Origin of the sequence: Pseudomonas sp. Leaf434 (assembly GCF_001425545.1) — a bacterium.
In the GTDB taxonomy this organism is placed as follows: domain Bacteria; phylum Pseudomonadota; class Gammaproteobacteria; order Pseudomonadales; family Pseudomonadaceae; genus Aquipseudomonas; species Aquipseudomonas siliginis.
The window spans coordinates 399,521-457,191 of sequence record NZ_LMQZ01000008.1; the positions used below are offsets into that span (position 1 = coordinate 399,521).

A 57,671-nucleotide genomic window follows, 5' to 3' on the forward strand; every position below is an offset into this window, starting at 1 on the left:
AGGTTCGACGGGGACCAGCCAGGTCGGCAGCAATAACAGGTCGAGCGCAATGGCAGGTTTCGGCATCGAGGGTCGGTTCCAGTGCTTTTGTAAAGGATGGCGAAGTATACCCGAGCGTCTTCGCGGGGGGATCGCTATAATCGGCGGCTTTTGTTCATGAGTGCGGGGTGTGGGATGCGCGATCGACTGTTGGCTGCGGAGAAAGTAAAGGCCATCGATTGGCGTGATGGCGCGCTGCACCTGCTGGATCAGCGTATTTTGCCGTTCGAGGAAACCTGGATCGCCTACACCAGCGCCGCCGGCGTGGCCGAGGCGATTCGCTCGATGGTCGTGCGCGGCGCGCCGGCTATTGGCATCAGTGCGGCTTATGGCATCGTCCTCGCGGCGCGGGCGCGGATTGCCGAGGGCGGCGACTGGTACGCGGCGCTGGAAGAGGATTTCGCGCTGTTGGCCGATTCGCGTCCGACCGCGGTCAATCTATTCTGGGCGCTGGGCCGCATGCATGATCGCCTGGATCGGCTGAAAAGCAACGCCGATCCGCTGGCGGCGCTGGAAGCCGAAGCTATCGCCATTCATGAAAGCGACCGCGAGGCTAACCTGACCATGGCGCAGCTTGGCGTCGATCTGATTCGCAAGCATCAGGGCAACGCTCAAGCCATCCTGACCCACTGCAACACCGGCGCGCTGGCCACCGGTGGGTTCGGTACTGCGCTGGGGGTGATCCGCGCTGCTTATATAGAAGGCATGGTCGAGCGCGTTTACGCCGACGAAACCCGGCCGTGGCTGCAAGGCTCGCGCCTGACCGCGTGGGAACTGGCCAACGAAGGCATCCCGGTGACCCTGAATGCCGACTCCGCCGCCGCGCACATCATGAAAACCAAAGGCGTGACCTGGGTGATCGTCGGCGCTGACCGCATCACCGCCAATGGCGACGTGGCGAACAAGATCGGCACCTATCAACTGGCGGTCAACGCCATGCACCACGGCGTGCGCTTCATGGTGGTGGCGCCGAGTTCGACCATCGACATGAACCTCGCCAGCGGCGATGACATCCCGATCGAAGAGCGTGATGGCGCCGAACTGCTTGAAGTTGGCGGTAAACGCGTCGGTGCCGATGTTGAAGCGTTCAACCCGGTGTTTGATGTCACTCCGGCGGATCTGATCGATGCGATCGTCACAGAGAAAGGCATCGTCGAACGCCCGGACACCGCGAAAATGGCCCTGCTGATGTGTCGCAAGCGCCTGCATTGAAGGACTATTGCGTCTGAGCGGACCCCATCGCTGGCAAGCCAGCTCCCACAGGTTTTGTGCCCGGCATTGAACCTGTGGGAGCTGGCTTGCCAGCGATGAGGGCCTGAATGTCAATAAACAACTGTAAATCTGCCTCAGATTTCACATTCAAAGAAGCTCAGAGCTTCTCTCGTCCCCCTCAAGCCTGTCATCGGTCAACTAACTATGCTCCATGCGCATCTGGGGGATAGGTGCGTGGCGGCCTTTGTGATAACATCCGGCGTTTTCCGAGGCGGCTCCACGGAGCTGTCTTTACTGCGCAAATCCGCGATCCAATGTTGATTTGTCGTAAGTCGGCGCATGGCACTCGGCCGGCCCCGACGAGCTTCGTTGCTCCCACATGGATATGACGAAGTTTCACCAGAAAAAGGAATCAGGCTTCTCATGGGCGAACTGGCCAAAGAAATCCTCCCGGTCAATATCGAAGACGAGCTGAAACAGTCCTACCTCGACTACGCAATGAGCGTGATCGTCGGCCGTGCACTGCCGGATGCGCGCGATGGCCTCAAGCCCGTGCACCGTCGCGTACTGTTCGCGATGAGCGAGCTGGGCAACGACTACAACAAGCCGTACAAGAAATCTGCCCGTGTCGTCGGCGACGTGATCGGTAAGTATCACCCGCACGGTGACACTGCCGTATACGACACCATCGTTCGTATGGCCCAGCCTTTCTCCCTGCGCTACCTGCTGGTCGACGGCCAGGGCAACTTCGGTTCGGTCGACGGCGACAACGCTGCGGCCATGCGATACACCGAAGTGCGCATGACCAAGCTGGCGCACGAGCTGCTCGCTGACCTGCACAAGGAAACCGTGGACTGGGTGCCGAACTACGACGGCACCGAACTGATCCCGGCGGTCATGCCGACCCGTGTACCGAACCTGCTGGTCAACGGTTCCAGCGGTATCGCCGTGGGCATGGCGACCAACATTCCGCCGCACAACCTCGGTGAAGTCATCGACGGTTGCCTGGCCCTCATCGACAACCCTGAACTGACCGTCGATGAGCTGATGCAATACATCCCCGGCCCGGACTTCCCGACGGCCGCGATCATCAACGGTCGTGCCGGCATCATCGAAGCCTACCGCACCGGTCGCGGGCGCATTTACATGCGTGCCCGCTCGATCATCGAAGACATCGACAAGGTCGGTGGCCGTCAGCAGATCGTCATCACCGAGCTGCCTTACCAGCTGAACAAGGCGCGTCTGATCGAGAAGATCGCCGAGCTGGTCAAAGAGAAGAAGCTCGAAGGCATCACCGAGCTGCGCGACGAGTCCGACAAGGACGGTATGCGTGTCGTGATCGAACTGCGTCGCGGCGAAGTGCCTGAGGTGATCCTCAACAACCTCTACGCCCAGACCCAGCTGCAATCGGTGTTCGGTATCAACATCGTCGCGCTGATCGACGGCCGCCCACGCATCCTCAACCTCAAGGATCTGCTGGAAGCCTTCGTCCGTCACCGTCGCGAAGTGGTCACCCGTCGTACCGTGTTCGAACTGCGCAAGGCGCGCGAGCGTGGGCACATTCTCGAAGGTCAGGCTGTTGCGCTGTCGAACATCGATCCGGTAATCGCCCTGATCAAGGCTTCGCCAACGCCGTCGGAAGCCAAGGAAGCGCTGATCAGCACGCCTTGGGAATCCTCGGCTGTGGTGGCGATGGTTGAGCGTGCCGGTGCCGATTCGTGCCGTCCGGAAAACCTCGATCCGCAATACGGTCTGCGCGAAGGCAAGTACTTCCTTTCGCCAGAACAGGCACAAGCGATTCTGGAATTGCGCCTGCACCGCCTGACCGGTCTGGAGCACGAGAAGCTGCTGGCCGAGTATCAAGAGATCCTCAACCAGATCGGCGAGCTGATCCGCATCCTCAACAGTGCCGTGCGCCTGATGGAAGTGATCCGCGAAGAGCTGGAAGTGATCCGCGCCGAATACGGCGACGTGCGTCGCACCGAAATTCTCGATGCCCGTCTCGATCTGACCCTGGGTGACATGATCCCGGAAGAAGAGCGCGTCGTGACCATTTCCCACGGTGGCTACGCCAAGACCCAGCCGCTGGCTGCGTATCAGGCTCAGCGTCGTGGCGGCAAAGGCAAATCGGCTACCGGCGTCAAGGACGAGGACTACATCGCTCACCTGCTGGTCGCCAACAGCCACACCACGCTGCTGCTGTTCTCCAGCAAGGGCAAGGTGTACTGGCTCAAGACCTACGAGATTCCGGAAGCATCCCGCGCGGCCCGTGGTCGTCCGCTGGTCAACCTGTTGCCGCTGGATGACGGTGAATACATCACCACCATGCTGCCGGTCGAGGAATACACCGAAGGTCACTACATCTTCATGGCCACCGCCAACGGCACCGTGAAGAAGACCCCGCTGGAATCCTTCAGCCGTCAGCGCAGCGTCGGTCTGATCGCGCTGGAGCTGGACGAAGGCGACGTGCTGATCTCTGCAGCTATCACCGATGGCGAGCGCGAAGTGATGCTGTTCTCCGACGGCGGCAAGGTCACCCGTTTCAAAGAGTCCGACGTGCGTGCCATGGGCCGTACCGCTCGCGGCGTACGCGGCATGCGTCTGCCGGAAGGGCAGAAGCTGATTTCCATGCTGATCCCGGAAGAAGGCAGCCAGATCCTCACCGCTTCCGAGCGTGGTTATGGCAAGCGCACCGCGATCACCGAGTTCCCTGAGTACAAGCGTGGCGGTCAGGGCGTGATCGCCATGGTCAGCAACGAGCGTAACGGCCGTCTGGTCGGCGCGGTACAGGTGCTCGACGGCGAAGAAATCATGCTGATCTCCGATCAGGGCACCCTGGTGCGTACCCGTGTCGGCGAAGTGTCGAGCCTGGGCCGTAATACTCAGGGCGTGACGCTGATCAAGCTGGCCAAGGATGAAACCCTGGTCGGGCTGGAGCGGGTTCAGGAGCCTTCGGAAATCGAAGGCGAAGAGCTCGAAGGTGAAGAGGGCGAGGAAATCGCAGGCAGCGTCGGTATCGACGAGGCCGCAGACGACCAGCAACTCGACGCCGCAGCAGACGAAGAACCGCAGGAATAAGCGGACAAACGAGGGGGCGGATGAGAATTCGCCCCCTTGTTATTTGTCCGGTATGAATTTTCGACATCATGGAGATCCCCTGTGGGAGCGAGCCTGCTCGCGAAAGCAGGCGCTGCGGTACCTCTGAAGCACCGCGGTGATGCATTCGCGAGCAGGCTCGCTCCCACAGGGCCATGTTGATCGGTAGTGTGATTTATTGCGTGATACCACCAAATCAGAGCGAGATTGGATGTGAGCAAGCGAGCCTATAACTTCTGCGCCGGTCCGGCGGCGCTGCCTGAAGCTGTCCTGCAGCGCGCCCAGGGTGAACTCCTTGATTGGCACGGCAAGGGTCTGTCGGTCATGGAAATGAGCCATCGCAGCGATGAGTTCGTGTCCATTGCCACCCAGGCCGAGCAGGATCTGCGTGACCTGCTGAATATCCCGTCGAACTACAAAGTGCTGTTTCTGCAGGGCGGCGCCAGTCAGCAGTTTGCGCAGATCCCGCTGAACCTGTTGCCTGAAGGCGGCTCGGCCGACTACATCGACACCGGTATCTGGTCGCAGAAAGCCATCGAAGAAGCCTCGCGCTATGGCCTCGTCAACGTGGCTGCCACTGCCAAGCCTTACGACTATTTCGCCATCCCAGGCCAGAACGAGTGGAATCTGTCGAAAGATGCCGCGTACGTTCACTACGCGCCGAACGAAACCATCGGTGGTCTGGAATTCCAGTGGATCCCGCAAACCGGTGACGTGCCACTGGTTGCCGACATGTCTTCCGACATCCTCTCGCGCCCGGTCGATATTTCGCGTTTCGGCATGATCTACGCCGGCGCGCAGAAGAACATCGGCCCGAGCGGCATCGTCGTCAACATCATCCGCGAAGACTTGCTCGGCAAGGCCCGCTCGCTGTGCCCGACCATGCTCAACTACAAGGTCGCGGCCGATAACGGCTCGATGTACAACACCCCGCCGACGCTGGCCTGGTACCTGTCCGGTCTGGTGTTCCAATGGCTGAAAGAGCAGGGCGGCGTCGAAGCGATCGCCAGGCTCAACGACGTCAAGCAGCGCACCCTGTACGACTTCATCGACGCCAGTGGCCTCTACAGCAACCCGATCAACAAGTCGGATCGCTCGTGGATGAACGTACCGTTCCGTCTGGCTGATGATCGTCTGGACAAGCCGTTCCTCGCCGGTGCCGACGAGCGCGGCCTGCTCAATCTCAAGGGCCACCGCTCGGTGGGCGGCATGCGCGCCTCCATCTACAACGCCGTCGACATCACCGCGGTCAACGCGCTGGTGGCGTACATGGCGGAATTCGAGAAGGAACACGGCTGATGTCCGAGCAAGAACTCAAGGCACTGCGCGTTCGCATCGACGCTCTGGACACCAAAGTCCTCGAGCTGATCAGTGAGCGTGCGCGTTGCGCCCAGGAAGTCGCCCGCGTGAAGATGGCCTCGCTGGCCGAAGGCGAAGTGCCGGTGTTCTATCGTCCTGAGCGCGAAGCTCAGGTGCTCAAACGGGTGATGGAGCGCAACCAGGGGCCGCTGGGCAACGAAGAGATGGCGCGGTTGTTCCGCGAAATCATGTCGTCGTGCCTCGCGCTGGAGCAGCCGCTGAAAGTGGCCTACCTCGGCCCTGAAGGCACCTTCACCCAAGCGGCAGCGATGAAGCATTTCGGCCACGCGGTGATCAGCAAGCCGATGGCGGCGATCGACGAAGTGTTCCGTGAAGTCGCCGCCGGTGCGGTGAATTTCGGCGTGGTGCCGGTGGAAAACTCCACCGAAGGCGCGGTCAACCACACGCTGGACAGCTTCCTCGAGCACGACATGGTGATCTGTGGCGAAGTCGAGCTGCGCATCCACCATCATCTGCTGGTCGGCGAAAACACCAAGACCGACAGCATCAGTCGCATCTATTCCCACGCGCAGTCGCTGGCCCAGTGCCGCAAGTGGCTGGACGCGCATTACCCGAATGTCGAACGCGTCGCGGTGTCGAGCAACGCCGAAGCGGCCAAACGGGTCAAGGGTGAGTGGAATTCGGCAGCGATCGCTGGCGACATGGCGGCAGGGCTGTATGGCCTGACGCGTCTGGCCGAGAAGATCGAAGATCGCCCGGACAACTCGACCCGCTTCCTGATGATCGGTAACCAGGAAGTGCCGCCGACCGGCGACGACAAGACCTCGATCATCGTGTCGATGAGCAACAAGCCCGGCGCGCTCCATGAGCTGCTGGTGCCGTTCCACGACAATGGCATCGACCTGACCCGCATCGAAACCCGTCCGTCGCGCAGCGGCAAATGGACCTACGTGTTCTTCATCGACTTTGTCGGCCACCACCGTGATCCGTTGATCAAAGGTGTGCTGGAAAAGATCAGTCAGGAAGCAGTAGCACTCAAAGTGCTGGGTTCCTACCCGAAAGCAGTTCTCTAAGGGGCGGTAGCAAATGAGTGGCAACTTCCTCGCTCTGGCACAGCCGGGCGTGCAACAACTTTCGCCGTACGTTCCGGGCAAGCCTGTGGACGAACTGGCGCGCGAGCTGGATCTGGATCCGGCAAAAATCGTCAAACTGGCGAGCAACGAAAACCCATTGGGCGCCAGCCCGAAGGCATTGGCGGCGATCCGCGAAGAGCTGGCCGAGCTGACCCGCTACCCGGACGGTAATGGTTTCGCCCTGAAGTCGCTGCTCGCCGAACAGTGCCGCGTCGAGCTGAATCAGGTCACGCTGGGCAATGGCTCCAACGACATTCTTGAGCTGGTTGCGCGTGCCTATCTAGCGCCGGGCCTGAATGCGGTGTTCAGTGAGCACGCCTTCGCGGTGTATCCGATCGCTACCCAAGCTGTCGGTGCGCAGGCCAAAGTCGTTCCAGCCAAAGACTGGGGCCATGACCTGCCGGCGATGCTTGCGGCCATCGATGCCAACACTCGCGTGGTGTTCATCGCCAACCCGAACAACCCGACCGGCACCTGGTTCGGCGCCGAAGCGCTGGACGAATTCCTGCAGGACGTTCCCGAGCATGTGCTGGTAGTCCTCGACGAGGCTTACATCGAGTACGCCGAAGGCAGTGATTTGCCGGACGGTCTCGACTTCCTCGCGGCGTACCCGAACCTGCTGGTGTCGCGCACCTTCTCCAAGGCCTATGGTCTGGCCGCGCTGCGCGTCGGTTATGGCTTGTCGACGCCTGTGGTGGCAGACGTGCTGAACCGCGTTCGCCAGCCGTTCAATGTCAACAGCCTCGCGTTGGCGGCGGCGTGTGCGGCGCTGAAGGACGAGGAATATCTGGCGCAAAGCCGTCAGCTCAACGAAGCCGGCATGCAGCAGTTGCAGGCGGGTTTCCGTGAGCTGGGACTGAGCTGGATCGAGTCCAAAGGCAACTTCATCTGTGTCGATCTCGGCCAGGTCGCGGCGCCGATTTTCCAGGGCTTGCTGCGCGAAGGCGTGATCGTGCGTCCGGTGGCCAATTACGGCATGCCGAACCACCTGCGGGTGACCATCGGTCTGCCGGCCGAAAACAGCCGTTTCCTCGAGGCGCTGCGCAAGGTTCTGGCTCGTGGTTGATGTCACTGCGCTGCAACCTGCTGCACCTATGATCGGTCGCCTTGTGGTGGTCGGTCTGGGGTTGATCGGTGGTTCGTTTGCCAAAGGTTTGCGTGAAAGCGGCCTGTGCCGTGAAGTGGTCGGCGTCGATCTGGATCCGCAATCGCGCAAGCTCGCGGTCGAATTGGGTGTGGTTGATCGCTGCGAAGACGATTTGGCGACGGCTTGCGTCGGTGCTGATGTGATTCAGCTGGCGGTGCCGATTCTGGCTATGGAAAAGCTGCTTGCGCGTCTGGCTGTCATGGATCTGGGGCAGGCGATTCTTACGGATGTCGGCAGCGCCAAAGGCAACGTGGTGCGCGCGGCGACCGAGGCGTTCGGCGGCATGCCGGCGCGTTTCGTGCCGGGGCACCCGATTGCCGGTTCCGAGCAGAGCGGGGTGGAAGCCTCGAATGCCGAGCTGTTCCGCCGGCACAAGGTGATCCTGACGCCGCTCGAGCAGACCGATCCTGCCGCACTGGCGCTGGTCGATCGCCTCTGGCGTGAACTGGGTGCCGATGTCGAGCACATGCAGGTCGAGCGTCACGACGAAGTGCTGGCCGCGACCAGCCATCTGCCGCACCTGCTGGCCTTCGGTCTGGTCGATTCGTTGGCCAAGCGCAATGAAAATCTGGAGATCTTCCGTTACGCTGCCGGTGGTTTTCGCGATTTCACAAGAATCGCCGGAAGCGACCCGGTGATGTGGCACGACATCTTCCTCGCCAACCGCGAGGCTGTCCTGCGCACACTCGATACATTTCGCAGCGACCTCGACGCCTTGCGCGACGCGGTCGATGCAGGGGATGGGCACCAATTGTTGGGCGTTTTCACGCGCGCCCGGGTTGCCCGCGAGCATTTCAGTAAAATCCTGGCCCGCAGGGCCTATGTGGACGCTATGAATTCCAACGATCTGATCTTCCTGGCTCAACCTGGTGGCCGCCTGTCCGGTCGGATTCGCGTACCGGGTGACAAATCGATTTCCCACCGTTCGATCATGCTCGGCTCGCTGGCCGAAGGCGTCACCGAAGTCGAAGGCTTCCTTGAGGGCGAAGACGCCCTGGCGACCTTGCAGGCATTCCGCGACATGGGCGTGGTCATCGAAGGCCCGCACCACGGCCGCGTTACCATCCACGGTGTCGGCCTGCACGGCCTGAAACCTGCGCCGGGCCCAATCTATCTGGGCAACTCTGGCACCTCGATGCGTCTGCTCTCTGGCCTGCTGGCGGCGCAGAACTTCGACAGCACCTTGACCGGCGACGCTTCGCTGTCCAAGCGTCCGATGAATCGCGTGGCTAATCCTTTGCGAGAAATGGGCGCCGTGATCGAAACCGCTGCCGAAGGTCGTCCACCGATGACCATTCGCGGTGGCCATAAGCTCAAGGGCCTGACCTACACCATGCCGATGGCCAGTGCTCAGGTGAAATCCTGCCTGCTGCTTGCCGGTCTCTATGCTGAAGGCAAGACCACGGTGACCGAGCCAGCACCGACCCGCGATCACACCGAACGCATGCTGCGTGGCTTCGGCTACCCGGTCAGCGTCGACGGCGCCACGGCTTCGGTCGAGTCCGGCGGCAAGCTCACCGCGACTCACATCGAAGTGCCGGGCGATATCTCGTCGTCGGCGTTCTTCCTCGTCGCGGCCTCGATCGCCGAGGGTTCCGAGCTGGTGCTCGAGCACGTTGGCATCAACCCGACCCGTACTGGCGTGATCGATATCCTGCGACTGATGGGCGCCGATATCACTCTGGAAAACCAGCGTGAAGTGGGCGGCGAGCCAGTGGCTGACTTGCGCGTGCGGGCAGCTAAACTCAAAGGTATCGAGATTCCGGAAGCGCTGGTGCCGCTGGCGATCGACGAATTCCCGGTCCTGTTCGTCGCGGCTGCATGCGCCGAAGGGCGTACCGTGCTGACCGGTGCCGAAGAGCTGCGGGTCAAGGAGTCCGATCGGATTCAGGTCATGGCGGACGGCTTGCTGGCGCTGGGCGTCAAGTGCGAACCGACCCCGGACGGCATCATCATCGACGGCGGCCAGATCGGCGGCGGTGAAGTGCACGGTCACGGCGACCACCGTATCGCCATGGCCTTCAGCGTTGCCTCGTTGCGCGCTACCGCACCGATCCGCATCCATGATTGCGCCAACGTCGCGACCTCGTTCCCCAACTTCCTCGCGCTGTGCGGGCAAGTCGGCATTCGTGTGGCACAAGAGGCTCAGTCGTGAAAAACATTGCACCGGTCATCACCATCGATGGGCCAAGCGGCTCCGGCAAAGGCACGGTCGCCGGGATTCTGGCCAAGCGTCTGGGCTGGAACCTGCTGGATTCCGGTGCGCTTTATCGCTTGCTCGCGTTTGCTGCGCATAACCATGGCGTCGACCTGACCAATGAAGAGCTGCTGAAGACATTGGCCGCTCATCTGGATGTGCAGTTCATCGCCGCGACCGAAGGTCAGCTGCAGCGGATTATTCTCGAAGGCGACGAAGTCAGCGATGTCATTCGCACCGAAAGCGTCGGTTCCGGGGCCTCGCAAGTGGCTGCGCTGCCCGCCGTACGCGAGGCGCTGCTGCAGCGCCAGCGTGCGTTTCAGGAAGCGCCGGGTCTGGTGGCGGACGGTCGCGACATGGGCACGGTGGTATTTCCGGGTGCACCGCTGAAGATTTTCCTCACCGCCAGTGCCGAGGAGCGGGCGCGCCGTCGATATTTGCAGTTGAAGGGCAAAGTCGAGGGTGTTAGTCTGTCGAGTCTGCTAGATGAGATCCGTGCACGCGATGAGCGTGACACCCAGCGCGCAGTAGCCCCGCTCAAGCCGGCGGCCGACGCGATTCAGCTGGATTCAACGGAGCTTTCCATCGATCAGGTGCTTGAACGCATCATGAGCGAGATCGCCATTCGCGATATCGCCGGGTGACCAAGAAGGCCGCAGGGGACCAGTCATAGTCCTGCGGTGCTTCTTTTAAATGAAACTAACCCACACCGTCTGGGGTGTGGAGATGGGCGTTTACTTCGCCCTCATCTACAGGAATTAAAATGAGCGAAAGCTTTGCGGAACTCTTTGAAGAAAGCCTGAAAACCCTGAACCTTCAGGCAGGCTCCATCATCACCGGTGTTATCGTTGATATCGATTACCAGGCTCGCTGGGTAACCGTTCACGCTGGTCTGAAGTCTGAAGCACTCATCCCGCTTGAGCAGTTCTACAACGATGCTGGCGAACTGAACATCAACGTTGGTGATGAAGTTCACGTTGCTCTGGATTCGGTTGAAGACGGCTTTGGCGAAACCAAGCTGTCCCGTGAAAAAGCCAAGCGCGCTGAATGCTGGATCGTTCTGGAAGCAGCCTTCGCAGCCGAGGAAGTGGTCAAGGGCGTTATCAACGGTAAGGTTAAAGGCGGCTTCACTGTCGACGTTAACGGCATCCGTGCGTTCCTGCCAGGTTCCCTGGTTGACGTCCGTCCAGTGCGCGACACCACGCACCTGGAAGGCAAAGAGCTGGAATTCAAGGTCATCAAGCTGGACCAGAAGCGCAACAACGTTGTCGTTTCCCGTCGCAGCGTCCTCGAAGCCGAGAACTCCGCCGAGCGTGAAGCTCTGCTGGAATCCCTGCAGGAAGGCCAGCAAGTCAAAGGTATCGTCAAAAACCTCACCGATTACGGCGCATTCGTCGATCTGGGTGGCGTGGACGGCCTGCTGCACATCACCGACATGGCCTGGAAGCGCATCAAGCATCCTTCCGAGATCGTCAACGTTGGTGACGAAATCGACGTCAAGGTTCTGAAATACGATCGCGAACGCAACCGTGTTTCCCTGGGCCTGAAGCAACTGGGCGAAGATCCATGGGTTGCTATCAAAGCCCGTTACCCAGAAGGCACTCGCGTTACCGCTCGTGTTACCAACCTGACCGACTACGGCTGCTTCGCTGAGCTGGAAGAAGGCGTTGAAGGTCTGGTACACGTTTCGGAAATGGACTGGACCAACAAGAACATCCACCCTTCGAAAGTCGTACAAGTCGGCGACGAAGTGGAAGTCATGGTTCTGGACATCGACGAAGAGCGTCGTCGTATCTCCCTGGGCATCAAGCAGTGCAAGTCGAACCCATGGGAAGACTTCTCTGGCCAGTTCAACAAGGGCGACAAGATCTCCGGCACCATCAAGTCGATCACCGATTTCGGTATCTTCATTGGTCTGGACGGCGGCATCGACGGTCTGGTTCACCTGTCCGACATCTCCTGGAACGAAGTGGGCGAAGAAGCCGTGCGTCGTTTCAAGAAGGGCGACGAGCTGGACACCGTCATCCTGTCGGTTGACCCGGAGCGCGAGCGCATCTCCCTGGGCATCAAGCAACTGGAAAGCGATCCGTTCTCCGAGTACGTCTCGGTTAACGACAAGGGCGCTATCGTGACCGGTACCGTGAAAGAAGTTGACGCCAAAGGCGCCATCATCGTTCTGGCCGACGACATCGAAGCTACCCTGAAAGCCTCCGAAATCAGCCGTGACCGCGTTGAAGACGCGCGCAACGTTCTGAAAGAAGGCCAGGAAGTTGAAGCCAAGATCATCAGCGTTGATCGCAAGAGCCGCGTAATCCAGCTCTCGATCAAGTCGAAAGACGATGCTGAAGAGAAAGAAGCCATCCAGAGCCTGAAAGCAGCTCCGGAAGGTGAAGCAGCTGACACCACTATGGCGGCACTGCTGCGTCAAGCAATGGCCAAACAGAACTAAGTTCTGCTTGATCATTAAAAAGGGCGACTTCGGTCGCCCTTTTTTGTGCCTGCGATTTGGCTCTTGTACGTCCGTGCATGAAACCAATGGCTTCGCCTGTGGGTCTGTTTCTTTAATCGGATCAATCGCCTATTCGCGACTAAGCTTGATCTTGAGTATTAGTCGTCAGGCTTGCCTGGCATAAGGAAGTGGATGAACAAGTTATTTGTTGTTGCGGTGGTCCTGGCGCTGGCAGGTTGCACCACCAGCGCGAAAACCCATGCGGTGCGCGGCGTCAGTGGTATCGAGGTCGATTGCTCCGGGTTGGGTTCCGGTTGGGAAAAGTGCCAGAAGCGTGCAGCGAAGGAGTGCAAAGGTATGGGCTACAAGGTCATCACCCGCTCTGATGATGCGAAAGATGAAGATGAATACCCGTTTGGCTTCAATCCCGCAGGCTTTGTAACCCGGACCATGCTGGTGATGTGTCGTTAAGTGAGCAGCGATCCGACTCGCTAGGAAATGCCCTGAAAATGGGCGTTTTGACCGCGGGAGATATATGTCAATCCCTGGGCTGTTCAAATTCTTCCGGGCATGCTAAAACCTTTCAAGCGCTGATCTAGCTGCTTGAAAAAGAAGGGAAAAATATGACGAAGTCGGAGTTGATCGAACGAATTGTCACCCATCAAGGGCTACTCTCATCCAAGGATGTGGAGCTGGCCATCAAGACCATGCTTGAACAAATGTCTCAGTGCCTCGCCACCGGTGATCGTATCGAGATCCGTGGTTTCGGCAGCTTCTCCCTGCACTACCGCGCGCCGCGCGTCGGCCGCAATCCCAAAACCGGCCAGTCGGTAAGTCTGGACGGTAAATTCGTTCCGCACTTCAAGCCGGGCAAGGAATTACGTGATCGCGTGAACGAAGAAGAGGAGGAGGGCGCTTGATCTTCGCTATTCAAATTCAAGGGGGCGTGAATGCGTAACCTGAAACGCATACTGCTTGGCGTTTTTCTTCTGCTGATGGTTCTGGTTGTGCTGGCGTTTGTGCTGGAAAACCAGCAATCGGTTTCGCTTTTGTTTCTGGGTTTTTCCGGCCCGCAGTTGCCGGTGTCGGTTGTTGCAGTGTTGGCGTTGCTGATTGGTATGTTGATTGGTCCTGTGTTGGGCTGGTTTCTGGGGCGCTCGTCCAGAGCTGCACGCAAGCGAGTGGTGTGAAAACGACAGGCGCACGGCATCTGTCGAAATTGCGCCTCAGCCTGTCTTTATCCATTAGTAAAAGCATCATTAAGCTGTAAAATGCGTCCCTTGTTCGATCGTGCCTTAATGCATGTCGATTCAGACTGACTCTGACGGATGCCAACTGATAGTGGCTTCTGCATTCATGGATTAGACCGCGCTCTCTGGCAGCGCTGTCCGCAGCTCAAGGGTATCGCTTCGCGTGAAAATTCTAGTTACCGGCGGCGCCGGCTTCATTGGCTCGGCAGTCATCCGTCACATCATCTCCAACACTTCCGATGCAGTCGTTAACGTCGACAAGCTGACGTACGCCGGCAATCTGGAGTCCCTGGCAGAGGTCAGCCAGAATTCGCGTTATGCCTTCGAGCGCGTCGATATCTGCGATCGTGATCAGATCGACCGTGTCCTGCGTGAACACCAGCCCGATGCAATCATGCACCTCGCGGCAGAATCCCACGTCGATCGCTCGATTTCCGGCCCGTCCGAATTCGTCCAGACCAACATCATCGGCACCTACACGCTGCTCGAAGCCGCGCGCCACTACTGGGCTGCGCTGGATGACACGCGCAAGGCCAACTTCCGCTTCCACCACATTTCGACTGACGAAGTTTACGGAGACCTCGAAGGTCCGGAAGACCTCTTCACCGAAACCACCCCTTACCAGCCAAGCTCGCCATACTCGGCCAGCAAGGCCAGCTCCGACCACCTGGTCCGTGCCTGGGCCCGCACTTACGGCTTGCCGACACTGGTCACCAACTGCTCGAACAACTACGGCCCATGCCACTTCCCTGAGAAGCTGATCCCGCTGATCATCCTCAACGCGCTGGAAGGCAAACCGCTGCCGGTGTACGGCAAAGGCAACCAGGTTCGTGACTGGCTGTATGTCGAAGATCACGCGCGCGCGCTTTATAAAGTCGTCACTGAAGGCGTCATCGGCGAGACCTACAACATCGGCGGTCATAACGAAAAACAAAACATTGAGGTAGTGCATACCCTGTGTGCGTTGCTCGATGAGTTGCGTCCTGATTCTGCCCATCGTCCGCATGCCAGCCTGATTACTTATGTTCAGGATCGTCCTGGACATGACGTGCGTTATGCAATCGATGCGAGCAAGATTCAGCGTGAGCTGGGTTGGACTCCGAAAGAGACTTTCGAGACTGGTATTCGTAAGACTGTCGAGTGGTATCTGAATAACACTGAGTGGGTTGAGCACGTGAAGAGCGGCAGCTACCAGCAGTGGATTGATCAGAACTATGCGGATCGCTCGAATAAAGCATGAAGATCCTACTCCTAGGAAAGAACGGTCAGGTGGGCTGGGAGCTGCAACGTTCCCTGGCTCCGCTAGGTGAACTGGTCGCTCTTGATCGTCACCTTGTTGATGGCCTCTGCGGTGATCTGTCGAATCTTGAATCCTTGCGTGCAACGATTCGTCAGATAAAGCCCGACGTTATTGTTAATGCTGCTGCTTATACGGCGGTTGATAAAGCTGAGTCGGAAACCGAATTGGCAGATCGCGTAAACGGACTCGCGAGCGGCGTCATGGCGGAAGAAGCCGCAGCGTCGGGCGCATGGCTGGTTCACTACTCAACGGATTATGTTTTCAGTGGTCAAGGCGTCACGCCATGGCAGGAGACAGACCCTGTTGCGCCGGTGAACCATTACGGCGCCAGTAAGCTCACCGGTGAGCAGGCAATTATCGCATCGGGTTGTAAGTATCTGATCTTTCGTACTAGCTGGGTTTACGGAGCTCGCGGCAACAACTTTGCGAAGACCATGCTGCGCTTGGCGAAAGATCGCGAAGCGTTGAGCGTGATTGCGGATCAGATCGGAGCACCGACAGGTGCTGATCTGATTGCTGATGTAACGGTGTTGGCTATCCAGCAAGTTCTGAGGCGTCCAGAGCTGGCCGGTCTCTATCATCTAGCCGCTGCTGGTGAAGTGTCCTGGCATGGCTATGCCAGTCATGTCATTGACTTCGCAAAATCCCAAGGCGAGGAATTGGCTGTGACAACGGTCAATCCTATCGAGACCACTGCCTATCCGACACCTGCGCATCGCCCTCTGAACTCACGTTTGAATACTCAGAAGCTGCGCGACAATTTTTCTCTACACTTGCCGGATTGGCAAAGTGGTGTAACCCGAATGCTTAGGGAAGTTCTGAACAAATGACCACGACAAATCGTAAAGGCATCATCCTCGCCGGTGGTTCGGGCACCCGACTGCACCCGCTGACTCTTGGTGTGTCCAAGCAGATGCTGCCGATCTACGACAAGCCGATGATTTTTTATCCGTTGTCAGTGCTGATGCTTGCCGGGATGCGCGAGATTCTGATTATTTCTACCCCTGAAGACTTGCCTTGTTTTCGCAAGCTTCTGGGGGACGGAAGTCTGTATGGCATCAAATTGACTTATGCCGAACAGCCAAGTCCCGATGGCTTGGCGCAGGCTTTTATCATTGGCGAAGAATTCATCGGCAATGATCCTTGCTGTTTGATACTGGGCGATAACATTTTTTACGGTCAGCATTTCTCCGACAATCTGCGTTCAGCGACCAACCAGCAGCGAGGCGCAACGGTATTCGGTTATCACGTTTCCGATCCGGAACGTTTTGGTGTTGTCGAGTTCGATGCCTCCGGCCGTGCGCTGAGCATCGAAGAGAAGCCGCTGAAGCCGAAATCCAGCTACGCGGTAACTGGCCTGTATTTCTACGACAATCAGGTGGTTCGGATTGCCAAGAGCATTCAACCTTCAGAGCGTGGAGAGCTTGAGATCACTGATGTCAATCGTGCCTATCTTGAACAGAAATCACTGAATGTTGAAATGCTGGGTCGTGGTTTCGCATGGCTTGATACTGGCACGCACGATTCCTTGCTGGAGGCCAGTCACTTCGTCCACACCATCGAGCAGCGCCAAGGCTTGAAAGTTGCGTGCCTGGAAGAGATTGCTTTCAATAACGGATGGATTGACGACGAACAGCTGGCCAAGCAGGCCGACAGCCTGAAGAAAACCGGCTATGGACAGTATCTGCAGAAACTCCTGGATTCCAGCACTCGCTGAGATCCGTTGTCCCGTTCACTTTCTCAGAACCGTGCAAGCAGGAATGGAATGCCAGTAACAACTCCCCGGGTTGCAGTTTTGCTGGCTGCCTACAACGGAATGCAATGGATTGAAGAGCAACTGGCTTCAATCCTCGCTCAATCCGCGGTGCAGATCACCATTTACATCAGTGTTGATGCCTCTGACGATGGTACGGAGGTATGGTGCGCAGATTGCGCCGCCCGACATACTAATGTCTTTCTGTTACCGGCGGGTATTCGGTTCGGCGGGGCATCGCGCAATTTTTTCCGGCTGATCCGCGACGTGGACTTGCAGGAGTATGACTATGTCTCCTTCGCCGATCAGGATGATGTCTGGCATGAGGACAAACTTGAGCGGGCGATCTCCTTGATGCGAGAGCGTGGAGTGGATGCGTACTCTAGCAATGTCACCGCGTTCTGGGAAAACGGCAGGACTCAGTTGCTCAACAAGGCGCAACCTCAGACGCGCTGGGATTTCCTTTTCGAAGCGGCCGGCCCGGGTTGTACCTATGTGCTGAGCGCACCGCTGGTGCGGGCGATGAAACATTCGATGTTGATGCAATGGAGTGAGTTGCAAAAAGTCAGCCTGCACGATTGGTATTGTTACGCCTTCGCTCGCAGCCACTGCTTTCGCTGGTATATCGATCCCCATCCTTCGATGGAATATCGACAACACGAACGTAACCAGGTTGGGGCGAACACTGGCCTCAATACGATGATTGCCCGTTATAAAACCATTCACGATGGCTGGTGGTTCACCCAGGTTGCGTTGATCGCACGTCTGACGGGGCAAGCTGGCGACCCCTTCGTCGGCTCGTGGCTACCACTGCGTCGTTGGCAATTGATCAGGCTTTCGTTTTCGGCTTGGCGCTGTCGTCGCCGGATCAGGGATCGTGTGTTGTTTTTCCTCATCTGCTGGGCGACAGCCCTTGCCGGGAAATCCGCACAATGAGCGCGCCAAGAGTCTGGGTGACCGGGGCGAGCGGATTTGTCGGCGAGGCGCTGGTAATGCACTTGTTGCTAGGGCGAAAGTTTGCGCCGGTAGCGGCTGTGCGTGGCGGTACGCGTCTACTCGGTTTGTGCCCTATTGTGCGATTTGAACTGGGAGCAACCTCGCCTGCGCAGTTGGTCGGTATACACATCGTCGTACATGCGGCTGCCAGAGTACATGTCATGCAAGAAACTGCGGACGATGCATTGGCCGAATTTCGTCGCATAAATGTCGATGGCACCCTGCAATTGGCCCGCTCGGCTGCCCAAGCCGGGGTCAAGCGTTTCGTTTTCATCAGCTCAATCAAGGTCAATGGTGAGAGCACGCCTCCCGGACGTCCTTTCACGGCGCAGGATATACCGGAACCGCAGGATCCTTATGGGATTTCCAAGCTCGAAGCGGAGCGCGCGTTGCGGTTGCTTGGCAGTGAAACCGGAATGGAGATTGTGATCATTCGCCCGCCACTGGTTTATGGCCCCGGAGTAAAGGCCAATTTTCTCAGTCTGCTCAACTGGCTCGACAGGGGGATGGTTCTGCCCTTAGGCGGCATTCGCAACCAACGCAGCATGGTCGCGCTTGGCAATCTGGTCTCGTTGATCGAGACCTGTCTCGGTCATCCGGCTGCGGCTGGGCAAACCTTTCTGGTTAGCGACGGCAGTGATTTTTCGACACCTGGCCTGCTGCGTCGATTGGCTTCGGCCTTAGGGAAAAAGGCGCGCTTGCTGCCTGTTCCTTCGTTGCTGCTGCTGGTCTGTGCAGCCGCCGTGGGCAAGCGCGCTGTGGCTCAGCGAGTCTGTGAATCGTTGCAGGTGGATATCAATAAAAACCGCGAGATGCTGGGCTGGGTGCCGCCGATTGATGTGGACATTGCCATGCGTCGTACAGCAGGCCATTTTCTGGATAGGCATAAATGATTATTGGTGGTTTGTTGCTTCTTGCCATTTTCTTGCTGTCTTGGGTGTCGACTTGGGGGATGCGACATTACGCGTTGTCCAAAAGTCTGATGGATATTCCCAATGAGCGCAGTTCGCACTCGGTAGCGACCCCTCGAGGGGGGGGAGTGGCTATCGTCTTCGGCTTCCTCTTGGCCCTGCCCATTTTCGGCTGGCTGGGGTTGATGGATCATGCTGCGCTGGCCGCCATGTCAGGCAGTGGGTTGCTGGTTGCGCTGATCGGCTTTGCCGACGATCATGGGCACATCGCTGCAAGATGGCGGTTGCTCGGACATTTTCTTGCGGCGATTTGGGCTCTGTTCTGGTTGGGTGGGCTGGCTCCTATTGCGGTGTTGAACGGCACCATTGATCTGGGTTGGATGGGCCATGCAATTGCGGCGGTGTATCTGGTTTGGATGCTCAATCTCTATAATTTTATGGATGGCATTGACGGGCTGGCGAGTGCCGAGGCGCTGTGTGTGTGCTTGGGCATTGCACTGGTTTACGCGTTGATCGGCGAAGTCGAGCCAATCTGGAGCGTGCTGGCGATGAGTGCGGCGGTTGGCGGTTTTATGTGCTGGAACTACCCACCCGCACGAATCTTCATGGGGGATGCCGGCAGCGGTTTTTTGGGCATTGCCCTCGGGATTCTGTCGCTGGATGCGGCAACCCGTTTACCAGAGCTGTTGTGGAGCTGGGTCATTCTTCTTGGCGCATTCGTGGTTGATGCAACCTTGACGCTGTGCAGGCGACTGCTCAACGGTGAAAAGGTCTATCAGGCCCATCGCAGTCATGCCTATCAATACGCGGCGCGACACTTTAAAAGCCATAAGGCAGTCACCCTGGCGGTAACCGGATTGAACCTCTGCTGGTTGATGCCGTGGGCGGTCGTGGTGGCGTTGGGCGTTGTGCCAGGAGTGGCCGGGCTGATCGCCGCTTATATACCGTTGTTCTGGTTGGCTATCCGATTCAAGGCCGGCACTCGGGAAAAGCCGCCAATCTCGTGAGGCCAGGCCGGGCGTGGGAGCTTGTATCGGATAATGCTATGATTCGCGACCCCGTACGGGGAGGCAACGGAAGCGCAGGCGTCATGCATCCTGGTGGTCGACTTATAAATCCCTTTCAGTGCCTTACGTGACAATCCAGTCAATTTCATGTTGATCAGTTAATAAGTGTTGGAGCAGTACTAAATGCAGCATAAGGATAATAATTTAAACCTGCTTCGGCTGATTGCTGCGTTGATGGTTCTTTACGCACACTCGTTCGCCTTCTATGGCAATCCACCTGCCGGATTTCTGGGATTGACCTCCTACGGGGGCCTGGGTATCGACATCTTCTTCATAATCAGCGGTTATCTGATCGTCAAGAGCTGGGATTTCACGCCTTCAGCCGCCAACTTTCTAATTAAGCGATCACTGCGGATTTTTCCAGCGCTGATCGTGGTTGTGCTGATCAGCATGTTTATTCTGGGGCCGATGTTTACAACATTAACGACCAGAGAATACTTTGCTCACCCGCAGTTCTGGCCTTATCTGAAAAACATCATCCTAAACCCGGTGTTTTACCTGCCCGGTGTGCTTGAGCAAGCCAGGGTAGCCAACGCTGTAAACGGTTCGTTGTGGAGCCTGCCTGTCGAGTTCTTCATGTATTTAGTCGTTATGGCGCTAGGGCTGTTTTTTCGCAGTAGCCGCTGGGTCTATGCTGTGGCGACGGCGCTGTTCGCAATGGCTGTTGTTTTCTGGGTTTGGCGCGATGCTTCCATGAAGGTTGTCTACGGCACTGATGTGCGTCAGATTTTCCTAACTGGTATCTACTTTCTGATCGGCGGTTGCTACGCAAAATGGCGACTCGAGCGTTGGTTCAATCTCTCCGGCGTTTGCGTAATGGTTGTCGCGACTATCTTGTTGGCCCCTTACGCCCCGATCTCCACCATCGTCTTGTGGCTTACCTTGCCCTATGTAGTTTTGGCCTACGGTCTGTCCAGCAGCTGGTTGGGAACACTGATCAACAAAGTGGGTGACTGCTCTTATGGTGTCTATATATACGCGTTCCCTGTGCAACAGTTCGTATTGCTGAAGTATCCGAATATCTCTTACGGAATGTACTTGTTTGTCACCGTGCTGATCACTCTGGTACTCGGCTACTGCTCATGGCACTTGATTGAAAAACGTATCTTGAAGTTCAAGCCAAAGGATAAGAGTCGCCTCGCCGGCAAGTCCCCAGATGATCACGGGGCTGCCTCCGTAGATGTTGAAGGGCGAGTGAAAACAATTAACCAGAATATTTGATGACCGAGCAGGGCGCAGGCGGTGTTGTGAAGATGGTACGCGCGGAGAATTTTATGATGTTTTCGGGAAATGGGCGATTTTTACAGGGACTCGAGCACGCAGTGTTCAGTATGACATTCCCGGAATCGCAACGTGTTCAGCTCCTCACCAGATCTGAGCTCAACGACACGGGTGGGGCGCATGGTAGCCACGTTATGGATTCTTTAACGGTTGCCCGTCTGCGAATCACGGAGTGAGTATTTGATGCAAAATTTCTCAGCAACACCGACGGAGCTTATCGCGAGCTTATGGCGGCATAGAAACCTGATCAAGTCGTTTGTACAGCGTGATGTTCTTGGTCGCTACCGCGGATCGTTCATGGGGATTATTTGGTCATTCCTCAATCCGCTGTTCATGTTGGTAGTATATACGTTCTTTTTCAGCGTTATTTTCAAGGCGCGCTGGGGAAGTGGTAGCGACTCGAAGACGGAGTTTGCTCTCATATTGTTCTCGGGATTAATGGTTTTCAGTCTATTCGCGGAGTGTGTAAACCGAGCGCCCGGTCTTATCCTTGGTAATCCAAACTACGTAAAGAAAGTGGTATTTCCCCTTGAAGTTTTGCCTTGGGTGAATATGGGGTCGGCCCTTTTTCATGGTGCGATCAGTCTCAGCGTGTGGATGTTGGCTTACATTATTTTCTTTGGTGTACCTCACCTTACAGTGCTGTATTTGCCCTTAGTCTTGCTGCCATTGATTTTCTTCGTCATGGGTGTCAGCTGGGCGCTCGCATCATTAGGCGTGTACCTGCGTGACGCGGCGCAATTTGTTGGCATCGTGACCAGTACTCTGATGTTCCTATCTCCAATTTTCTATCCTGTCACTGCGCTGCCGGAGCGCTACAGGGGCTTGCTCTATCTGAACCCGTTGACGCCTGTCATCGAACAGACACGAGACGTGCTGTTCTGGGGAAATATTCCCGATTTCAAGATCCTCGGTATCTATCTGATCATTACTTTAATCATCGCGTGGTTGGGCTTCGCCTGGTTCCAGAAGACACGCAAGGGGTTCGCTGATGTCCTCTGAGATTTCTATCAAGGTCGAGAATCTGAGTAAGTGCTATCAAATATACGACCAGCCTCGGGATCGCCTGAAGCAATTTGTTATGCCTCCTATTCGGCGTGCCGCCGGTAGAGCACAGAAGCAGTACTTCCGAGAGTTCTGGGCATTAAGAAATGTTTCGTTCGAAGTGAAAAAAGGCGAAACCGTGGGCATTATCGGTCGTAACGGCAGTGGTAAATCGACGCTGTTACAAATGATATGTGGAACACTGCAGCCAACCCAAGGCAGTGTAAAAACCGCAGGGCGCATTGCCGCGCTGCTGGAGCTCGGGTCGGGATTTAATCCAGAGTTCAGCGGTCGTGAAAACGTCTACATGAATGCCGGGATTCTCGGCTTGACGAAAAGCGAAATTGACGACCGCTACGAAGCGATATTGGAATTTGCCGAAATCGGCGAGTTTATCGAGCAACCGGTAAAAACATATTCGAGTGGCATGTATGTACGCTTGGCATTCGCGGTCATCGCCAATGTTGATGCAGATATTCTGGTTATCGATGAAGCCTTGGCTGTCGGCGACATCTTCTTCACTCAAAAGTGCATGCGCTTTCTGGCTGAGTTCAAGAAGCGCGGCACCATTCTTTTCGTCACCCACGATACTAGCAGTGTCATGAGTCTTTGTGAGCGGGCGGTGTGGCTCCAGGCCGGTGATCGCAAGGCCTACAGCGACTCCAAGTCTGTTTGCCAGGCTTACCTTGCCGAGTATTACGCTTCCTCTGGCTCCGTTTCATTAGAGATTCCTCCGAAAGTCCATTCCACCCCAGTAATGCAGGATTTCCGCGACGTCCGACAGGATTTTATTAATCATTCCTCGATAAGAAACGACCTCGAAATTTTCAGATTCAAGGGCGATGGCGAGAAATTCGGCCTGAGCAAGGCGCATGTTGTGGATGTCTATCTCACCGATGATGGAGGCGGACCAGTGTCTTGGTTTGTCGGTGGGGAATTAGTTGTGCTAGTGGTAAAAGCACATGCGGAAATCGATCTCGATCAACCGATCGTCGGCTTTTTGGTGAAAGACAAGAACGGCCAACATTTGTTCGGTGAGAACACTTATCTGACGTTCGTCGAGAACTCGGTAAAGGTCTGCGGTGGCAGGGATTTCACTGCCAGCTTCAAGTTCAGAATGCCAATTATGCCTTCAGGTGATTACACGATTGGTGTCGCGATAGCGAACGGCACGCAAGACAATCACGTCATCCATAGCTGGGTGCATGACGCTATTGCTTTTAAATCTCACAGCACCAGCGTGTCAACGGGTTTGGTTGGCATTCCAATGATTGACATTGAGTTACAAGCTAATGGATAACAAATATGAATTCTCTTATGAACCCGTCAGTGTCTACGCGAGCGCTGTCAGCCTCATAAAAGATCTTACATGTACCGGGGCCATCCATCTTGACTTGGGTTGTGGTTACGCCGCTATCGCACGACAAATTGAAAAGCTAGGTGCTCGTTATGTCGGCTTTGATGCAAATGCCGAAAGTGTCAGAGCGCTTCATAGTAACGGCGTTGAGGCGTATGAGTTGAACCTGAGCGAGTGGGATCAGGCAATCGCTCAGTTCAAAACGCTTTGTGAGAATTACTCAGTTATTACCATTTCGATGTTGGACGTCATCGAGCATCTGGATTACGACTGTGGTTTATTAAGCCGAATCAAGGACTCTTTCAAGCCCGAGCAGAAAGTATCATTGGTTCTATCGGTTCCCAACTCGTCTCATGTAGACGTGTCAGTCAAGATGCTAGCGGGGTCGTTCAACTATCTGAACACCGGCCTGTTGGACAAGACCCACACCGTTGTGTATACCGAGGACAACTTATCGGTTGTGACTCGAAAGAATGGGTGGAAACAAGTTGCCGCCAATGACTATCATCTGGAATTCACCGAGCAATTCGTAAACCAACCGTCTGTTCTTCTCAATAGGGATGGGGGGCTTGGCCATGACTTGCGCCAGCTTAAAACGCTGCTGGATCCAAGCTGTGACGTGTACCAGTTTGTTAGAGCTTACGTACCTGATGAGCGAGTCGCCAACGAAGCAGATTCCCGGCTCCTGGCTAAGGATTTGTCACTGACGTTGATTATCCCTGAGTCTGTTGAGTCTGCAGCAGTACAGGACCTTGTTTCTAGACTGTCATTGATCGAAAACAAGACAAGTGTGCAATTGGTGTTGCCGAATCGGGTTGCGGATACTATATCGAGCGACTTTGCCGTTACTCGTTATCAAGAGGGCAAACTAGAGCAAGTTATCGCTCTGTCGCTTGCGACGCGGTACTGGTTATTTGTCGCAAATCCGGAGGATGTCTGTGAAGTCGCTCTGAATTCGCTGTTGACGACCTACGATGATTCCCGCGGTATGCCGGTGATCGCATTGATATCTGATGAAATAGACGAAGTTAAGGGCCAGTTTGAACTTTTGACTGCTTTCGGAAACAGCGTTTCGTGGCGAGTGATTTTTCCTACTCAGTATTTCGCGCATTTCAAAGATCACGAGTTTATAGCTAACGATGCTGGCTGGAAAAATTTCACCCGGCGCGCAGCGTTGACCTGTGGCATGGCCCGTGTTTCGGTTGATTTTGCTAACAGGCCTGCACCGTTTATTCCTTCTGTAGACAAAGTGGCTGTGCTTTCACAGGTGCTGTCGGATTCCAAGGCGCGTGCATTGGTGATTCGATCCAACGAATTGGCAAACGCGGTGGTCAATGAACTTGAATATGCAGTGCAAGCATCCGAGCGCCTTGCTTCCGAACTGACTGTTGAATCTCAACGCCTTACATCGGAATCCCAGCGTCTTAGCTTAGAACTGGAAGAGCGCAATCGTCAAATCAAGGAAATGCTGGCCAGTAATTCATGGGCCATCACGACGCCTCTGCGTAATTATCGTCGATACATAACTCGGATAAATGATCTATGCCGGGCGATTATGCGTCGAGATGTGGCGATCATTATGCAGTTTGCTCGTACAATATATTTGAAGTTTTCCTCGCTAAGGACTGTATGGTCAATTTATCAATCTGCCAAACTGAAGATAATGCGAGTTGTACAGGATAAATCTATTTCCAAGAATAATGCGCATGCTTTGGCTGACTTATCTAATCGGCGCTTCCAGGAAAGTGCAAATTTTCGTCCAGATCAGACCGTAGAAATATTGCCAGAAATTGATATTTCAGTTGTCTCATACAACAGCTCTCGCTGGGTGGAGAATTTTCTCACAACGCTCGTCTCACAAAATTTTCCGCTTTCCAAGATACACTTGAAGGTAGTGGATAATGGTTCTGCGGATAACACGGTAGAACTCTTTGAGCGCTACTTCGAAACTAATTCCAGTAAGTTCGCCAGTGTAGAAGTCATTCAACACGCTAATAACGGCTTCGGCGCAGGTCATGATCGAGCTATCAGAGCGGGACGCTCCAGCTTTTGCCTGGTTGTAAATCTGGATCTCGAGTTTCTACCGGATTCGATTGAAAAAGCTGTTCACGCCGCGATGAATGATGCAGATACCTCTGCGGCGAGTTGGGAGTTTCGGCAGATTCCTTATGAGCATCCGAAGTATTATGACCCCGTTACATTGGAAACCAATTGGTCATCGCACGCATGCATTCTTTTGAAGCGGGAAGCCTATGAGCGGTGCGGCGGTTACGACCATGCCATTTTCATGTACGGTGAGGACGTGGAGTTTTCTTATCGGCTTCGTTCCTTCGGTTATTCACTCAAATATCTGCCGTCTGCGACCGTTATTCATTACACTTACGAGGAGGCCGGGGAAATAAAGCCCTTGCAGTTCACCGGTAGCGTACTCGGTAATGCATACATTCGCCTGCGGTACGGCTCGTGGTCGGATCGAATAATGGCTTTCGTGTTGTATGCCGGGTTGTTTATCTACCCGTCGCAATTCACCGGCTCGAAAAAACTCCTGCTGAAAAATGTTCCGAAGCTGCTCCGGAATATTCCGCACTTTTTGGGAGGGCGCGGCGATGCTAATGCTAAGTTTCCCCTCCGCGGTTATGACTACGAGCTCATCCGAGATGGGGCATTCTGGGAAGTTCAGGCAATTGATCCTTCCAAGGTGCTTCCACGGGTGACAATCATTACACGTACTTATCGTGGACGTGGTGCTTTCCTCAAGCAGGCAATGCAAAGCGTTTTCAATCAGACGTATCCGAATATCGAGTTGCTCATCGCCGAAGACGGTGGTGATACCCAGAAATCGTTGGTAGAGACATTGTCAGCGTTTGCCCCTTCAACCGTGGACGTTAGATTTTTGGCAAATGAAAAAATCGGACGGTCAGGCGTGGGTAATGCCGGAATGGCAACTGCCTCAGGCGAATATTTGATGTTCCTGGATGACGACGACTTGTTGTTCGCCGACCATGTCGAAATTCTAATGCAGTGCCTTAATGCAGATAGTTCTCTCGACGCAGCCTATAGCCTGGCCTTCGAGGTCACTACTAACGTTAGTGAAGACAAGTCTTCTTACGTCGAGGAATTGCTCTATACGCCTTCCGTTTTTCGGCAGGTTTGGGATTACGAAGTGATGAAGCGTCACAATTTCATCCCGATCCAATCGATTCTTTTCAAGAAAAGCCTCTACGCTCGCTGGGGAGGTTTTGATCTTGAACTGGATCAATTGGAAGACTGGAACTTGTGGTTGCGCTATGGCTATGAAGGAAATTTCAAATTTGTGGAAAAGACTACATCCTTGTTCCGCACTCCGGCGAATGCGGACGTACGAGCTGAGCGCCATGCGATGCTGCATGATGCATACAACATGGCGCTGAGCAGTGCTAATGCCCATATCCTGAAGATTGCTGGGTAATCGTGGACGATGACACAAGGTGATTGATTTTCATCGGAATAGAACATGAAGGGACACGCAAGTGTCCTTTTTCGTTTCCCGGTTTCTATCAGGCGTAGTGCATAGTCTGGTATCTTTGCGAGTTTAGCTCGGACGGTGCTGGGGATATGGCATAAGGTGGAGAGTGCTACGGTAGCATTCATGAGCCTTCTTGCCGAGTTTTCTCATCACGTTTTTGCCGCCTTTAAAACGTATGCGTTCCATCAACCATATTGAAAGCCGTCACGTGATCCCGGATGCTGCGTTCTTGATTCTGTTTATTGAGTCCATCCGCCATGTGTACGACCCAATGCCAAAATCGTAATCATCTGTCGCCAACATACAGCCCTCGAATTCCGAAAATCCCCTTTAGGCAATGTGGCTAGATTAATAAAGTCAACCCTGCCCAAATCGCGATCGGACCTATCTGGTTCAGAATACGTTCGCGACGAGTTTGGTTATTTTAAGCTGCATACTCGACGCCGGTGAGGGGCCCGATGTCATCGAGCTTATCGTTTGGTCATTGCGGGTCGGGTATTACACTGACTCTGGAAGTCTTTTTCAGGGATGGCTCAGGGTGACATGCAAAGGTGTGAACTATCCTCATCCTTCAGGCTGGATTGACGGAGTTCAGGAATGTACACTACTGCTCGCTCAACGCCGCCACGAGGCCGTCTAATCAGAACATAAGGCGTTGTCATCTGTATTTTGAGTTCTCTGGTGTGAGATTCAAGGCTCTACCCATGGCTCTCGGCCTAACGTTTCGCTCATTCTATGAATTTAGTGGGTTTTGAAGTGATCGATTTATTATTGATGTGGTTGGTTGTCTTTGGCTGGGTGTCATTGGCTTCTTTTTCAATCGCCGGTGCCTCTCGCGCAGGATATAATCGAGCAGAGTATATTTGTGCCTGCTCCGGAATTATGATTTCGCTTTATTTATTTGCCTGTCTGCAGATTCTCTCCCTCGGCATTATTTTTGTAAATGTTATAGGGGCTCTAGGGTGTGGGTTCGCGTTATGGAACTTAATGTATGAAGAAGATAATAAGTGGATTGTCATTCGAACCGGTGTCGAATTGTCAGTCATCTTCGCTATCGCATTTTTCGCATCCTGGGGTGCTGAGTATTGGACTTGGGACGAGTTTTCGCACTGGGGTGCTCAGATTGAATATCTAAATGCTCAGAAGAACATCCCGACCGAATCCGGCGTGCTTCTCTTTCCAAACTATATTCCCGGAATATCACTGTTTCGGTACTTTGGAGAGATTATGCTTCACGGCACCGGATTAAGCGCGTCATATTTCCTGTCTTGGGTTATGGCGTTGTCTGGTTTATATACAGTTGCATATTCGGAATCCAAATACAGATTTCTAGCAACCGCTATCGCCGTTTTTTTTGCGTATTTGATTTTTTTTCAATCGCTTGTTTCGACCTTGTATGTTGATCCGTTGCAGGCGATCTTTTTTTTATGCGCTTTAAAGTATGCGCATGAGAAAACTTCAGATGCGTTCAGGGTTGTTGTTGTGTTGTGTGTGTCATTAGTGTTAATGAAGCATGTTGGTTTAATATTCTCCCTTTTTGTTTTGGTGTATTTCACTGCTGTAAGGGTTTTTCTATGTGAGGAGAAACCTGCTCATGTATTGCCGCGCGCTCTGTGCTTGGCTGGTTTAATATTTACTTCATATTTTAGCTGGGCCATTTATGTTAGTGTCTATGATTTGTCGATCGGCGTTGTTGATGTTTCTAAATTAACGGTCGGGGATGGAGTTTTCGCAAACTTATGGAGCGGCTTATTAATAGTCTTGAGTAATAAATTCATACATGCAGGATTTATCGAACCTTTTTATTTGACGGGTTATGATTTTAAGTCAGCGCCTGTGTGGGCTTTTATCGCAGCTATATTCGCTTTGAGCGCAATTTTTGTTTATGGAAACTCTAGTTCTTTGCGTAATAAGCTGTTGGCAGTCGGTCTTCTGGTGTCGACCAATGTAAGTTATACGTTGTTTTTGGCTTATATTGCTGCTGTAACGCCTTGGGGATTAGATCCATATTCATTTGCAAGATATTTGATGGTCACGTTGTTTGCAACTTTTTTTATGCAGTTTATAATGGTGCGGAATCATATTTCGAAATTAGCAATTGCTCTTTTTGTCGTCTCGGTAGTTTCGTTTAGTGTGGTTGTAAGTCCCTCGTTGACCTCAGTTTTTGTGTCTGATAAAAGACCTCCCGTTATGGTAAACGAAGAGTATCGCTTGAAAGCTGAAACTCTTAAAAAATACGCAAATGAAACAGATCTTGTTTGGTATGTAAATGACCAGAATATAACTCTAGGCTATTTTGTATTCAGAATGAAAGCAATGCCATTGAAATTTGTTGCGTATTCCGCGGGCTATGATATCTATCATAACAATAATCTGGAGCGTGGAATTAACCTGGACTACCGACAGCATCTCTTCGCGCGGAAGCTATGCAGTGTAAATTATATATATATAGATAAAATGCCATACTTGTTCTGGAACCAATTTTCTAAGTTTTTTGATGTTCCGAATGGTACCTTATATAAGGTTGTACCTAGCGGCGTTAAAACCTGTAGTGCCAAATTAGTTACAAAGTGAGAGGTTTCGTTATGAGAGACATACTTTTTCTCTTAATATATGTTTTTGGAATGGTGCTTGGTCAGGTTCTCTTCAAAAGAGTCGCAATTGCCATTTCAACTCATGGTAGTATTTACGCCATTGGCGGCGCACTATTGATGAGTTTTGAGTTTTTTCTGGCTATAGGTATTTATGGCCTCCTGACGATCTACTGGATTTGGCTCCTACGGTCAATATCTATATCGTACGCATACCCATTTGTTTCTCTTTCAATCGCAATTATGGTGTTCTTGGGGTGGTGGCTTTGGGGTGAAAAAATTAACTGGTTTCATATTTCCGGTGTTTTTTTCATATTGGTCGGAGTTATTCTTGTTGGTGTTTCGGGTGATTGACTTATGAAAGAAGTTTGGATTGTAATCGCAGCATATAATGAAGCGAGCGTTATTGCGCGTGTCGTTGAAGAGGTTCGTCTGGTTTTTGAGAACGTTGTTGTTGTCGACGACGGCTCATCAGATGACACATCTATTGAACTCAAAAAAACTGGTGCTTGGTGCATTGCGCACCCGATTAATCTCGGGCAGGGCGCCGCTTTGCAAACAGGGATAGAGTTTGCTATAAAAAACGACGCTAAATATGTTGTGACGTTCGATGCTGATGGGCAGCACTCAATTCAAGATGTTATCGGCATGCTCAATTTAATTAAAGCCGGCAGTATTGATGTCGTTTTGGGCTCTCGCTTTCTTGGTAACGCAGTAGGGATTACCAAGTTTCGGCGATTTTTCCTGAAGTGCGCTGCTTTTTTCACCGGTATTGTCAGTGGAGTCTGGTTGACTGATGCACATAACGGGTTAAGAGTCTTCACGGTAAATGCGGCTAAGCAGATTAAAATCAGACAGAATAGAATGTCGCACGCCTCTGAAATAATTGACATTATTGGCTCTTGCCGCTTGGTTGTTAAAGAGTTCCCGGTGACCATTACTTATACGGAATACTCAGTCGCCAAGGGGCAAAAATTATCTAATTCGTTCTCGATCTTGCTTGAACAGTTATCCTCAAAGTTTATCCGGTGATTCCAATGAAAATTCTCCTTGTTTTATTTTTTGTTTTTTTAATCGTATGTGCAATTATCCAACGGCAGCGTGTTCGCATTATCCCTTGGGTAGTGGTATTCTTTTCTTGCTGCTCAATATATTTTGTACTTCTACCTGATCATTCAACAGTAGTAGCTGAATTTTTTGGGGTTGGTCGTGGGGCGGATTTGCTTCTTTACCTGTGGTTTGCAATAGGCTCGTTATTCATTTTCTTTCTAACTGTTCAAATTAAATCTTTAAATGAGAATATTACAAATCTTTCGCGTTACATTGCGATCGACCGCGCTGTTAGGGGCGATAATTGTAGCAGGCCTGATGCTGGAGCTAGTCAAGAGTAGACGAGGTACGCAGCCGAATATTGAGGCGCCTTTATAAAGTTTTGCTTTGGGTTATGCCAATATACTTGACTATAGCCAGCAGTTGAGCTCGGTAGTGCGACCACGTTAATGTGCTCGTTACAGCTTGGATCAGGTGAAATAATAGTAACCCATAAACCACTATCCAACCGCGAGATTGATGGCGGATGCTGTTTTCCCATCCGGAGATCATCCGCCATGATGCAGGCAGTTGCAGCAGACTCGAGTTCTGTAACGTCGAAAGCCCGTCGGCTTTGAAGAAATTGATGCAGGGAATTGCTACCCCCGTCGAGCGGAACGAGAACGTGCGATCCCCCCGCCGGTCGGTTGAGAGAACTGGTTGTCCACCGCCACAGCCAAATTCGCGATGGCCTGTGCTTAACTTAGTGATCAGTCGAGACGACGGAAGCTAACCGCCAAAATCTCACCCGTGGCTGTCCCCAGCAACTGGATGCCTACCCGCAATCGTCGTGGCCCCGTTCACCGAGGGCTCCTTGCGTGTCGGACGCAAAAGTCGCGGGTGCCATCTTTTCACCATTCTCATGTCCATTAAAGCCACAGTAGTGCCAAATCACGGTATGGGCCCACGGGGCGACAAGCTTTTGTGGTTCGTCGCTTCCTAAACTGTAGGAGCCAAAATGTCCACCGAAGGCCCTTGGAAGTGGAAGACATCAAACGCCTGCTCTTGACCCTTTTGGGCGCTTGCGATCTTACGCTCGACACCAACGCCCACAATCCCTAAGATAAAGGAAATACGTTAATTACAAGAAAAAAAATGGGATTAATTAGGCTTTACCTCGCTATATCTGTATTGATTTTTCACTACCCTCTAACGACAGAGTCTTTACGATTTGTAAATAGCCTGTTTCTAGACTCCCAGATAGCAATTAACATGTTTTTTTTGATGTCTGGGTTCTATATATCTCTAGGGCTAAATAACCGCTACAGAGATCCAAGCCAGAATTCCACCTTTTACATCGGTCGATTGCTCAGGCTCTGGCCCGCCTATTTAATATCTCTTCTATTTCTTATACCGACAGGGAAATTACAAGCAGTTGCACATTGGATACTTGAGCTTCCAGCCGCGCTAAAGTATTTAGCGATTTTCTCAAATGCAACCATGATCGGGAATGACTTGTTGGTTCATTTGAGTGTTATCGATGGTCGAACAATATTCTCAGAGTATGGTATAGATCCTCATCACAATGGCTCATCGTACATACTGAACTTTCCTTCTTGGTCGCTATCGGTAGAGGTTATGTTTTATATCTTGGCACCGTTCATAGTGAGAAGTTTGAGAACTTCGCTTATTGTCTTGTCGATGAGTATAATAGCGTGCCTGTATGTGAAGTTTATCAATCCAGACTTAGTCACTCGATTCAGGGTTGACTTGTTTTATTCAAATCTGTTTATATATTTTGGTCTTGGTATGCTGGGGTATAGACTCAGCCAGTGCGCTAAGAGCAGAACCTTACCCGAAGCCATAAAGTATCTAGTACCTGCCTATTTGTTGTCTTTTATTGCCCTGCCAAACAATTATGGTTGGCTTTATGTGACGCTGTCATTGGCTATTCCTACTCTTTTCGAGCTAACTAAGTCAAACAAATTTGATGAATTCTTCGGCGATCTTTCATATCCGATTTACATCTTACACATGCCCATAGCGCTGCTCATTGTTTGGGCGCTTGATCTACAGTATGCGCCCGCCGTTTCGTTATTTTTCGCTGTCACGCTCGCCTCGGCAATGGTAGTGCTTTTCATTGAGCGCCCGATTGATCGATTCAGATATCGATTTTTTAAAATCCAATAGAGCAATTGATCTCCAAGTGAGCAATATCGGTTCTCAGGGAGTGGTTTCAACTGTTCATTGAGGGGCTGCAACCTGGTGAGCTTTGCTGGTTTTTCGGATAATTGCTGCTCAGGGGGCGCGTGACGACGGCAGAACAGTGCCGCCGAGTTCATACTGTCTAACGATGGTGGGCGAAGTCGCCCACGGTCCGCGACATGACTTCAAGCTGATCATTAGCCAGCATCAATTCAGTCTCGGCGCTTTTCCAATGCGCAAGCCATAACCGGGAGGTGATCCTTGAACCCTCATTCAATAGACGTGGCTTATCCCGATGCTGCGCTGCCGATTCTCTTGGGGCTCAATCGGCCAGGACGCGAGCCGATGCTAAGGCAGAAACGTAGTTCTGTAACCGAAGCCCGTCGACTTGCGCAAGCCGTCCGGCCCGTGTCGCATCGGCAGGTTTTGGATTCCTGAGCAAGAAAATTGAACCTGGACTAGGGCTTTCTGCGCGCGGGATGTCTGCTTGGACGTCGCTTCGCAAGCAGTTCATTATCCTTCGCTGCGATTTACGCGCATCTCAACAGCTCAAGAATCGTGCCGCTTTTACACGAGTCAGAGCTTGCGTCGATTCGTTGATGAGGTTTTGCTAGCGTTTGTTCTGTAATGTAGATCTTTTACTTCGTACAATGTGCCAGTCGGTTCCACGAACGGAGTAGGTTACCTTGGGGCGAGGGAATATGGAAAAGCTACGCGGATATTTGTTGGCGTTGCCGCGCCGACAGAAGCGACTGATTCAGGTGCTGACGGATATTGCCCTCGTCTGGGCAGCGCTCTGGATGGCATTTATCGTGCGTCTTGGAATCGACGAGATGGTCAACCCTATAAAAGTGCACCTCTGGTTGTTTATCTGTGCACCTCTCATCGCTATTCCTCTCTTTATACGATTCGGCATGTATCGAGCTGTGATGCGATATTTTGGCAATGACGCTTTGGTCGCTATCATAAAAGCCGTAAGTCTTTCGTCATTGATCCTCGCGCTAGTAGTTTATTGGTACAGCAACCATGAGGCTGTCGTCCCGCGTTCCATCATTTTTAATTATTGGTGGCTCAGTCTCGTCATCATCGGCGGCTTGCGCCTATGCATGCGTCAATATTTCATGGGCGATTGGTTCACGGCTGCGCAACATGTGCCTTTCGCCAATCGCGACGATGGTCTGACTAAGGTAGCGATTTACGGTGCGGGTGTGGCGGGCAACCAGTTGGTCGCTGCGCTGCGCATGGGGCGAGTGATGCGTCCTGTAGCGTTCATCGATGACGACCCCGGTATTGCGGATCGATCAATTTCGGGCTTGCAGGTTTATAAGCCGAAACATATCCAGCAGATGATTGAGGTGACAGGTGCGCAGGAAATCTTACTCGCGCTCCCTTCTTCTACGCGAGCCAGACGACGGGAGATTCTTAATTTCCTTGAGGGCTTTCCGCTGCACGTGCGTAGCGTGCCCAATTTTACCGACTTGGCCAGCGGCCGTGTAAAAGTTGAAGATATCCAAGAAGTCGACATTGCTGACTTGCTGGGTCGGGATGCGGTGCCCGCACAACATGACTTGCTTGAACTCTGTATTAAAGGCAAGACGGTTTTGGTGACGGGGGCTGGCGGGTCGATCGGTTCAGAACTTTGTCGACAGATTTTTTTATTGAGGCCCACGACGCTCCTGTTGTTTGAACATAGTGAGTTTAACCTTTACAGCATTCTTTCTGAGTTAGAGCAACGGGGTATTCGGGAGTCGGTTTCAGTCAAACTGCTCCCGATTCTCGGCTCTATCCGCCATCAGGACAAACTTCTTGACGTTATGAAGGCTTGGCGGGTGGACACCGTCTATCACGCGGCCGCTTACAAGCACGTGCCGATAGTCGAGCACAATATTGCAGAAGGCGTGCTCAATAACGTCATTGGTACCCTAAATACGGCTCAGGCCGCGCTTCAGTCAGGTGTTGCCAACTTTGTATTGATCTCGACCGACAAGGCCGTCCGTCCTACCAACGTCATGGGCAGCACAAAGCGTCTGGCCGAGTTGACCCTTCAGGCTTTGAGTCGTGAGATTGCCCCCGTATTGTTTGGGGATCGTTCCAATGTCTCCCGAGTCAACAAGACGCGCTTCACCATGGTGCGTTTCGGTAATGTACTCGGATCGTCGGGGTCGGTGATTCCGTTGTTCCACAGCCAGATCAAATCGGGCGGACCGCTGACGGTCACGCACCCCAAGATCACCCGCTACTTCATGACCATCCCCGAAGCTGCGCAACTGGTCATCCAGGCCGGTTCTATGGGGCAGGGGGGGGATGTCTTCGTTTTGGATATGGGTGAGCCGGTAAAAATCGTCGAACTGGCGGAGAAAATGATTCACCTGTCCGGACTGAGTATCCGATCGGAGCGCAATCCTCAAGGCGACATCTCCATCGAGTTCACCGGTTTGCGTCCAGGCGAGAAGCTGTACGAGGAGTTGCTGATCGGTGACAACGTAGCAGCTACGTCGCATCCCATGATCATGAGCGCCAATGAGGATCATCTTCCTTGGGAGGTCCTGAAAGCCCGATTGAACGAACTGCTCAAAGCCGTGGAAGCCGACGACTACACCCGCGTCCGCCAACTCCTGCGCGAAACCGTCTCCGGCTACACCCCCGATGGCGAAATCGTCGACTGGATCTACCAGCAACGCCGTCTCGAGCCCTGATTGTTTCACATCCTGTAACGCTCGCATTTTTGACTTCACTCCATCATGACCTACGTTTGGAGAAGCAGCTTCGGAAAAGCTGCTTTCTAAAACGATGATGGAGCGTCACTTATGCGTACCGGTTATTTCTACTCGCTGATTTTTGCTTTCCTCACCAGCGCCTCGATTGCTGCGATTGCTGCCCCTGTAGCGCCCACCGAGACAACAAAGGCGCCTTTGCTGATGGATGCAGCTGCGCCCTCGGCAAGCGCGAAGGTCGATCTCAACGGTGCGGATGCGGCGACGTTGCAGAAGGAGTTGGCGGGTGTGGGTGAGGCGAAGGCGCAGGCGATTGTTGCGTATCGCGATACTAATGGGCCGTTCGCGTCGGTGGATGAGTTGCTGGAGGTGAAGGGGATTGGTAAGGCGATTCTGGATCGCAATCGTGAAAAGCTGGAAGTGAACTAAGCTGACAGTTCAACGCCGAGAGGCCGGTCATTGACCGGCCTTTTTATTGGGTGCCGATCTGGTGGATGTCTGAATGCTAAAAATTACGGGTATCATATTGCGTCTTGATTATGCCTATAATAATTTCGCTCGGGACTGATTCAGCAGCCGAATCGCAGCACACCGATGCACGTCGAATTTTGAATTGATAAGGGGTAACCACGGTATGAACCAACGTCGAGTCGTCGTCACGGGCATGGGCCTGGTTTCACCCTTGGGCAGTGATGTTGAAATTGTCTGGCAGCGTTTGCTGGCCGGTCGTTCCGGGTTGCGCAACTTGCCCGATGCGGTTGTGGCTGATCTGCCGACCCGGGTCGGCGGGAGTGTGCCGACGGTGGAGGAGGATGCCGAGGCCGGGTTTGATCCGGATCGTGCGACGCCGCCCAAGGAACAGAAGAAAATGGATCGCTTCATCATGTTTGCCATGGAAGCGGCGCGGCAGGCGCTGGAGCAGGCCGGCTGGCATCCGGGGGACGCTGAAAGCCAGGAGCGCACTGCAACAATCATCGGCTCGGGTGTCGGTGGTTTCGGTGCGATTGCCGATGCGGTGCGTACCACCGACAGCCGTGGTCCTCGGCGTTTGTCGCCGTTCACCATTCCATCGTTTCTGGTCAATCTCGCGGCGGGTCATGTCTCGATCCAGCATGGCCTCAAAGGGCCGTTGGGCGCTCCGGTTACCGCATGTGCCGCCGGGGTTCAGGCGATCGGCGATGCAGCGCGGTTGATCAGGGCGGGGGAGGCGGACATCGCTGTATGTGGCGGTGCGGAGGCGTCGATCGATCGCGTCAGTCTCGCCGGTTTCGCGGCGGCGCGGGCGTTGTCCAGCGGCTACAACGACACCCCGGAAAAAGCTTCGCGTCCCTTCGACAGTGGGCGTGATGGTTTCGTGATGGGCGAGGGCGCTGGTTTGTTGGTGATCGAATCGCTCGAGCATGCGCTGGCACGCGGTGCGACGCCGTTGGCCGAACTGGTCGGCTATGGCACCACGGCCGATGCCTACCACCTGACCGCCGGACCTGAGGACGGCAGTGGCGCTCGCCGGGCGATGCAATTGGCACTGGCTCAGGGCGGTGTAACGCCGGAGCAGGTGCAGCATCTCAACGCACATGCGACGTCGACGCCGGTCGGTGATCTGGGCGAGTTGGCGGCGATCAAGGCGTTGTTTGGCACGCAGAACAAGATCGCCGTGACTTCGACCAAATCTGCTACCGGTCATTTGCTCGGCGCGGCGGGTGGGCTGGAGGCGATTTTCACGCTGCTGGCGATTCGTGATCAGGTGGTGCCACCAACGCTCAACTTCGAAAACCCGGATCCGGCGAGCGAAGGGGTAGACATCGTGCATGGCGAGGCGCGCTCCATGTCAATCGAATATGCCTTGTCCAACGGCTTTGGTTTTGGCGGGGTCAATGCGAGCGTGTTGTTCAAACGCTGGGAAGGTTAATCGCTCGATTGCTTGAGATGTTCGCGGGTGACGTCGAGGATGCGCTGAGCGAAGTCGGCATCCGCGACGCTGCGTGACAGCAGCAATGCGCCAGCCAGGGTGGCCATGATGACAATGCTGCGATCGGCGCTGTTCTCGCCTTCGAGCGTGCCTTGAATTTGTTCGAGGCGAGCATTGAGGACTTCGTCGCTGGTGGGGCTTGGCTGGCCGCGCAGGCCCAGCTCCGAGGAAATGGTCAGCAGCGGGCAGCCTTCGTCGGGCGAGGTCTGATGCCACTCTGACAGGTAGGTGTCGATGAACACTTGCAGAGGGTTTTCCTGCGCGAAGATTTCTTCGCACAGGCCCGCGACTTGCTCGCCGGCCTCTTGCAGGGCTTTTTCGACCAGCTCTTCCTTGGATTTGAAGTGCGAGTAGAAACCGCCATGGGTCAAGCCCAGGGCTTTCATCAAAGGCTGCAGGCCGGTGCCGCCGATACCGTCCTTGCGAAATCGGGCGGAAGCCTCCTTGATGATGCGTTGATGGGTCTGGGCTTTGTGATCTGGCGAGTAACGCATGTGGAGCTCTCCGCGACGATGCTGCCATCTTAACCACGGAAGATTAAATGGTGACTGTACTTCTAAAATCTAAACAGCCTGCGGGTAAGTCCGATTGTGCTGAAAAAACTAACCCCGCCATTGCGGCGGGGCTCGTATCAGCGGTCTTGCGCATCCTTGGCATCCGCTTCGGCATTGCGCTGTGCGACGCGCTTGCGTTCTTCATCGGTCAGTTCGACCTTGTTGGCGGTGTCGCGCAACATCATCAATCCGCCGACAATCGAGCCGATCGCAACGACCAGAATCAACCAGGCATACCAGGGCATAACGGCTCTCCTTAATGGCAGCTCGACGGGCGAGGACTTCGCCGTGCGATGCTGCATACCACCTTTGAGCGAAACGACTTCGCAGTGGTTCCATTCTAGGCCGCTTATGCCCGGCACACCCGAACCGTGTTACAGACCGGTCAACATCGCATCCGCCGGCGCATCGGCGCGCAGTTGCCCGGTGAGCATGAAGTAGCAGAACCCCACCGCCATGAAACCGAGGAAAATCAGCCCGATCAGTGTGTTGAACCACGCCATCGCCACCAGGCAAACCACCGCCAGCACCAGCGCGATCAGCGGAACCAGCGGATAGCACGGCGCGCGGAAAGTACGCTCCAGATTCGGTTCCGATTTACGCAGTTTGAACAGGCTGAGCATGCTCATGATGTACATCACGATGGCGCCGAACACGGCCATGGTGATCATCGCGGCGGTGAGTGTCATGCCGCCGAGGTTGATCAGACCGTCGCTGTAGATCGCCGCGATGCCGATAAGGCCGCCAGCGATGATTGCGCGGTGCGGGGTCTGGAAGCGCGACAGTTTTGCCAATGAGGCGGGCAGGTAACCGGCGCGGGCGAGGGCGAAGAATTGCCGCGAATAACCAAGGATGATGCCGTGGAAACTGGCGACCAGGCCGAACAGGCCGATCCAGACCAGCATGTGCAGCCAGCCGGAGTTGTCGCCGACCACGGTTTTCATCGCCTGCGGCAGTGGGTCGTTGATGTTGGACAAGGTGCGCCAGTCGCCGACGCCGCCAGCGAAGAACATCACGCCCATTGCCAGCAGCACCAGCGTCAGGATGCCGCTTATGTAGGCTTTTGGGATCGTGCGTTTCGGGTCCTTGGCTTCCTCGGCGGCCATGGCGGCGCCTTCGATGGCGAGGAAGAACCAGATTGCAAATGGAATTGCCGCGAACATCCCGGCAATTGCCGGCGCGCCGAAGACGTCGGAACCGGCCCAACCATTCAGCGCGAAGTTGCTGAAGCTGAACGCCGGCGCGACCACGCCCATGAACACCAGCAACTCAGCCACCGCCAGCACGCAGACGATCAGCTCGAACGTCGCGGCCAGTTTCACCCCGAGAATGTTCAGGCCCATGAACACGATGTACGCCCCGACCGCCGCGTGTTTCGGGTCGAGTGCCGGAAATTGCACATTGAGATACGCGCCAATCGCCAAGGCAATCGCTGGCGGGGCGAAGACGAATTCGATCAGTGCGGCCAGTCCGGCGATCAATCCGCCTTTTTCGCCAAACGCGCGGCGGCTGTAGGCAAACGGCCCGCCGGCATGGGGAATCGCGGTGGTCAGTTCGGTAAAGCTGAAGATAAAGCAGGTGTACATGGTCGCGACCATGAATGAGGTCACCAGAAAACCCAGCGTACCGGCCACGCCCCAGCCGTAACTCCAGCCGAAATATTCCCCGGAAATCACCAGCCCCACGGCAATACCCCACAGGTGCAACGTGCCCAGCGTGGGTTTGAGTTGTGTGTTCATGCGCTTGCTCCCGCAATGGTTGGAAAGCTCGAGGGAGAGCGTGTGCAGTGGGCGTGCCACTACCGTGAAACAAGTCGTAATGAGTTCAAAGCTGTCGCAGGGGGGATGTTCGGGTGGGGATAGCTGCTTTTTGTGCGCCAGTTGGGTGCGATGTTGTCGGTGATGCCGTCTTCGCGAGCAGGCTCGCTCCCACATTTTGAAATGCGTTGCCCCGGTGGGAGCGAGCCTGCTCGCGAAGGCGCAGCCCAAACACCACGAAACTCAGCCGTAAAGCCCGCATAAACCCACTCTTTACGCTTTCTTTATGACCCACGCCGCGCCTCGCTCTCGTTCCTTTACAGCCTCCTTCCCGACAATCGCTGCACACACGGCAATACGCCGTTACACGGAGATCTTCCATGAGCGTTCTGGACGGGGTGTCACTGCTGTTGGCAGTGGGGCTGTTCATTTATCTGTTGGTTGCGCTGTTGCGCGCGGACCGGAACTAGGAGCGGCTATGCACAGTTATGACTATTGGCTGATCCTCGGGTTTTTTGCGCTGGTCCTGCTGCCGGCGCCGTTCCTTGGGCGCTTCTATTACAAGGTGATGGAGGGCCAGCGCACCTGGCTGACGCCGATTCTCGGACCGGTCGAGCGCGGTTGCTATCGCCTTGCCGGGGTCGATGCGCAGGCGGAGCAGAGCTGGCAGAAGTACACGCTGGCGCTGCTGGCGTTCAACCTCGCTGGCTTCTTGTTGCTGTTTGCGATTCTGCTGTTCCAGGATCATCTGCCGCTGAACCCGCAAAACCTGCCCGGCCAGGAATGGACCCAGGCGTTCAACACCGCGGTCAGTTTCATGACCAACACCAACTGGCAGTCCTACAGCGGTGAAGCGACCCTCAGCTATCTGAGCCAGATGGTCGGTCTCACCGTGCAGAACTTCGTCAGCGCCGCCACCGGCCTCGCCGTACTGGTCGCGCTGTGCCGTGGCATCGGCCGTAAGTCGGCGCAGACCCTCGGCAACTTCTGGGTCGACATGACCCGCGCCACGCTCTATGGCCTGCTGCCGCTGTGCCTGCTGCTGGCGCTGTATCTGGTCTGGCAGGGCGTGCCACAAACCTTCGCCCAGTATGTAAATGCCGTGACGCTGCAGGGTGTTGATCAGGTAATTCCGCTCGGCCCGGCGGCCAGCCAGATTGCGATCAAGCAGCTGGGCACCAACGGTGGCGGTTTCTTCGGGGTCAACTCGGCGCATCCGTTCGAGAACCCGACCGCGTGGAGCAACCTGTTCGAAGTCGCCTCGATCATTCTGATCCCGGTGGCGCTGGTGTTCACCTTCGGCCACTACGTCAAGGATCTGCGTCAGAGCCGCGCGATCATCGCCTGCATGCTGGCGTTGTTCCTGATCGGCGGTGCGACGTCGTTGTGGGCCGAGTATCAGCCGAATCCGACCCTGAACAATGCCGCCGTCGAGCAGACCGCGCCGCTGGAAGGCAAGGAAGCGCGCTTCGGTACCACCGCGACGGTGCTGTGGTCGGTGACTACCACGGCGGCGTCGAACGGCTCGGTGAACGGCATGCACGATAGCCTCAACCCGCTGAGCGGCATGGTCGCGCTGGTCAACATGATGGTCGGCGAAGTGATCTTCGGCGGTGTCGGTGCCGGGCTCTACGGCATGTTGCTCAACGTGCTGATCGCGGTGTTCCTCGCCGGTCTGATGATCGGTCGTACGCCGGAATACCTCGGCAAGAAACTCCAGGCCCGCGAAGTGCAATTGCTGGTAGTGACGCTGCTGGTGATGCCGGTCGGCGTGCTGGTGCTCGGCGCGATTGCCGCCACGGTTCCCAGCGCTGCGGCAACCATCAGCAACCCCGGCGCGCACGGTTTCAGTCAGTTGCTCTATGCCTACACCTCGGCGAGCGCCAACAACGGTTCGGCATTCGGTGGCCTGGGCGCGAACACGCCGTTCCACAACCTGATGCTCGGCCTGGGCATGTTGATCGGCCGCTTCGGCTACATCCTGCCGGTGCTGGCACTGGCCGGTAGCCTGGCGATGAAGAAAAGCGCACCGGTCGGCCAGAACAGCTTTCCGACTCACGGCCCGCTGTTCGTGACCCTGTTGACCGTGACCATTCTGCTGGTGGGCGGCCTGACGTTCTTGCCGACGCTGGCGCTCGGTCCTATCGCCGAACATTTAAGTATGGGCTTCTAAGGAATCCATCATGAATATGCCTGCAATCAAACCCGCCGCCGTCAAGGCGCCGGAACAAGCCAAAACCGCGATCTCGGCCCTGTGGCGCCCGGCGCTGGTGCAAGCCTTCGTCAAGCTCGACCCTCGGCAATTGGCGCGTTCGCCAGTGATGCTGGTGGTCGAACTGACGGCGATTTTCACCACCGTGCTGTGCTTCATCCCGGACGCCGACGTGCCGACCTTCGTCGCCGCGCAAATCGCCCTGTGGCTGTGGTTCACCGTGCTGTTCGCCAACTTCGCCGAAGCCTTGGCCGAAGGTCGTGGCAAGGCCCGCGCCGACAGCCTCAAGGCCGGCAGCGAAGGCCTCAGCGCCCGTTGCCGTCAGGCTGATGGCAGCTTCAAGATCGTGCCGGCTGCCAATCTGCGCAAGGGCGACGTGGTGCGAGTCGAAGCCGGGGAAATGATCCCCAGTGACGGCGAAGTCATCGAAGGCATCGCGGCGGTCAACGAAGCGGCGATCACTGGCGAATCGGCGCCGGTGATCCGCGAGTCCGGCGGCGACCGTTCCGCCGTCACCGGCAACACGCGGCTGGTGTCCGACTGGCTGCTGGTGAAGATCACCACCAACCCTGGTGAATCGACCCTCGACCGCATGATCGCCCTGGTCGAAGGCGCCAAGCGTCAGAAGACCCCCAACGAAGTCGCGCTGGATATCCTGCTGATCGGCCTGACCCTGATCTTTCTGCTGGTGGTCGTCACCCTGCAACCGTTCGCGCATTTTGCCAATGGCAGCCTGCCGCTGGTGTTCCTCGTGGCGTTATTGGTCACGCTGATTCCGACCACCATCGGCGGTCTGCTGTCGGCCATCGGTATCGCCGGGATGGATCGGCTGGTGCGCCTGAATGTGATCGCCAAGTCCGGCCGGGCGGTGGAGGCGGCGGGTGACGTGCACGTGCTGTTGCTCGACAAGACCGGCACCATCACTTTCGGCAACCGTCGTTGCAGCGCGGTGTATGCCGCGCCGGGTGTGACCGGCCGTGAACTGGCCGAAGGCGCGCTGTTCGCCTCGCTGGCCGACGAAACCGCTGAGGGCAAGTCGATCGTCGAGTTCCTCCGTGGCCTGCATCCACAACCGGAGCCGGCCCCGGAAGCCCTGACCGCCGTGCCGTTCAGCGCGGAAACCCGCTTGTCTGGCGTCGATTATCAGGGCCGCGTGTATCGCAAAGGGGCGGTGGATTCGCTGCTGGCGTTTCTCGGTCAACAACGTAGTGATCTGGCCCCGGCGCTGGCGCGGGAAATCGACAAGATCGCCCAGAGTGGCGGCACGCCGTTGCTGGTCTGCGCTGACGGCAAATTGCTTGGCGCGATCCATCTCAAGGACGTGGTCAAGCCAGGCATCCGTGAGCGTTTTGCCGAGTTGCGCAAACTGGGAATTCGCACGGTGATGGTCACCGGCGACAACCCGCTGACCGCAGCAGCGATCGCCGCTGAAGCGGGCGTCGATGATGTGCTCGCCGAAGCCACGCCGGAGAAGAAACTCGCGCGCATTCGTCACGAGCAGAACGACGGTCGCCTGGTCGCCATGTGCGGCGACGGCGCCAACGACGCCCCGGCGCTGGCCCAGGCAGACGTCGGCATGGCCATGAACGACGGCACGCAAGCGGCACGCGAAGCGGCGAACATGGTCGATCTCGATAGCGACCCGACCAAGCTGCTCGACGTGGTGCAGATCGGCAAGGAATTGCTGGTGACCCGTGGCGCGCTGACGACCTTTTCCATCGCCAACGACATCGCCAAATACTTCGCGATTCTGCCGGCGCTGTTCGCCTCGATTTACCCGCAGCTGGGTGTGCTGAACATCATGCATCTGAGCAGTCCGCAGAGCGCGATTCTCTCGGCCATCGTCTTCAACGCTTTGATCATCGTTGTGCTGATTCCACTGGCATTGCGCGGCGTGCGTGTGCAAGCAGCGAGTGCGGCGGCGTTGCTGCGGCGCAATCTGCTGATCTATGGCGTCGGCGGGATTGTCGTGCCGTTCGTGGGGATCAAGGTGATCGACATGCTGCTTACGGCGTTGCATCTGGTGTAACGCTTTCGCGAGCAGGCTCGCTCCCACCTGAAACTGCATTCCCCTGTGGGAGCGAGCCTGCTCGCGAAGAATGCGCCACTGCTTATCTGACTCAACACAGTACTGGTTTCTGAATCGAGGATTCTGCAATGTCCACAACCCTACGCCCGGCCCTGACCCTGTTGGCGCTGATGACCCTGATCACCGGCGTCGCCTATCCACTCGCGGTCACCGGCATTGCCCAGGTCGCTTTCCCGGCTCAGGCCAACGGCAGCCTGATCCACGACGCCGACGGCAAAGTCCGCGGCTCGTCGCTGATTGCTCAGGATTTCAGCGGTGACAACTGGTTCCACCCGCGCCCCTCTGCCGGGGCTTTTGCCACGGTCGCCAGCGGCGCCAGCAACCTCGCGCCGAGCAATCCGGCCCTGGCGACCCGCGTAATCGAAGACGCGCAAAAACAACAAGTCGCTGGGCAGGGGCCGGTGCCATTGGCCTTGCTGACCACCTCCGCCAGCGGCCTCGATCCGCACTTGCCACCGGCGGCAATTGCCTATCAACTGGCGCGTGTCGCAGCAGCGCGCAATCTGCCGGTGTCGACCGTGCAGCAATTGCTCGATAAGCACATCGAACAGCCGCTGGTTGGGCCGCCGGTGGTGAATGTGCTGGAGCTGAATCTGGCACTGCAAAACCTGTAATTCAGTTGATACCGATCGTTCCCACGCTCTGCGTGGGAATGCATCAATAGACGCTCTGCGTCTGCTTTTATGGGACGCAGAGCGTCCCGGGCTGCATTCCCACGCAGAGCGTGGGAACGATCATTCGTAAGAGAGAACATCAAGCATGAGCGACTCCGGCCGCGCCGACGCACTGTTAGCAGACCTGCCCCGCGATGGCCGTGGCCGGCTCAAGGTTTTCCTCGGCGCGGCGCCCGGGGTCGGCAAGACCTACGCCATGCTCCAGGCTGCCCACACGCAACTGCGCCAGGGCGTGAAGGTCCTCGCCGGCGTGGTCGAAACCCATGGCCGCGCCGAAACCGAAGCCTTGCTCGGTGGCCTGCCGCAGCAGCCGTTGGTGCGCAGCGAATACCGTGGCGTGCTGCTTGAGGAAATGGACCTCGACGGCATTCTCGCCGCCAAGCCGAAGCTTGTGCTGGTCGATGAACTGGCCCACAGCAACGCCCCCGGCAGTCGTCACGCCAAGCGCTGGCAAGACATTCAGGAACTGCTCGCCGCCGGCATCGACGTGTTCACCACGGTCAACGTCCAGCACCTGGAAAGCCTCAACGATCAGGTGCGCGGCATCACCGGTGTACAGGTGCGCGAAACCCTGCCGGACTGGGTCCTGCAGGAAGCCTTCGAGCTGCTGCTGATCGACCTGCCGCCGCGTGAATTGCTCGAGCGTCTGCGCGAAGGCAAGGTCTACGTGCCGGAACAGGCCCGCGCTGCGATCGACGCGTTTTTCACCCAGACCAACCTTACCGCCCTGCGTGAACTGGCGATGCAGACCGCCGCCGCGCAGGTCGACAACGATCTCGCCCAAGGCTATCGCCAACTCGGGCAGGCCGCGCCGGCGGTGCGCGGGCGTTTGCTGGTCGGTATCGATGGCGATGCGCAGGCCGAACGGCTGGTGCGTCACGCCAGCCGCGTCGCCCAGCGCCGACATCTGCCGTGGAGTCTGGTACATGTCGACAACGGCAGTGCGCGGGATGAGCAATCACGGTTGCGCCTGCAAAGCGCCCAGCAACTGGCCGAACGCCTCGGTGGCGAAGTGGTGCTGTTGCGGGCCGGCGAAGTGGCGAAAACCCTGATTCAACACGCCGCCGAACGCCGCGCCAGTCTGTTGCTGGTCGGCCAGTCGCGGCCACGTCTGCGCCGTCGACTGTTCGGCGGTGGTCTGGCGGCGCGCCTGCTGCGTCAGGCGCACGGTCTGGAAATCAACGTGCTCGACAGTGACCACGAGCAGCGCCAACCGCGCCCGCGCAATTCAGTCACGCTGGTGTGGTTCGACTACGCGCTGGCGCTGGTCGCGACGTTGTTGGCCACGGCCCTGGCCTGGGCGGTGTCGAGTGTGTTGCCGCTGCCGAACATCTCGCTGGTTTTTCTCGCGGCGGTGTTGCTGGTGGCGGTGCGCAGCAGCCTCGGTCCGGCGCTGGCCTGTGCGGCGTTGTCGTTTCTGACCTACGATTTTCTGTTCATTCCACCGAATTTCTCCTTCAGCATTCAGCGCGAAGAAGACGTGCTGACGCTGCTGTTCTTCCTGTTGATGGCGGCACTCACCGGCAACCTCGCGGCGCGTCAGCGGCGGCAGTTGCAAGCTTTGCGCGATACCCAGGAAGAGACCAGCGAGCTGCTCGACCTGTCGCGCAAACTCACCGCCGCGACCGATCGCCAAGCCGTGATCAGCGCTGCCGCGCAACACCTCGAAGGCTGGAGCGATGTGCAATTGTGCCTGCTCAACCGCGACGGCCAGGGCGGCTGGAAAGTCGAAACCGGCGGGCCACTGCAATTCACCGAGGCCGAACGCGCCGCCGCCGATTGGGCCTGGCAACACGATCAACCGGCGGGCAAGGGCACCGGCACCTTGCCGCTGGGGCGTTGGTGGTGGTGGCCGTTGTCGGTCGAGGACGGGCCGCTGGCGTTGCTTGGTGTTTGCGCCAAGGAAGGCCAGAGCTTGAGCGGTCAGCGCCGACGTTTGCTCACTGCGCTGAGCCAGCCGCTGGCGCAAGCCCTCGCCCGCGCGCAATTGGCCGATGACCTCGAAGCGGCGCGTCTGCACGGCGAAACCGAACAGTTACGCAGCGCCTTGCTGGCCTCGGTGTCCCACGATTTGCGCACGCCGCTGACGGCCATGCGCGGCAGCATCGACAGCCTGTTGGCCCTCGGCGAAGCGATCCCGCTGGAGGATCGCCGCGAGTTGCTCGAAGGCACCCGCGATGAGGCCGAACGCCTCGACCGCTACATCCAGAACCTGCTCGACATGACTCGGCTCGGCCACGGCGCCTTGAAGCTGGCGCGCGACTGGGTATCGCCGGCCGATATCGTCGGCAGTTCGCTCAATCGCCTGCGCGCCGTGCTGGCGCCGCTGCAGGTCAGCACCGAAGTGCCGGCCGAGTTGCCGCTGCTGTATGTGCACGCGGCGCTGATCGAACAGGCGCTGGTTAACGTGCTGGAAAACGCCGCGCGATTTTCGCCCAGCCACGGTCGCCTGCAACTGCGCGCGGGTGCCGATGAGCAGGAGATTTTCTTTTCGGTCAGCGATGAAGGCCCGGGGATCCCTGAAGAGGACCGAGCGAAGATTTTCGACATGTTCTACACCGCCGCGCGCGGTGATCGCGGCGGGCAGGGCACGGGGTTGGGGCTGGCGATCTGTCAGGGCATGGTCGGCGCGCACGGCGGGCGTATTTCTGTGGCTGACGGCATCGACGGGCGCGGCACCTGCATCACCTTGCACCTGCCGTTGCAGGCGCAACCGGGGATGGACGGTGAAGCTTGAAGTCGACTGCGCTACTCTCTTGCCAATCTATTGTGTTGATGTGAATTCATGAGCCAGACCGCGACCATTTTGGTCATCGACGACGAACCGCAGATCCGCAAATTCCTGCGCATCAGCCTCGCTTCACAAGGCTACAAAGTGCTCGAAGCCGGCACCGGCGCTGAAGGCCTGGCACAAGCCGCGCTGAGCAAACCTGACCTGGTGGTGCTCGACCTCGGGTTGCCGGACATGGACGGTCAGCAGGTCCTGCGCGAGTTGCGCGAATGGGCGACCACGCCGGTACTGGTGCTGTCGGTGCGCGCCAGTGAAGGGCAAAAGGTCGAAGCGCTGGATGGCGGCGCGAACGACTACGTGACCAAACCGTTCGGCATTCAGGAATTTCTCGCCCGGGTTCGCGCGTTGTTGCGCCAGGCACCGGCGGGGGAGGCGCAGCCAGCGGCGCTGAGTTTCGGCCCTCTGACCGTGGATCTGGCCTATCGACGGGTGCTGCTCGATGGCGCCGAAGTCGCACTGACCCGCAAGGAATATGCGGTGCTGGCGCAACTGGCGCGGCATCCGGGGCGGGTGATCACCCAGCAGCAATTGCTCAAGGATATCTGGGGGCCGACGCACACCGAGGACAGTCATTATCTGCGCATCGTGGTCGGGCACCTGCGGCAGAAACTGGCGGATGACCCGACCCGGCCGCGGTTTATCGTGACTGAGGCGGGGGTTGGGTATCGGTTGTTGAGTGCTGATGGGTTGTAGTTTTGTGTTGTATGGTCGGGCGCCATCGCGGGCAAGCCCGCTCCCACAGTGAGCTATGTATCACCCAGATTTCATTCCCCCCGAGAACCCTGTGGGAGCGGGCTTGCCCGCGATGAGGCCGGAACATTCACCCACAGCCTTCAGGTAATCAACCCTGCTCCTGCTCATACCGATCCAGCGTATCACTGGCAATTTCCCGCCCCAGCGCGATCAACTCCGGCGCCTTGTAGAACTCGAAAAACCGGCACACCCGCTTCGGCACGTTGATCAGGATATCCGGCGGATACCCGGCAATCTTGTACTGCGCCAGTGAGGTCTGCATCACCTCGAAACTCTGGTTGATCAAATCCAGCAGCGACGCCGGCCCGACGTTATCGATGATGAACGAACCGGTAGCGGATTTCGGTGCGCCTTCGCGTTCCGGGGCGGCCGCCGGTTGCTGGCTTTCCGGTTCGACGCCCTCGAGCCACGGATTGATCTCCGCCGCCTCGGCGCGCAAGGCTTCCTGTTCCAGCTTCAACAATTGCTCGGCCTGTTTACGCCGGAACGGCAACTTCGAACCCATGGATTTGATCAGACTGTCGAAGCGCGAACGGAACGCCGCCGGCCGCTCGATCACCGGCAACTTGTACTGGCGCTGATTGGTGGCGTTGAGGTTGACCGCGATGATCAGGTCGCAATGGCTCGACACCACCGGAACGATCGGCAACGGATTGAGAATGCCGCCGTCGACCAGCATGCGGTTGCCCTGCATCACCGGGGTAAACAGGCTGGGAATCGCCGCCGAGGCGCGCATGGCCTGATGCAGGCAGCCTTCCTGAAACCAGATTTCCTGCTGATTGGTCAGGTCGGCGGCGACGGCGGTGTAGGGAATGCGCAGGTCTTCGATGTTGATCTCGCCGACGATCTTGCGAATCTGCCCGAAGACCTTTTCGCCGCGAATCGCGCCGAGACGGAAACTCACATCGACCAGACGCAGCACGTCGAGGTAATCAAGGCTTTCGATCCAGCGGCGGTACTCATCCAGTTTGCCGGCGGCATAGATCCCGCCGACCACCGCGCCCATCGAACAACCGGCAATGCAGGCGATGTCGTAGCCGCGTCTTTCAATTTCTTCGATAACGCCGATATGGGCATAGCCCCGGGCGCCACCGGAGCCCAGTACCAGTGCGACACGCTTTTTCATCAAACTTCCTCCGGACAAGCCTGCACAATGCACGCATTGGCCAAGCGGCTCAATCGCCAAGGTCGTTGCGCGAAGCGGTGACGTCGTTTTTCGTTCGCGGCGTACGCTTGCGCGCTATGCTCTGCGCCACGTGGTTTGACCGATCAGCGAGGCACTTTTTCACCGCTTGACCGTCTTACCTGCACGACTGTTGACCTACCTTGAGGTGTGAGTGATGAAAGCCTGGATCTGTGTACCGTTGATGGCTCTGGTTCTGGCCGGTTGCGCCGGCAAAACCGCGTACCGCGACAGCTGCGGCAGCCAACTCGATGCGGCCTGGCACGAACTGGACCTGGCCAAGGCTGAAGGCTTCGCCGGCACCGTCAGCTATTCCAAAGCGCTGTCGCTGCTGACCGCCGCCAAGACCCAGCAACAATTCGAAGGCTTTGAAGGCTGCAGCAAGAAAGCCGAGAAAGCCCGCTTCTACATTCGCGAATCCCGCGCAGGACGTTAACAGCAGCTGCAAGTTTCTAGCTGCAAGCCACAAGCTTTGAAGCAAACGCATTCAGCTTGAAGCTTGTAGCTAGAAGCTTGCAGCTGTCTACGGAGTAGACCCCCATGATCGATCGCTTGGTGGCTCATGTGTTGAGCCTGGATGTGCGGCTGCTGGCATGTCAGGCGCGCTTGACTGCGCGCACTGATCCCGAGGCGTTGCATGATTTGCGCACTACGGTGCGGCGCCTGCGCAGCCTGTTGCGGCCGTTGCGCGGGTTGCCGGGTGTCGAGCAACTGGAGGCGGCGGCGTCTGCGGTGGGCGAGTTGACCACACCGTGGCGTGATCGCGAAGTGCTCGCGGCGTATCTGCTCGAGCATGATCAGCCCGAGGCTGCGCAGCGGCGTCTGGCGCAAATGGCCGAGGCGTATCCGGCGCTGGCGGCGAGTGCGGAATTGGCTTCGTTGCTGATGATTCTCGACGCCTTTCCACGGTTTCTGCGCGCGTCCGAGCGTCAGGGCTTGCTCAAAGATCTGGATAAACGCATTGAAAAACGCCTGGGCAAACAATGGCAGAAACTCGACGAAGCGCTGCACGATCCCGCCCATGACCGCCATCGCCTGCGCCTGCTGATCAAGCGTGTGCGCTATGGCATCGAAGCCTATCCCGAGCTCGATCGCTTGCCGAAGCCGGCCTACAAACGCCTGAAATCCGCGCAAGGCGCACTGGGCGACTGGCACGATTGCTGGCAATGGCTGGCGCGTGCCGAGCAGGAGGCTGATCTGCAACCGTGCGTGGCCACCTGGCAGGCCGGGTTGATCAAGGCAGAGCTGAAGGCCGATCAAGTGCTGGAAAAGCTCAGCGCGACCTGTTTCAAGTCCTGAAGCTTACGCATCCCCTGTAGGAGCTGCCGAAGGCTGCGATCTTTTGATCTTGATTTGCAAACAGATCAAAAGATCGCAGCCTCGTTTCACTCGACAGCTCCTACAAGGGTTTTGCGGCGAAATCGAAAAGTGCCAAGGCCTATCTGTCAGCCCATTTGACCGGAATAGACGCTGCGCCGCCGCCCGGGGCTGGGTAAGATCCGCGCATTCCTTTCTCGTTTTCCGAGGTTGCCATGCGCTTTTGCGATCTGCTCGATGCTGTCCGCCAACAACCTGAAGTAATCATCCCCGCCGAATGGGGGCAGGGCCGCGCCAGTTTTGGCGGACTGGTGGCCGCGCTGCAATTTGAAGCCATGCGCGCCAGGGTGCCGACGGAGCGCCCGGTGCGTTCGCTGGCGATTACCTTCGTCGGCCCGGTCGAGCCGGAAGTGCCGGTGAGTTTCGAAGTCGATGTGCTGCGTGAAGGCAAAGCCGTCAGCCAGGTGTTGGGCCGCGCCATGCAGAATGGTCAGGTGGTGACGATCATTCAGGGCAGCTTCGGTGCCTCGCGGCCCTCGGAAGTCGCCGTCGAAGCCTACCCAGCGCCGATCATGAAACACTGGGACGAATGCCAGGAGCTGCCCTACATCAAAGGCGTGACCCCGGAATTCATGCGCCATCTGGCGATGCGCTGGAGCGTCGGCGGTATTCCGTTTTCCGGCACGGCATCGCGCTTGATGGGCGGCTGGGTGCGGTTGCGTGGGGATGTCAAAGAGGAGCCGGTCAACGAGGCACATCTGCTGGCACTGGTGGATGCCTGGCCGCCGGCGCTGTTGCCGTATCTGAAGAAGCCGGCGCCGGGTAGCACGCTGACCTGGACCATCGAATTCGTGCAGCCGTTACACGATTTGAGCACGCTGGACTGGTGCCAATACCTGGCCGACATCGAATACGCGGCCGACGGTTACGGCCATGTCGCCGCGAAGTTGTGGAGCGCGAAAGGGGAGTTGATTGCCATGAGTCGGCAGACCGTGACGATCTTCGCCTGACTCAATGCCGACGGTGGCGCTCACGCCAGGCGCGCCACCAGCCACCGCTGAGAAAGAACCGCGGAAAGGTCAGAAACTGCTCGACCAGCAAACGTGACACGGCATCTTTGCGATCACTGAACGGCTCGGAGGCTTGCGCCTCCAGGCCGTGGCCGTGGCGCTGCAGACCCAGCGCCGCGATGATACCGATCACGCCGATGGCGACGCTGGCCAGGCTCAGACTGAACACTCCCGACACGATCAACAGAAACGCCACGATGAACAGCGGCACGGCAATCAAGTGCAGGACCAGATTGGTCGGATGCTGATGATTGCCCGGGTAGGCGCGCCATTGCCATGCGGGAAGGTTGGGGTGACGTTTGCCCATGTTTGCTACTCCTCGATCCATGTTGAACTTCATGGTTGAAGAATAGGCCCGGGCGCGGAGGGCGGCGAATCAAGGTTGGCTATTGAAGTGATAGCCGTCATCGCAGGATTCGATGTAGGTGCCTCTGACGCCTTCGCGAGCAGGCTCGCTCCCACATTGATTCTATGGCGCATGTGGGAGCGAGCCTGCTCGCGAAAGCGGATTCACAATTTCAACTGACCTATCGCCTTGTTCAGTTCCCCGGCCAACGTCGCCAACTCGTTACTGGTCGTCGCCGAATCCACCGTCTGCTGCACGGTGTTCTCGGTCACGTCACGAATACTCACCACCGCCCGGTTCATCTCCTCGGCAACCTGACTCTGCTGTTCCGCCGCCACGGCAATCTGCGTGTTGCTTTCGCGCATCTGCGCCACCGCTCCGGTGATTTCCGCCAGCGCCGCGCCAGCCTCCTGCGCCTGCTGCACGCAGTCGTCGGCTTTGTACGAACTCTCCTGCATGAAATCCACCGCATCGCGGGTGCCGGCCTGCAACGCGGCGATCATGCCGGTGATCTCGTCGGTGGAAGCCTGCACGCGCTTGGCGAGATTGCGCACTTCATCGGCGACCACGGCAAAGCCGCGACCCATCTCCCCGGCGCGGGCCGCTTCGATCGCCGCATTCAGCGCGAGCAGATTGGTCTGTTCGGCAATGCTGTGAATCACGCTGACCACGCCGTTGATCTTCTGGCTGTCCTCGGCCAGGCGTTGAATCATTTCTGCCGTCTGCTGCACGCCGTTGGACAACCCGGCAATCGATTGCTGCACCCGCGCCACCACCTGCTGACCGCTGCCGGCGAGGCCATCGGCGGTTTTCGACAGATCGCGGGTGGCGCCGGCGTGTTGCGCGATGTGATAAACGGTGGCGGTCATTTCGTTGATCGCGGTGGCAGCCTGGTCGGTTTCGCTTTGTTGGCCGAGCATGCCGTGGCGCACGTCGTTCATGCTCGAGGCCAGCCGCGCTGCACCGTCATCCAGTTGTCGCGCGGTGCTGGCAACGGTGGTCACGACGCGTTGATAACCGGCCTGCATGGCGTTGAAGGCATTGGCCATCTGCCCGACTTCGTCCCTGCCCACCAGCGGCACGCGAGCGGAGAGGTTGCCGGTTTTTTCAACGTGCAGCATCACATCTTTCAACGTGTTGAGCTGGCTGAGCAGAAAGCGGATCAGCAGCTGCGAAGCGCCTAGCATCGCCAGCATCAGGACGAAGACCGCCACGGCATAGTTGGCGAAACGCTCGCTGAACACCTGGCTCAGGCTCGGGGCATAGGCGATGACCGCCACTTGCTCGCCGTCGGCACGGCTGAACACTTCGGCGCCGATCAACGGATTCTCGCCAAACAGCGGCATTTCATTGATGGCGTTCCAGCCGTTGCTGCCGGTGATTTCCAGCAGCGGTTGATCATTGAGACGCGGCGCTTCACTGCGCTTGAATGTCAGCACTTGGGCGGACTTGGGCAACGGTTGCCCGAGCGGCCAGGCCTTGAGCAACTGCGCCTGCGCTTGTGCGGATGCCTGCGCGGCGTGGCTGCGGGCCTGCTGTTCGAGATGTACGGCGTACAAAACCAGCAGCAGAGTGGTGACAAAGGCGACCGCGTTGACCGCCCAGAATTTGTATTTCAGCGAGATGTTGCTAAGCCAGGCACCCATGGAGGTCTTCTCTGATAGCGGAAACAGTTTTGGCAAGGTGCCATTATTGTGCCGCTATGCAGATTCGGGAGTTTTGATATGAATCAACAGATGCCGAGATCTATTGTGGGAGCGAGCCTGCTCGCGAAAGCGTTGCGTCCTTCAGCCCATTTGTAGCTGATCCACCGCCTTCGCGAGCAGGCTCGCTCCCACAGGGGAAGTGTGCAGTCAGATGAGAATGGGGAGTTTAAAAAACGCCCGGGCACATGCGGTGCTATGCGCGGCCAGCGCTTCCTCGGTCTCGCCGCGATGCAACGCCACTTCGCGCAACACTTCGGTCAGATACGCCGGTTCGTTGCGACCGTTTTTCGGCTTCGGCCGCAACGTGCGCGGCAGCAGATACGGCGCGTCGCTTTCCAGCATCAGCCGTCCCGCTTTGATCTCTTTGACCAGAGGATGCAGATGCGTGCCCCGGCGTTCGTCGCAGATCCAGCCGGTGATGCCGATGTGCAGATCCAGATCGAGGTAGCTGAACAAGGCCTTTTGCTCGCCAGTGAAGCAGTGCACCACCGCCGCTGGCAGTTGATCGCGGAAGTCCTTGAGGATTTCCAGCAGGCGCTGGCTTGCATCGCGCTCATGCAGGAACACCGGCAATTGCAGTTCGACGGCCAGCGCCAGGTGTTCTTCGAGAACCTTTTCCTGTTGCGGGCGCGGGGAGAAGTCGCGGTTGAAATCCAGCCCGCATTCGCCCACCGCGACGACGCTGGATTCGTTCAACAGACTGCGCAGGCTACGCGCGCTGTCAGCGTTCCAGTCGCTGGCCGAATGGGGGTGAATGCCGGCGGTGGCGAACAGCCGTTGGCCGCTTTCATCCAGTTGCTGGCACAGTTCCAGCGCCTGCTCGCTGCCCTCGACGCTGGTGCCGGTCAGCACCAGTTGGCAGACGCCGGCGGCGTAGGCGCGGTCGAGCACAGCCTGGTGTTTGTCGGCGAAACTGGGGTTGGTCAGGTTGACGCCGATATCGATGAGTTGCATGGTGCTACCTCGGGCCGAAGGCCGGAAAGCATATCAGAGCTGTAGATTTATAAGAAAAGCCAAGAACTACAAAGACTTATGGCTGTCTGTTGAGGCCGCTGGGGACTCCGGGGTGGCGACAATGCCATCACTGTGCCAGTCTCACGCACTTTATCAGCGCTCCAAGCGCTCTGTTTTCGTCGGTGATGTCGTCTCTTTTGCGACGAATCGCCCCGTATTCTTTTCGGAGAGTGGATGCATCGTCCCTCGGTTCTGCTGCTGTTGTGTGCTGCGTTGTTGCTGCCGATGACGGCGGCCGCGCGCCTGCCCGGACCGCTGCAAGCCGTACCGGCGAGCAAGGTTCGCGACCTCTCCGAAATCCGCAGCAGCCGCGTGTTGCGGGTGTTGGTCAATCAGAGCCGCAACAGCTCCGGCGAAGTCCAGGGCCAGGCCATCGGTGTCGAGTACCACCGATTGCGCGCGTTCGAGCAATACCTCAATGGCCATGCTCGCGACGGCCAGGAAGTCACCCTCAAGATCATTCCCAAAGCCAAGGATCAATTGCTCGGCGCTTTGCAGCGCGGCGAAGGCGACATGGTCGCGCCCGGTGAATTGCTCGATCTGCCATCGGGCTATGCAGTGGCCAGCAGTGAGCCGATTGCCAGCAACGTGCCGCTGGTGCTGGTCGGCATCAAGGGCCAGCGCCGGTACACCAAGGTCGAGCAACTGTCCGGCAAGACCCTGGCCTTGCCTACCGGCAGTGCGGCGGGGGAGGTGGTCAGCCAGCTCAACCAGAAACTGGCGCTGCACAAACTGGCGCCGATCAACATCGAGTGGGTCGATCCGACGCTGGCGGTCGAAGACGTGCTGGAGATGGTCCAGGGCGGGATTTTCCACCTGACCATTGTCGAGCAGCCGATTGCCGAGCGTTGGGGCAAGATCCTGCCGAAGCTGCGTCTCGATCGGCAGCTGAGCCTCGGCGAGCCGGGCGAAGAACATTGGTTCGTGCGCCGCGATGCGTCGATGTTGCGCGCGAGCATCGATCGCTTCCTCACCGGTTACAAGAGACCGTCGGACGAAGACGCGGCGTTCCTGCGCATCTATCGACGCTTGTACCAGGTGCACAACCCGCTGGCCAAAGCCGATCGCCAGCGTCTGGAAAAACTCCGTCCGACCCTGCAGAAGCACGCCGATGCGCAGAACATGGACTGGCTTAACCTGGCGGCGCTGGCGTTCAAGGAATCGCGTCTGCAGCCCAACGCTCGCAGCGGCAGCGGCCCGACCGGGCTGATGCAGATCACCCCGTCCGCCGCGCAGCGGGTCGGCGTGAGCAATATCCAGAATCTCGATGCGAATGTGCAGGCCGGCGCCAAGTACCTGGCGATGATCCGCCGCAAGTTCTTCAGCAGCCCGAAACTCAACGAGCGTGAGCGCATGGCCTTCACCCTCGCCGCTTACAACATTGGCCCCGAGCGCGTGCAGGGCATGCGCGCGGAAGCCCGCCGCCGTGGCCTCAATCCCAACCAGTGGTTCTTCCAGGTCGAGCGCATTGCCATGGAGCAGGTGGGGATGGGCGCCGTCAGCTATGTTAATAGCGTGAACAAGTATTACCTGGCATTCGACCGGGAGCGAGAGTCGCTCGAGCCCCGGCAGCAGAAAGTGGTCACACGGAAATAATCTAACAATTCGATTGTTATGGCGAAATTTTTGCGCTTTTAACATGAAATAAACTGATTAATATAGCGACCAACCCAAACACACAAACACTTCTGCACAACAAGGAATGCACCATGAGCTCTCTGATCAACAAGGTTCTGTTCACCCGCGCCGGTTACGGCCTGACTGTCCTGCGCATTGCTGTCGGCGTGATCTTCGCCGCCCACGGTTCGCAGAAACTCTTTGGTCTGTTCGGTGGTTACGGCTTGGCCGGCACCGCACAATGGATGGAAAGCATTGGCCTGACCCCGGGCTATCTGATGGCCTCGCTGGCCGGCGGTACCGAGTTCTTCGCCGGTCTGGCGCTGATCATCGGCTTGCTGGTACGCCCGGCGGCACTGGGTCTGGCGTTCCTCTCGCTGGTGGCGATCTTCTCGGTGCACATCGGCAACGGTCTGTTCATGGCCAACAACGGTTACGAGTTTGCTCTGGCTTTGTTGGCCGGCAGCATTGCGGTCCTGATCGAAGGCGCCGGCAAGCTCTCGGCGGATCGCGCCATCGCCGGTTGAAGGTTCTGGCTCAAGGCAAAGGCCCGCATTGCGCGGGCCTTTTTTGTTGCTGGCGATTCTTGACACTGATCGGTCACGTTCTCTAGGATGTTGCCCATGCGCCGATTTAAACAGCTACTTGCGGGGCGCCAGGTGACTTCTACAGTTACCGTCAGAAGCCGGAACAGGGCTTCGAAATACCGCTAAAGCGCTGGTTCGGTGTTGCCTCTCACCTGCCATGCAGACTTTTGAGGCAGAGACACGACACGATGAACGCACTACGCCCTCCAGCACGTCCCGCGCCGATCATGGCACATGTCACCCAGCGCAACCCGAAAATCCTTCTTGGCGGCAAACACCAGCCGACGCTGTTGCGTTATCTCGATGGCTGGCCACGTCGCAGCGGCGGTCCTGCCGCATTCCTGATCCAGTTTGTCGATGACGGCGAGTCGCTGGCGCGTTTTGCTACGGACAGCTTCGATCTGGCGGTGATTCAGGCGCCGAGCGCAGAAGATGC

At 56.7% G+C, this 57,671-nt stretch carries 49 protein-coding genes (2 of these 49 running past the window's edge); 41 read left to right on the forward strand and 8 right to left on the reverse strand.

Features of this window, described 5'->3' with window-relative positions:
* Positions 1-66, reverse strand: the 5' end (the start) of a protein-coding gene (locus ASG55_RS16650) for a TRZ/ATZ family hydrolase (RefSeq protein ID WP_041478271.1). 1,269 nt of this gene lie to the left of the window's left edge; the window shows 66 of its 1,335 coding nt (coding positions 1-66); the start codon lies at positions 64-66; its stop codon lies off the left edge, out of view.
* A 108-nt stretch (positions 67-174) separates the two neighbouring features.
* Here ASG55_RS16650 and mtnA point away from each other — a divergent pair, with 108 nt between their 5' ends.
* The 29 genes from mtnA (at position 175) to fabF (ending at position 37,505) form a co-directional block, all read left to right on the forward strand.
* On the forward strand, positions 175-1,251 hold the full coding sequence (mtnA, locus tag ASG55_RS16655) for an S-methyl-5-thioribose-1-phosphate isomerase (RefSeq protein ID WP_056788343.1): 1,077 nt from the start codon (positions 175-177) through the stop codon (positions 1,249-1,251).
* Between the two features lie 423 nt (positions 1,252-1,674).
* Entirely contained in the window at positions 1,675-4,329 is a 2,655-nt protein-coding gene (gene gyrA, locus ASG55_RS16660; protein WP_056788344.1) for a DNA gyrase subunit A, read from the forward strand.
* A 231-nt stretch (positions 4,330-4,560) separates the two neighbouring features.
* Complete coding sequence (gene serC / locus ASG55_RS16665) at positions 4,561-5,646, forward strand: 3-phosphoserine/phosphohydroxythreonine transaminase (RefSeq protein WP_056788347.1); 1,086 nt, start codon at positions 4,561-4,563, stop codon at positions 5,644-5,646.
* Positions 5,646-6,740, forward strand: a complete 1,095-nt coding sequence (pheA, locus tag ASG55_RS16670) for a prephenate dehydratase (RefSeq protein ID WP_016770924.1) — start codon at positions 5,646-5,648, stop codon at positions 6,738-6,740. The genes serC and pheA overlap by 1 nt, the downstream gene beginning before the upstream one ends.
* Positions 6,741-6,753: 13 nt before the next feature.
* Entirely contained in the window at positions 6,754-7,866 is a 1,113-nt protein-coding gene (gene hisC / locus ASG55_RS16675) for a histidinol-phosphate transaminase (RefSeq protein WP_056788348.1), read from the forward strand.
* 28 nt (positions 7,867-7,894) lie between these two features.
* Positions 7,895-10,102: a bifunctional prephenate dehydrogenase/3-phosphoshikimate 1-carboxyvinyltransferase gene (locus ASG55_RS16680; protein WP_056788627.1), complete on the forward strand. Its 2,208-nt coding sequence runs from the start codon at positions 7,895-7,897 to the stop codon at positions 10,100-10,102.
* Positions 10,099-10,788, forward strand: a complete 690-nt coding sequence (cmk, locus tag ASG55_RS16685; protein ID WP_056788351.1) for a (d)CMP kinase — start codon at positions 10,099-10,101, stop codon at positions 10,786-10,788. The genes ASG55_RS16680 and cmk overlap by 4 nt, the downstream gene beginning before the upstream one ends.
* A gap of 119 nt (positions 10,789-10,907) precedes the next feature.
* Positions 10,908-12,593 (forward strand): 30S ribosomal protein S1, encoded by a 1,686-nt coding sequence (gene rpsA, locus ASG55_RS16690; protein WP_016770920.1) that lies wholly within the window; start codon positions 10,908-10,910, stop codon positions 12,591-12,593.
* Positions 12,594-12,785: 192 nt separating this feature from the next.
* Positions 12,786-13,064, forward strand: coding sequence for a hypothetical protein (locus tag ASG55_RS16695; RefSeq protein ID WP_056788352.1), 279 nt, complete (start codon positions 12,786-12,788; stop codon positions 13,062-13,064).
* A 152-nt stretch (positions 13,065-13,216) separates the two neighbouring features.
* Entirely contained in the window at positions 13,217-13,513 is a 297-nt protein-coding gene (gene ihfB, locus ASG55_RS16700; RefSeq protein WP_007950920.1) for an integration host factor subunit beta, read from the forward strand.
* Between the two features lie 30 nt (positions 13,514-13,543).
* Positions 13,544-13,783 (forward strand): LapA family protein, encoded by a 240-nt coding sequence (locus tag ASG55_RS16705; RefSeq protein ID WP_056788354.1) that lies wholly within the window; start codon positions 13,544-13,546, stop codon positions 13,781-13,783.
* 223 nt (positions 13,784-14,006) lie between these two features.
* The gene (gene rfbB / locus ASG55_RS16710; RefSeq protein WP_056788356.1) at positions 14,007-15,083 is read left to right on the forward strand and encodes a dTDP-glucose 4,6-dehydratase; all 1,077 of its coding nucleotides are present in this window, start codon (positions 14,007-14,009) and stop codon (positions 15,081-15,083) included.
* On the forward strand, positions 15,080-15,973 hold the full coding sequence (gene rfbD, locus ASG55_RS16715; RefSeq protein ID WP_056788358.1) for a dTDP-4-dehydrorhamnose reductase: 894 nt from the start codon (positions 15,080-15,082) through the stop codon (positions 15,971-15,973). The genes rfbB and rfbD overlap by 4 nt, the downstream gene beginning before the upstream one ends.
* Positions 15,970-16,860, forward strand: a complete 891-nt coding sequence (gene rfbA / locus ASG55_RS16720; protein ID WP_056788361.1) for a glucose-1-phosphate thymidylyltransferase RfbA — start codon at positions 15,970-15,972, stop codon at positions 16,858-16,860. The genes rfbD and rfbA overlap by 4 nt, the downstream gene beginning before the upstream one ends.
* A 48-nt stretch (positions 16,861-16,908) precedes the next feature.
* A complete protein-coding gene (locus tag ASG55_RS16725; protein WP_056788364.1) occupies positions 16,909-17,832 on the forward strand; it encodes a glycosyltransferase in 924 nt (307 codons plus the stop codon).
* The gene (locus ASG55_RS16730) at positions 17,829-18,785 is read left to right on the forward strand and encodes an NAD-dependent epimerase/dehydratase family protein (RefSeq protein WP_056788366.1); all 957 of its coding nucleotides are present in this window, start codon (positions 17,829-17,831) and stop codon (positions 18,783-18,785) included. Before ASG55_RS16725 ends, ASG55_RS16730 begins: the two co-directional genes overlap by 4 nt.
* Positions 18,782-19,810, forward strand: a complete 1,029-nt coding sequence (locus ASG55_RS16735; protein WP_177342725.1) for an MraY family glycosyltransferase — start codon at positions 18,782-18,784, stop codon at positions 19,808-19,810. The genes ASG55_RS16730 and ASG55_RS16735 overlap by 4 nt, the downstream gene beginning before the upstream one ends.
* 183 nt (positions 19,811-19,993) lie before the next feature.
* Entirely contained in the window at positions 19,994-21,091 is a 1,098-nt protein-coding gene (locus tag ASG55_RS16740) for an acyltransferase family protein (protein WP_082530307.1), read from the forward strand.
* A gap of 243 nt (positions 21,092-21,334) precedes the next feature.
* Positions 21,335-22,153: an ABC transporter permease gene (locus ASG55_RS16750; protein WP_056788371.1), complete on the forward strand. Its 819-nt coding sequence runs from the start codon at positions 21,335-21,337 to the stop codon at positions 22,151-22,153.
* Positions 22,143-23,495, forward strand: a complete 1,353-nt coding sequence (locus ASG55_RS16755) for an ABC transporter ATP-binding protein (RefSeq protein ID WP_056788374.1) — start codon at positions 22,143-22,145, stop codon at positions 23,493-23,495. The genes ASG55_RS16750 and ASG55_RS16755 overlap by 11 nt, the downstream gene beginning before the upstream one ends.
* The gene (locus ASG55_RS16760; protein ID WP_056788380.1) at positions 23,488-27,000 is read left to right on the forward strand and encodes a glycosyltransferase; all 3,513 of its coding nucleotides are present in this window, start codon (positions 23,488-23,490) and stop codon (positions 26,998-27,000) included. The genes ASG55_RS16755 and ASG55_RS16760 overlap by 8 nt, the downstream gene beginning before the upstream one ends.
* Before the next feature lie 792 nt (positions 27,001-27,792).
* Positions 27,793-29,631: a hypothetical protein gene (locus tag ASG55_RS16765; RefSeq protein WP_156388200.1), complete on the forward strand. Its 1,839-nt coding sequence runs from the start codon at positions 27,793-27,795 to the stop codon at positions 29,629-29,631.
* Between the two features lie 11 nt (positions 29,632-29,642).
* Complete coding sequence (locus tag ASG55_RS16770; protein ID WP_056788385.1) at positions 29,643-30,002, forward strand: EamA family transporter; 360 nt, start codon at positions 29,643-29,645, stop codon at positions 30,000-30,002.
* 3 nt (positions 30,003-30,005) lie between these two features.
* Entirely contained in the window at positions 30,006-30,680 is a 675-nt protein-coding gene (locus ASG55_RS16775) for a glycosyltransferase family 2 protein (RefSeq protein ID WP_056788387.1), read from the forward strand.
* A 5-nt stretch (positions 30,681-30,685) separates the two neighbouring features.
* Positions 30,686-31,039 carry a DUF2304 domain-containing protein gene (locus ASG55_RS26420; protein ID WP_082530308.1) on the forward strand — a complete coding sequence of 118 codons (354 nt, stop codon included), beginning with the start codon at positions 30,686-30,688 and terminating at the stop codon, positions 31,037-31,039.
* Positions 31,040-31,832: 793 nt separating this feature from the next.
* Positions 31,833-32,867, forward strand: coding sequence for an acyltransferase family protein (locus ASG55_RS16780; protein WP_056788390.1), 1,035 nt, complete (start codon positions 31,833-31,835; stop codon positions 32,865-32,867).
* A gap of 716 nt (positions 32,868-33,583) precedes the next feature.
* A complete protein-coding gene (locus tag ASG55_RS16785) occupies positions 33,584-35,578 on the forward strand; it encodes a polysaccharide biosynthesis protein (RefSeq protein ID WP_056788393.1) in 1,995 nt (664 codons plus the stop codon).
* A 111-nt stretch (positions 35,579-35,689) separates the two neighbouring features.
* Entirely contained in the window at positions 35,690-36,025 is a 336-nt protein-coding gene (locus ASG55_RS16790) for a ComEA family DNA-binding protein (protein WP_056788395.1), read from the forward strand.
* Between the two features lie 205 nt (positions 36,026-36,230).
* Positions 36,231-37,505: a beta-ketoacyl-ACP synthase II gene (gene fabF / locus ASG55_RS16795; protein WP_056788397.1), complete on the forward strand. Its 1,275-nt coding sequence runs from the start codon at positions 36,231-36,233 to the stop codon at positions 37,503-37,505.
* Here the strand turns inward: fabF and ASG55_RS16800 are convergent.
* From ASG55_RS16800 to eat, 3 genes are all read right to left on the reverse strand, one after another.
* Positions 37,502-38,059, reverse strand: coding sequence for a TetR/AcrR family transcriptional regulator (locus ASG55_RS16800; RefSeq protein WP_041478311.1), 558 nt, complete (start codon positions 38,057-38,059; stop codon positions 37,502-37,504). The genes fabF and ASG55_RS16800 overlap by 4 nt on opposite strands.
* Positions 38,060-38,196: 137 nt before the next feature.
* Entirely contained in the window at positions 38,197-38,364 is a 168-nt protein-coding gene (locus tag ASG55_RS26425) for a DUF2897 family protein (RefSeq protein WP_016770901.1), read from the reverse strand.
* A 129-nt stretch (positions 38,365-38,493) separates the two neighbouring features.
* On the reverse strand, positions 38,494-39,858 hold the full coding sequence (eat, locus tag ASG55_RS16805; RefSeq protein ID WP_056788400.1) for an ethanolamine permease: 1,365 nt from the start codon (positions 39,856-39,858) through the stop codon (positions 38,494-38,496).
* 398 nt (positions 39,859-40,256) lie between these two features.
* Between eat and kdpF the strand changes: the two genes are divergently transcribed.
* From kdpF to ASG55_RS16830, 6 genes are all read left to right on the forward strand, one after another.
* Positions 40,257-40,346, forward strand: coding sequence for a K(+)-transporting ATPase subunit F (gene kdpF, locus ASG55_RS26430; protein ID WP_007899818.1), 90 nt, complete (start codon positions 40,257-40,259; stop codon positions 40,344-40,346).
* Positions 40,347-40,354: 8 nt separating this feature from the next.
* Complete coding sequence (gene kdpA / locus ASG55_RS16810) at positions 40,355-42,049, forward strand: potassium-transporting ATPase subunit KdpA (protein WP_056788402.1); 1,695 nt, start codon at positions 40,355-40,357, stop codon at positions 42,047-42,049.
* Between the two features lie 10 nt (positions 42,050-42,059).
* The gene (kdpB, locus tag ASG55_RS16815) at positions 42,060-44,117 is read left to right on the forward strand and encodes a potassium-transporting ATPase subunit KdpB (RefSeq protein WP_056788404.1); all 2,058 of its coding nucleotides are present in this window, start codon (positions 42,060-42,062) and stop codon (positions 44,115-44,117) included.
* A 128-nt stretch (positions 44,118-44,245) separates the two neighbouring features.
* A complete protein-coding gene (kdpC, locus tag ASG55_RS16820; RefSeq protein WP_056788406.1) occupies positions 44,246-44,791 on the forward strand; it encodes a potassium-transporting ATPase subunit KdpC in 546 nt (181 codons plus the stop codon).
* A 145-nt stretch (positions 44,792-44,936) separates the two neighbouring features.
* Positions 44,937-47,588 carry a sensor histidine kinase gene (locus ASG55_RS16825; RefSeq protein ID WP_056788409.1) on the forward strand — a complete coding sequence of 884 codons (2,652 nt, stop codon included), beginning with the start codon at positions 44,937-44,939 and terminating at the stop codon, positions 47,586-47,588.
* Positions 47,589-47,636: 48 nt separating this feature from the next.
* The gene (locus ASG55_RS16830) at positions 47,637-48,335 is read left to right on the forward strand and encodes a response regulator (RefSeq protein ID WP_056788412.1); all 699 of its coding nucleotides are present in this window, start codon (positions 47,637-47,639) and stop codon (positions 48,333-48,335) included.
* A gap of 148 nt (positions 48,336-48,483) precedes the next feature.
* Here the strand turns inward: ASG55_RS16830 and ASG55_RS16835 are convergent, their stop codons facing one another.
* Entirely contained in the window at positions 48,484-49,521 is a 1,038-nt protein-coding gene (locus tag ASG55_RS16835; RefSeq protein WP_041478381.1) for a patatin-like phospholipase family protein, read from the reverse strand.
* Between the two features lie 214 nt (positions 49,522-49,735).
* On the opposite strand from ASG55_RS16835, the gene ASG55_RS16840 reads away from it, so the two are divergent.
* The 3 genes from ASG55_RS16840 (at position 49,736) to ASG55_RS16850 (ending at position 51,905) form a co-directional block, all read left to right on the forward strand.
* Positions 49,736-50,014, forward strand: a complete 279-nt coding sequence (locus ASG55_RS16840) for a hypothetical protein (protein WP_016770894.1) — start codon at positions 49,736-49,738, stop codon at positions 50,012-50,014.
* A gap of 104 nt (positions 50,015-50,118) precedes the next feature.
* Entirely contained in the window at positions 50,119-50,877 is a 759-nt protein-coding gene (locus ASG55_RS16845) for a CHAD domain-containing protein (RefSeq protein ID WP_056788446.1), read from the forward strand.
* A 233-nt stretch (positions 50,878-51,110) separates the two neighbouring features.
* Entirely contained in the window at positions 51,111-51,905 is a 795-nt protein-coding gene (locus ASG55_RS16850) for an acyl-CoA thioesterase (RefSeq protein WP_056788449.1), read from the forward strand.
* A gap of 1 nt (position 51,906) precedes the next feature.
* Here ASG55_RS16850 and ASG55_RS16855 read toward each other — a convergent pair whose 3' ends face one another.
* The 3 genes from ASG55_RS16855 to ASG55_RS16865 form a co-directional block, all read right to left on the reverse strand.
* Positions 51,907-52,272, reverse strand: coding sequence for an Mpo1-like protein (locus ASG55_RS16855; protein ID WP_016770891.1), 366 nt, complete (start codon positions 52,270-52,272; stop codon positions 51,907-51,909).
* A gap of 203 nt (positions 52,273-52,475) precedes the next feature.
* The gene (locus ASG55_RS16860; protein WP_056788452.1) at positions 52,476-53,957 is read right to left on the reverse strand and encodes a methyl-accepting chemotaxis protein; all 1,482 of its coding nucleotides are present in this window, start codon (positions 53,955-53,957) and stop codon (positions 52,476-52,478) included.
* Between the two features lie 207 nt (positions 53,958-54,164).
* A complete protein-coding gene (locus ASG55_RS16865; RefSeq protein WP_056788454.1) occupies positions 54,165-54,971 on the reverse strand; it encodes a TatD family hydrolase in 807 nt (268 codons plus the stop codon).
* A 234-nt stretch (positions 54,972-55,205) separates the two neighbouring features.
* Here ASG55_RS16865 and ASG55_RS16870 point away from each other — a divergent pair, with 234 nt between their 5' ends.
* The 3 genes from ASG55_RS16870 to ASG55_RS16880 all read left to right on the forward strand — a co-directional run.
* Positions 55,206-56,627, forward strand: coding sequence for a transglycosylase SLT domain-containing protein (locus ASG55_RS16870; protein WP_056788457.1), 1,422 nt, complete (start codon positions 55,206-55,208; stop codon positions 56,625-56,627).
* A 113-nt stretch (positions 56,628-56,740) separates the two neighbouring features.
* Complete coding sequence (locus ASG55_RS16875; RefSeq protein WP_039759946.1) at positions 56,741-57,175, forward strand: DoxX family protein; 435 nt, start codon at positions 56,741-56,743, stop codon at positions 57,173-57,175.
* Positions 57,176-57,423: 248 nt separating this feature from the next.
* Positions 57,424-57,671, forward strand: the 5' portion of a protein-coding gene (locus ASG55_RS16880) for a hypothetical protein (protein WP_056788460.1). The gene runs 61 nt beyond the window's last position; 248 of the gene's 309 nt are visible here — the first part of the coding sequence; its start codon is at positions 57,424-57,426; the stop codon falls past the right edge of the window.

Excerpts from the sequence above, each read along its gene's own strand:
- eat (WP_056788400.1), bottom strand. The coding sequence starts at position 39,858 with ATGAACACACAACTCAAACCCACGCTGGGCACGTTGCACCTGTGGGGT.
- ASG55_RS16865 (WP_056788454.1), bottom strand. The coding sequence starts at position 54,971 with ATGCAACTCATCGATATCGGCGTCAACCTGACCAACCCCAGTTTCGCC.
- ASG55_RS16740 (WP_082530307.1), top strand. The coding sequence starts at position 19,994 with ATGCAGCATAAGGATAATAATTTAAACCTGCTTCGGCTGATTGCTGCG.
- ASG55_RS16855 (WP_016770891.1), bottom strand. The coding sequence starts at position 52,272 with ATGGGCAAACGTCACCCCAACCTTCCCGCATGGCAATGGCGCGCCTAC.
- fabF (WP_056788397.1), top strand. The coding sequence starts at position 36,231 with ATGAACCAACGTCGAGTCGTCGTCACGGGCATGGGCCTGGTTTCACCC.
- ASG55_RS16765 (WP_156388200.1), top strand. The coding sequence starts at position 27,793 with ATGAATTTAGTGGGTTTTGAAGTGATCGATTTATTATTGATGTGGTTG.
- ASG55_RS16770 (WP_056788385.1), top strand. The coding sequence starts at position 29,643 with ATGAGAGACATACTTTTTCTCTTAATATATGTTTTTGGAATGGTGCTT.
- ASG55_RS16785 (WP_056788393.1), top strand. The coding sequence starts at position 33,584 with ATGGAAAAGCTACGCGGATATTTGTTGGCGTTGCCGCGCCGACAGAAG.
- ASG55_RS16835 (WP_041478381.1), bottom strand. The coding sequence starts at position 49,521 with ATGAAAAAGCGTGTCGCACTGGTACTGGGCTCCGGTGGCGCCCGGGGC.
- rfbD (WP_056788358.1), top strand. The coding sequence starts at position 15,080 with ATGAAGATCCTACTCCTAGGAAAGAACGGTCAGGTGGGCTGGGAGCTG.
- ASG55_RS16850 (WP_056788449.1), top strand. The coding sequence starts at position 51,111 with ATGCGCTTTTGCGATCTGCTCGATGCTGTCCGCCAACAACCTGAAGTA.
- rpsA (WP_016770920.1), top strand. The coding sequence starts at position 10,908 with ATGAGCGAAAGCTTTGCGGAACTCTTTGAAGAAAGCCTGAAAACCCTG.
- ASG55_RS16800 (WP_041478311.1), bottom strand. The coding sequence starts at position 38,059 with ATGCGTTACTCGCCAGATCACAAAGCCCAGACCCATCAACGCATCATC.
- rfbA (WP_056788361.1), top strand. The coding sequence starts at position 15,970 with ATGACCACGACAAATCGTAAAGGCATCATCCTCGCCGGTGGTTCGGGC.
- ASG55_RS16790 (WP_056788395.1), top strand. The coding sequence starts at position 35,690 with ATGCGTACCGGTTATTTCTACTCGCTGATTTTTGCTTTCCTCACCAGC.
- mtnA (WP_056788343.1), top strand. The coding sequence starts at position 175 with ATGCGCGATCGACTGTTGGCTGCGGAGAAAGTAAAGGCCATCGATTGG.
- pheA (WP_016770924.1), top strand. The coding sequence starts at position 5,646 with ATGTCCGAGCAAGAACTCAAGGCACTGCGCGTTCGCATCGACGCTCTG.
- kdpF (WP_007899818.1), top strand. The coding sequence starts at position 40,257 with ATGAGCGTTCTGGACGGGGTGTCACTGCTGTTGGCAGTGGGGCTGTTC.
- ASG55_RS16845 (WP_056788446.1), top strand. The coding sequence starts at position 50,119 with ATGATCGATCGCTTGGTGGCTCATGTGTTGAGCCTGGATGTGCGGCTG.
- ASG55_RS16830 (WP_056788412.1), top strand. The coding sequence starts at position 47,637 with ATGAGCCAGACCGCGACCATTTTGGTCATCGACGACGAACCGCAGATC.
- ASG55_RS16680 (WP_056788627.1), top strand. The coding sequence starts at position 7,895 with ATGATCGGTCGCCTTGTGGTGGTCGGTCTGGGGTTGATCGGTGGTTCG.
- ASG55_RS16695 (WP_056788352.1), top strand. The coding sequence starts at position 12,786 with ATGAACAAGTTATTTGTTGTTGCGGTGGTCCTGGCGCTGGCAGGTTGC.
- ASG55_RS26425 (WP_016770901.1), bottom strand. The coding sequence starts at position 38,364 with ATGCCCTGGTATGCCTGGTTGATTCTGGTCGTTGCGATCGGCTCGATT.
- ASG55_RS16840 (WP_016770894.1), top strand. The coding sequence starts at position 49,736 with ATGAAAGCCTGGATCTGTGTACCGTTGATGGCTCTGGTTCTGGCCGGT.
- ASG55_RS16730 (WP_056788366.1), top strand. The coding sequence starts at position 17,829 with ATGAGCGCGCCAAGAGTCTGGGTGACCGGGGCGAGCGGATTTGTCGGC.
- ASG55_RS26420 (WP_082530308.1), top strand. The coding sequence starts at position 30,686 with ATGAAAATTCTCCTTGTTTTATTTTTTGTTTTTTTAATCGTATGTGCA.
- ASG55_RS16875 (WP_039759946.1), top strand. The coding sequence starts at position 56,741 with ATGAGCTCTCTGATCAACAAGGTTCTGTTCACCCGCGCCGGTTACGGC.
- ASG55_RS16725 (WP_056788364.1), top strand. The coding sequence starts at position 16,909 with ATGCCAGTAACAACTCCCCGGGTTGCAGTTTTGCTGGCTGCCTACAAC.
- ASG55_RS16735 (WP_177342725.1), top strand. The coding sequence starts at position 18,782 with ATGATTATTGGTGGTTTGTTGCTTCTTGCCATTTTCTTGCTGTCTTGG.
- gyrA (WP_056788344.1), top strand. The coding sequence starts at position 1,675 with ATGGGCGAACTGGCCAAAGAAATCCTCCCGGTCAATATCGAAGACGAG.
- ASG55_RS16750 (WP_056788371.1), top strand. The coding sequence starts at position 21,335 with ATGCAAAATTTCTCAGCAACACCGACGGAGCTTATCGCGAGCTTATGG.
- ASG55_RS16860 (WP_056788452.1), bottom strand. The coding sequence starts at position 53,957 with ATGGGTGCCTGGCTTAGCAACATCTCGCTGAAATACAAATTCTGGGCG.
- ASG55_RS16755 (WP_056788374.1), top strand. The coding sequence starts at position 22,143 with ATGTCCTCTGAGATTTCTATCAAGGTCGAGAATCTGAGTAAGTGCTAT.
- kdpB (WP_056788404.1), top strand. The coding sequence starts at position 42,060 with ATGAATATGCCTGCAATCAAACCCGCCGCCGTCAAGGCGCCGGAACAA.
- kdpA (WP_056788402.1), top strand. The coding sequence starts at position 40,355 with ATGCACAGTTATGACTATTGGCTGATCCTCGGGTTTTTTGCGCTGGTC.
- kdpC (WP_056788406.1), top strand. The coding sequence starts at position 44,246 with ATGTCCACAACCCTACGCCCGGCCCTGACCCTGTTGGCGCTGATGACC.
- ihfB (WP_007950920.1), top strand. The coding sequence starts at position 13,217 with ATGACGAAGTCGGAGTTGATCGAACGAATTGTCACCCATCAAGGGCTA.
- hisC (WP_056788348.1), top strand. The coding sequence starts at position 6,754 with ATGAGTGGCAACTTCCTCGCTCTGGCACAGCCGGGCGTGCAACAACTT.
- ASG55_RS16705 (WP_056788354.1), top strand. The coding sequence starts at position 13,544 with ATGCGTAACCTGAAACGCATACTGCTTGGCGTTTTTCTTCTGCTGATG.
- ASG55_RS16825 (WP_056788409.1), top strand. The coding sequence starts at position 44,937 with ATGAGCGACTCCGGCCGCGCCGACGCACTGTTAGCAGACCTGCCCCGC.
- ASG55_RS16780 (WP_056788390.1), top strand. The coding sequence starts at position 31,833 with ATGGGATTAATTAGGCTTTACCTCGCTATATCTGTATTGATTTTTCAC.
- ASG55_RS16775 (WP_056788387.1), top strand. The coding sequence starts at position 30,006 with ATGAAAGAAGTTTGGATTGTAATCGCAGCATATAATGAAGCGAGCGTT.
- ASG55_RS16870 (WP_056788457.1), top strand. The coding sequence starts at position 55,206 with ATGCATCGTCCCTCGGTTCTGCTGCTGTTGTGTGCTGCGTTGTTGCTG.
- ASG55_RS16760 (WP_056788380.1), top strand. The coding sequence starts at position 23,488 with ATGGATAACAAATATGAATTCTCTTATGAACCCGTCAGTGTCTACGCG.